Annotated in this window: 45 protein-coding genes (1 of these 45 running past the window's edge); 23 read left to right on the top strand and 22 right to left on the bottom strand. The window is 42.8% G+C overall.

The genetic code is table 11. The annotated features are described in order from the left end of the window. The 4 genes from EQO05_RS11790 to EQO05_RS11775 form a co-directional block, all read left to right on the top strand. Positions 1-388: the 3' portion of a YoaK family protein gene (locus tag EQO05_RS11790; protein ID WP_128506760.1), read on the top strand. The gene continues 329 nt to the left of window position 1, outside the view; only the last 388 of its 717 coding nucleotides appear in the window; its start codon lies off the left edge, out of view; its stop codon occupies positions 386-388. Positions 389-543: 155 nt separating this feature from the next. Next, positions 544-1,335, top strand: a complete 792-nt coding sequence (locus EQO05_RS11785; RefSeq protein ID WP_128506758.1) for a 23S rRNA (uridine(2552)-2'-O)-methyltransferase — start codon at positions 544-546, stop codon at positions 1,333-1,335. A 310-nt stretch (positions 1,336-1,645) separates the two neighbouring features. Next, entirely contained in the window at positions 1,646-2,293 is a 648-nt protein-coding gene (locus EQO05_RS11780; protein WP_128506756.1) for a histidinol phosphate phosphatase domain-containing protein, read from the top strand. A gap of 576 nt (positions 2,294-2,869) precedes the next feature. Continuing rightward, positions 2,870-3,883, top strand: a complete 1,014-nt coding sequence (locus tag EQO05_RS11775; RefSeq protein WP_128506754.1) for a hypothetical protein — start codon at positions 2,870-2,872, stop codon at positions 3,881-3,883. A 246-nt stretch (positions 3,884-4,129) separates the two neighbouring features. Here EQO05_RS11775 and EQO05_RS11770 read toward each other — a convergent pair whose 3' ends face one another. The 6 genes from EQO05_RS11770 to EQO05_RS11750 form a co-directional block, all read right to left on the bottom strand. Beyond that, positions 4,130-5,626: a class I SAM-dependent DNA methyltransferase gene (locus EQO05_RS11770; RefSeq protein WP_128506752.1), complete on the bottom strand. Its 1,497-nt coding sequence runs from the start codon at positions 5,624-5,626 to the stop codon at positions 4,130-4,132. Positions 5,627-5,680: 54 nt separating this feature from the next. After that, positions 5,681-5,908, bottom strand: a complete 228-nt coding sequence (locus tag EQO05_RS11765; protein ID WP_128506750.1) for a hypothetical protein — start codon at positions 5,906-5,908, stop codon at positions 5,681-5,683. A gap of 50 nt (positions 5,909-5,958) precedes the next feature. Continuing rightward, positions 5,959-6,636: a hypothetical protein gene (locus EQO05_RS11760; protein WP_128506749.1), complete on the bottom strand. Its 678-nt coding sequence runs from the start codon at positions 6,634-6,636 to the stop codon at positions 5,959-5,961. Positions 6,637-6,670: 34 nt separating this feature from the next. Further along, positions 6,671-8,029: a restriction endonuclease subunit S gene (locus EQO05_RS11755; RefSeq protein ID WP_128506747.1), complete on the bottom strand. Its 1,359-nt coding sequence runs from the start codon at positions 8,027-8,029 to the stop codon at positions 6,671-6,673. 417 nt (positions 8,030-8,446) lie between these two features. Then, positions 8,447-8,620, bottom strand: a complete 174-nt coding sequence (locus EQO05_RS15585; protein ID WP_164888540.1) for a hypothetical protein — start codon at positions 8,618-8,620, stop codon at positions 8,447-8,449. Positions 8,621-8,796: 176 nt separating this feature from the next. Continuing rightward, the gene (locus EQO05_RS11750) at positions 8,797-11,550 is read right to left on the bottom strand and encodes a DEAD/DEAH box helicase family protein (protein ID WP_128506745.1); all 2,754 of its coding nucleotides are present in this window, start codon (positions 11,548-11,550) and stop codon (positions 8,797-8,799) included. Between the two features lie 363 nt (positions 11,551-11,913). On the opposite strand from EQO05_RS11750, the gene EQO05_RS16180 reads away from it, so the two are divergent. Next, a complete protein-coding gene (locus EQO05_RS16180) occupies positions 11,914-13,968 on the top strand; it encodes a PKD domain-containing protein (protein ID WP_128506743.1) in 2,055 nt (684 codons plus the stop codon). Between the two features lie 413 nt (positions 13,969-14,381). Next, entirely contained in the window at positions 14,382-16,685 is a 2,304-nt protein-coding gene (locus tag EQO05_RS11740; RefSeq protein WP_128506741.1) for a PGF-pre-PGF domain-containing protein, read from the top strand. Positions 16,686-16,812: 127 nt separating this feature from the next. Here EQO05_RS11740 and EQO05_RS11735 read toward each other — a convergent pair whose 3' ends face one another. The 4 genes from EQO05_RS11735 to EQO05_RS11720 all read right to left on the bottom strand — a co-directional run bounded on the left by EQO05_RS11735 (position 16,813) and on the right by EQO05_RS11720 (position 25,080). Beyond that, entirely contained in the window at positions 16,813-18,753 is a 1,941-nt protein-coding gene (locus tag EQO05_RS11735) for a hypothetical protein (protein ID WP_128506739.1), read from the bottom strand. A gap of 17 nt (positions 18,754-18,770) precedes the next feature. Next, a complete protein-coding gene (locus EQO05_RS11730; protein ID WP_128506737.1) occupies positions 18,771-21,395 on the bottom strand; it encodes a type II/IV secretion system ATPase subunit in 2,625 nt (874 codons plus the stop codon). A 665-nt stretch (positions 21,396-22,060) separates the two neighbouring features. Beyond that, positions 22,061-23,362 (bottom strand): Fic family protein, encoded by a 1,302-nt coding sequence (locus tag EQO05_RS11725; protein ID WP_128506736.1) that lies wholly within the window; start codon positions 23,360-23,362, stop codon positions 22,061-22,063. A 539-nt stretch (positions 23,363-23,901) separates the two neighbouring features. After that, a complete protein-coding gene (locus tag EQO05_RS11720) occupies positions 23,902-25,080 on the bottom strand; it encodes a DUF2117 family protein (protein WP_128506734.1) in 1,179 nt (392 codons plus the stop codon). A 256-nt stretch (positions 25,081-25,336) separates the two neighbouring features. Between EQO05_RS11720 and EQO05_RS11715 the strand changes: the two genes are divergently transcribed. The 3 genes from EQO05_RS11715 (at position 25,337) to larA (EQO05_RS11705) (ending at position 29,341) form a co-directional block, all read left to right on the top strand. Then, complete coding sequence (locus tag EQO05_RS11715; RefSeq protein WP_128506732.1) at positions 25,337-26,029, top strand: metal-dependent hydrolase; 693 nt, start codon at positions 25,337-25,339, stop codon at positions 26,027-26,029. 665 nt (positions 26,030-26,694) lie between these two features. Then, entirely contained in the window at positions 26,695-27,957 is a 1,263-nt protein-coding gene (larA, locus tag EQO05_RS11710) for a nickel-dependent lactate racemase (protein ID WP_128506779.1), read from the top strand. A 127-nt stretch (positions 27,958-28,084) separates the two neighbouring features. Then, positions 28,085-29,341 (top strand): nickel-dependent lactate racemase, encoded by a 1,257-nt coding sequence (gene larA / locus EQO05_RS11705; protein ID WP_128506730.1) that lies wholly within the window; start codon positions 28,085-28,087, stop codon positions 29,339-29,341. Between the two features lie 98 nt (positions 29,342-29,439). Here larA (EQO05_RS11705) and EQO05_RS11700 read toward each other — a convergent pair whose 3' ends face one another. From EQO05_RS11700 to argH, 4 genes are all read right to left on the bottom strand, one after another. Further along, positions 29,440-31,098 (bottom strand): sodium:solute symporter, encoded by a 1,659-nt coding sequence (locus tag EQO05_RS11700; RefSeq protein WP_128506728.1) that lies wholly within the window; start codon positions 31,096-31,098, stop codon positions 29,440-29,442. A gap of 103 nt (positions 31,099-31,201) precedes the next feature. Further along, the gene (locus tag EQO05_RS15580; RefSeq protein WP_164888539.1) at positions 31,202-31,360 is read right to left on the bottom strand and encodes a symporter small accessory protein; all 159 of its coding nucleotides are present in this window, start codon (positions 31,358-31,360) and stop codon (positions 31,202-31,204) included. 710 nt (positions 31,361-32,070) lie between these two features. Then, positions 32,071-33,348: a Glu-tRNA(Gln) amidotransferase subunit GatD gene (gatD, locus tag EQO05_RS11695; RefSeq protein WP_128506726.1), complete on the bottom strand. Its 1,278-nt coding sequence runs from the start codon at positions 33,346-33,348 to the stop codon at positions 32,071-32,073. A gap of 332 nt (positions 33,349-33,680) precedes the next feature. Then, the gene (gene argH / locus EQO05_RS11690; RefSeq protein ID WP_128506724.1) at positions 33,681-35,156 is read right to left on the bottom strand and encodes an argininosuccinate lyase; all 1,476 of its coding nucleotides are present in this window, start codon (positions 35,154-35,156) and stop codon (positions 33,681-33,683) included. Between the two features lie 256 nt (positions 35,157-35,412). Here argH and EQO05_RS11685 point away from each other — a divergent pair, with 256 nt between their 5' ends. Further along, positions 35,413-36,111, top strand: a complete 699-nt coding sequence (locus EQO05_RS11685) for a class I SAM-dependent methyltransferase (protein WP_240664617.1) — start codon at positions 35,413-35,415, stop codon at positions 36,109-36,111. A gap of 123 nt (positions 36,112-36,234) precedes the next feature. Here EQO05_RS11685 and EQO05_RS11680 read toward each other — a convergent pair whose 3' ends face one another. Continuing rightward, positions 36,235-37,131 (bottom strand): nucleoside recognition domain-containing protein, encoded by an 897-nt coding sequence (locus EQO05_RS11680; RefSeq protein WP_240664616.1) that lies wholly within the window; start codon positions 37,129-37,131, stop codon positions 36,235-36,237. 278 nt (positions 37,132-37,409) lie between these two features. On the opposite strand from EQO05_RS11680, the gene EQO05_RS11675 reads away from it, so the two are divergent. Both EQO05_RS11675 and EQO05_RS11670 read left to right on the top strand, forming a co-directional pair. Then, a complete protein-coding gene (locus EQO05_RS11675) occupies positions 37,410-39,065 on the top strand; it encodes an AarF/ABC1/UbiB kinase family protein (RefSeq protein ID WP_128506720.1) in 1,656 nt (551 codons plus the stop codon). A 241-nt stretch (positions 39,066-39,306) separates the two neighbouring features. After that, complete coding sequence (locus tag EQO05_RS11670) at positions 39,307-39,522, top strand: heavy-metal-associated domain-containing protein (RefSeq protein ID WP_255420854.1); 216 nt, start codon at positions 39,307-39,309, stop codon at positions 39,520-39,522. 177 nt (positions 39,523-39,699) lie between these two features. Here the strand turns inward: EQO05_RS11670 and EQO05_RS11665 are convergent, their stop codons facing one another. Continuing rightward, positions 39,700-40,431, bottom strand: a complete 732-nt coding sequence (locus EQO05_RS11665) for a sulfite exporter TauE/SafE family protein (RefSeq protein ID WP_128506716.1) — start codon at positions 40,429-40,431, stop codon at positions 39,700-39,702. A 521-nt stretch (positions 40,432-40,952) separates the two neighbouring features. On the opposite strand from EQO05_RS11665, the gene EQO05_RS11660 reads away from it, so the two are divergent. The 6 genes from EQO05_RS11660 to EQO05_RS11635 all read left to right on the top strand — a co-directional run bounded on the left by EQO05_RS11660 (position 40,953) and on the right by EQO05_RS11635 (position 46,296). Continuing rightward, the gene (locus EQO05_RS11660) at positions 40,953-41,849 is read left to right on the top strand and encodes a hypothetical protein (protein WP_128506714.1); all 897 of its coding nucleotides are present in this window, start codon (positions 40,953-40,955) and stop codon (positions 41,847-41,849) included. A gap of 1 nt (position 41,850) precedes the next feature. Next, positions 41,851-42,168, top strand: coding sequence for a hypothetical protein (locus EQO05_RS11655; protein ID WP_128506712.1), 318 nt, complete (start codon positions 41,851-41,853; stop codon positions 42,166-42,168). A gap of 308 nt (positions 42,169-42,476) precedes the next feature. Next, positions 42,477-42,683 carry a heavy-metal-associated domain-containing protein gene (locus EQO05_RS11650; RefSeq protein ID WP_128506775.1) on the top strand — a complete coding sequence of 69 codons (207 nt, stop codon included), beginning with the start codon at positions 42,477-42,479 and terminating at the stop codon, positions 42,681-42,683. A 94-nt stretch (positions 42,684-42,777) separates the two neighbouring features. Then, positions 42,778-43,026, top strand: coding sequence for a heavy-metal-associated domain-containing protein (locus tag EQO05_RS11645; protein ID WP_128506710.1), 249 nt, complete (start codon positions 42,778-42,780; stop codon positions 43,024-43,026). Between the two features lie 42 nt (positions 43,027-43,068). Then, a complete protein-coding gene (locus tag EQO05_RS11640; protein ID WP_128506708.1) occupies positions 43,069-45,933 on the top strand; it encodes a heavy metal translocating P-type ATPase in 2,865 nt (954 codons plus the stop codon). 99 nt (positions 45,934-46,032) lie between these two features. Beyond that, a complete protein-coding gene (locus EQO05_RS11635) occupies positions 46,033-46,296 on the top strand; it encodes a hypothetical protein (protein ID WP_128506706.1) in 264 nt (87 codons plus the stop codon). Between the two features lie 336 nt (positions 46,297-46,632). On the opposite strand, the gene EQO05_RS11630 is transcribed toward EQO05_RS11635, so the two are convergent. Together EQO05_RS11630 and EQO05_RS11625 are read right to left on the bottom strand one after the other, a co-directional pair. Beyond that, positions 46,633-47,181 carry a rubrerythrin family protein gene (locus EQO05_RS11630; RefSeq protein ID WP_128506704.1) on the bottom strand — a complete coding sequence of 183 codons (549 nt, stop codon included), beginning with the start codon at positions 47,179-47,181 and terminating at the stop codon, positions 46,633-46,635. A 210-nt stretch (positions 47,182-47,391) separates the two neighbouring features. Continuing rightward, positions 47,392-47,691, bottom strand: coding sequence for an Hsp20/alpha crystallin family protein (locus EQO05_RS11625; RefSeq protein WP_128506702.1), 300 nt, complete (start codon positions 47,689-47,691; stop codon positions 47,392-47,394). 641 nt (positions 47,692-48,332) lie between these two features. On the opposite strand from EQO05_RS11625, the gene EQO05_RS11620 reads away from it, so the two are divergent. Next, on the top strand, positions 48,333-48,659 hold the full coding sequence (locus EQO05_RS11620) for a phasin family protein (RefSeq protein WP_128506701.1): 327 nt from the start codon (positions 48,333-48,335) through the stop codon (positions 48,657-48,659). A gap of 40 nt (positions 48,660-48,699) precedes the next feature. On the opposite strand, the gene EQO05_RS11615 is transcribed toward EQO05_RS11620, so the two are convergent. Then, a complete protein-coding gene (locus EQO05_RS11615) occupies positions 48,700-48,966 on the bottom strand; it encodes a hypothetical protein (RefSeq protein ID WP_128506699.1) in 267 nt (88 codons plus the stop codon). Between the two features lie 168 nt (positions 48,967-49,134). Next, entirely contained in the window at positions 49,135-50,166 is a 1,032-nt protein-coding gene (locus EQO05_RS11610; RefSeq protein ID WP_128506697.1) for a chromosome segregation ATPase, read from the bottom strand. 217 nt (positions 50,167-50,383) lie between these two features. Between EQO05_RS11610 and EQO05_RS11605 the strand changes: the two genes are divergently transcribed. The 4 genes from EQO05_RS11605 (at position 50,384) to EQO05_RS11590 (ending at position 55,101) form a co-directional block, all read left to right on the top strand. Further along, on the top strand, positions 50,384-51,418 hold the full coding sequence (locus tag EQO05_RS11605; protein WP_128506695.1) for a MarR family transcriptional regulator: 1,035 nt from the start codon (positions 50,384-50,386) through the stop codon (positions 51,416-51,418). 391 nt (positions 51,419-51,809) lie between these two features. Further along, positions 51,810-52,313: an amino acid-binding protein gene (locus tag EQO05_RS11600; RefSeq protein ID WP_128506693.1), complete on the top strand. Its 504-nt coding sequence runs from the start codon at positions 51,810-51,812 to the stop codon at positions 52,311-52,313. 26 nt (positions 52,314-52,339) lie between these two features. After that, positions 52,340-53,341 carry a homoserine dehydrogenase gene (locus tag EQO05_RS11595; protein ID WP_128506691.1) on the top strand — a complete coding sequence of 334 codons (1,002 nt, stop codon included), beginning with the start codon at positions 52,340-52,342 and terminating at the stop codon, positions 53,339-53,341. A gap of 53 nt (positions 53,342-53,394) precedes the next feature. Then, positions 53,395-55,101: an ATP-dependent DNA ligase gene (locus tag EQO05_RS11590; RefSeq protein WP_128506689.1), complete on the top strand. Its 1,707-nt coding sequence runs from the start codon at positions 53,395-53,397 to the stop codon at positions 55,099-55,101. A gap of 468 nt (positions 55,102-55,569) precedes the next feature. Here EQO05_RS11590 and EQO05_RS11585 read toward each other — a convergent pair whose 3' ends face one another. Beyond that, positions 55,570-55,977 (bottom strand): hypothetical protein, encoded by a 408-nt coding sequence (locus EQO05_RS11585; RefSeq protein ID WP_128506687.1) that lies wholly within the window; start codon positions 55,975-55,977, stop codon positions 55,570-55,572. A gap of 47 nt (positions 55,978-56,024) precedes the next feature. Further along, positions 56,025-57,122 carry a hypothetical protein gene (locus EQO05_RS11580; RefSeq protein WP_128506685.1) on the bottom strand — a complete coding sequence of 366 codons (1,098 nt, stop codon included), beginning with the start codon at positions 57,120-57,122 and terminating at the stop codon, positions 56,025-56,027. Positions 57,123-57,671: the final 549 nt, after the last annotated feature.

The raw sequence follows: 57,671 nt of genomic DNA, 5'->3' as shown, positions 1-57,671 counted from the left end.
AGTCCTTTTTATCGTAGGTTTTATACCTTATACAGGTCCTGATATGATGGTAACTGTTGCAATCTCATTTGTAGCAGCTATCCAGTTTTCTGTATTTCGCAAACTTGTCGGTTCTCCGTATAACACAATTGCGATCACCGGAAATCTACGATCGGCTACCCAGGAAGCTTATATTGCTGTCACAAGAAAAGACTATAAATCGGCTTTTCAAGCAGTCCGGTTTTCCATGATTAACCTTTCGTTTTTAGCAGGAGCTATTCTGGGAGGATTGCTTACTTCGTTTATTGGAGTTAAAGCAGTATGGATAGCCGTGATCATACTGATATCTTCCGTAATTTTATTCAGTACAGACGAAGGCAAGCATACAAATGCTCATATTGAAGTATAAGATTCAGTATTGGTAAAAGAAGAATAGCAAATATTGACAACAGATCCGGAAATCATTGACAATAGATCCGGAGATAATTGACAATAGATCCATGAGTTCATAATAAAAACATTTTTGCGCAATCTATATCAGCTTTCAGTGCAGGAAAAGTAACAATGGCAAGAGACAGAAGAGACTACTATTATCGTCAGGCAAAAGAGGAAGGCTACCGATCCAGGGCTTCCTTCAAGCTTAAACAGATTAATGAAAAATATAAAATTATCAACCGGGGAGATTCGGTTGTCGATCTGGGAGCAGCTCCGGGCGGATGGCTCCAGGTTGCAAAGGAACTGTCCGGGGGAAAGGTCCTTGGCGTGGATTTGCAGAGAATTGACCCAATCGAGGGAGTCGAGACCATTCAGGGCGATATAAACGCCGAATCCACAATTAAAAAGATTATTCAGATCGTAGGGGCAAAAGGAGCCGATGTGGTAATCTGTGACGCAGCCCCTAATCTGTCAGGAAACTGGTCTTACGACCATGCAAGGTCAATCGAGCTTGCAACCTCAGCCCTGGAATGTGCGAAAAAAATTCTCAAGCCCAAAGGGAACTTTGTTGTCAAGGTCTTCCAGGGAGATATGTTTGGCGACTACATGCAGACGGTCAGGGACAACTTTGTCCGGACTACAGCCTATTCTCCTCAAGCTTCACGGTCACAGAGCGCGGAAATCTATGTTATCGGAAAGAAGTTCCTTACAGCCCCGCTCCGTAAAGGCAACGAATTCGTTGTGGATATCGAGAAGCTGGGCTCAAGCGGGGACGGCGCCGTGCTCATCGAAGGGTTCGTTGTCTTCGTAAAGGAAGTTGAGATGGGAGAAAAAGTCCGGATTAAAATCACGGACGTCAAGCCGAACTTTGCTTTTGCCGAGGTCGCAGAAAGGCTCGGGAAAACTGAGAAATCTGAATAACTTCTTAAAAGTCCAGTCAATTATAGTGCTGTGCCGAATACAGTAAGATGTAACATACTGCATACAGTAACATACTGCATACAGTAACATACTGCATACAGTAACATACAGAATACAGTAACATACAGAATACAGTAACATACTGCATACAGTAACATACAGAATAATACAGTAACATACAGAATACAGTCACATACAGAATACAGTAACATACAATACTATAATTAAATATAATATTGTAATTAAAAACTGAAATGCAGAAAAGTAAACACAGTAAAGGTTAAGATGTCTTCCAAACACGGTGATCCGGTTGATTGATCTTCATACTCACACGATTTTCAGTGACGGGGAACTGATCCCCAGCGAGCTTGTCAGGCGGGCGGTCATTCACGGCTATGAGGCTATTGCACTTACCGACCACGCCGATTATACCAATCTCGAACAGCTTATAGAAGCTGCAAAGAAAGCAAAATACCTCGAAAGCGAGTGGGATATCCGCGTTTTGTCCGGTGTTGAGCTGACGCATGTGCCCCCCCGGAAGATCGCTCCCCTTGCAGAGAAAGCAAAAGAACTGGGTGCAGAAATCGTGGTCGTGCATGGGGAAACTATCGCCGAGCCGGTTGCCCCCGGAACAAATGCAGCGGCAGCCGCATGTGAATACGTGGATATTCTCGCCCACCCTGGCTTAATCTCCGAGGAAGATGTCGAAACTGCGGAAGAAAACGGCGTTTGTCTTGAAATTACAGCAAGAAACGGGCACAACCGGACAAACGGCCATGTAGCCAGGCTTGCTCTTCAAACCGGTGCAACCCTTCTGGTGAATACTGATACCCATGCCCCTGAAAACCTTATTACGGATGAAACTGCCCTGAAAATCGCAATGGGAGCCGGGCTTACCGAGGCAGGGGCAAGAGAAGCACTTAAAGCATCAGCAAGGAAGATCGCAGAGATTGTTTAATTACAGTATCTTCAAAAGCAAAATACCTGAGGGCAGGTTTATAATGATGCAATTATCTGCCCCGGCGTTTTAATTTCCGGCAATTATTCTTTAATTGACTGTATTTTTTCCAGATGCGGAGCTGCCGCACTCTTCCCAAATACGTAGCTGAAAGGTATGGCTATCAGGTCCCTGCAAGATCGGTAAGAAAGATCGCAGCAGAGAGATATCCGTGAGCCGGAAGCTGCCCTTTATATTCTGGGCTTATCTACCAGTTCATTTTTGCAATTCAGCCTTGAGATTACCAGTTATACATTTTTTCAAGTAAATGGGCTCAGAAAAAGCTGGAAAAGACCAGAAGGCTTTCTCAAAAATTACATTTTTCCTCTTTTCACCCAAAGGTTAGATATATTTTATTTGGAAAATTATATATCTGCTTAGTCTTTGTCTAATTTAACAAATAATTCGCTGAGCAAATACAGGTTTGGATTGCTTTGACTTTATTAATATGATTCAGATATGATCAAGGATCTGAAAATATCCGAATTATAAACTGTACGTTAATTTTGGAAAATAAAACTACTTGGGGGTAGATAAATGATAAATAAGGGGAAGCTATGTTCAACAGCTTTAGCTTCAGCATTCCTGGTTTTCATTTTTTTAATTTTAATCTCAGCCGCAGCTTCAGCGGCTCAGGTTATGAAAGTTGGCACAGGATACGATCCTGCTGTTTATGATAACAAGGTAGTGTGGACAAATGGAGTTGTCATTCATCTATACAACCTGACCGACGGGACAGACACTAAGGTTAGCTCTGCCGGATCATCCAGTCCGGATATTTACGACAACAAATTAGTTTGGCATGATGAAAGCAGCGGGACACCAAGGCTTGTTGTGTACGATATTCCAACAGCCACAAAAAGTTACATTACGCAGAATGTAGACCAGTATAGCAAACCTGCTATTCACGGCGACAGAATCGTCTGGAGTGCAAACGATAGCGTGTACCTGATGAACATATCTACATCCACACAAGCTGAAATCGGAAACGGTAGTAATCCCGACATATATGATACAAAAGTGGTGTATTACTCATATTCAGAGGATCCGCAAGCAGACATTACTATCAGGATGTATGATATCAATACTCAGGAAAAAGCAACTGTCAGTTCATATGGAGATCCAAACATACCTCGCATATGGGGTACTAAAGTCATCTGGGCTGACCTGTACAATCAGCAGGGATATATTGCGATGTACGATGCATCAACAAATGAAACCATAGACGTTACACGTCAACTTGACACTGATCCGGATGGAAATGAATACGGCGCCAGTACAGGGACACACATTGCCATACAAAATGATAAAATTGTATACAATAAATGTGTTGATGATTATGAAGGCACACCTGGAGTATATGTATATAACATAACTACGGGGCAAAACACACTGGTATATGGCTATCCTGAAGACGTCTATACAACACCAGAAGTGTACAATAACACTATTGTATGGGGAATGGACAGGAACTATGTTGATAGTGAAGACAGCAATGATATCTACTTATACAACTTTTCAGAACAACCTGGAAATCTCACAATGAGGTGAGTGGTGGACATCCACCACACAATTTTTCTGAAAAACATCTGAATTTCTGGATTCGGCGGGGATAAAAAGAATATTTGAGTATTCTTTAATTTTCAGATCTATCTGGATTAACCTTTAGACATATGTGGATTAACCTTTAGACATATCTGGATCGACCTTTAGACATATGTGGATTGACCTTTAGACATATGTGGATTGACCTTTAGACATATGTGGATTGACCTTTAGACATATTCGGATTTCTTTTTAATTCTCTTCACTTTCTCCATTGATCGTAGCCATAATCTCCTTGAAACTTGCCAGGGAGGCTTCCATATTCTCAATAATTTCGTTTGCGAGAATATCAGGGTCCGGTAGATTGTCAAGGTCAGCCAGGCTTTTGTCCTTGAGCCAGAAAATGTCCAGATTCGTTTTATCCCTTGCCACAATTTCGTCATAGCTGAATTTCCGGAACCTGCCCTCGGGAGATTCTTCACTCCAGGTCTCTTTCCGGTTATGGCGGTTTTCGGGGTTGTAGCATTTGATGAAGTCTTCCAGGTCGGAGTATTTCATCGGGTTTTTCTTCAACGTATGATGCACATTTGTGCGGTAATCGTAGATCCACACTTCTTTTGTACAGGGTTCTTTGGCTGCCGGTCTGGCTTCAAAGAAAAGCACGTTTGCCTTTACGCCATTCGCATAGAAAATCCCTGTCGGTAACCGGAGGATTGTGTGCAGGTCTGTGGTTTCGAGCAGCTTTTTGCGGATGGTCTCTCCTGCTCCGCCTTCAAACAGTACATTGTCCGGCAGTACCACTGCTGCCTGCCCGCCGGTTTTGAGAATGGTATGGATGTGCTGCAAAAAGTTTAGCTGCTTGTTGCTAGTGGTTGTCCAGAAGTCCTGGCGGTTGTAAGTGAGATCCTCTTTTTCCTGCTCGCCTTCTTCGTTGGTGAAGGTCATGCTGCTCTTTTTTCCAAAGGGCGGGTTGGTCAGGATGTAATCGTAACGATAACCCGGATCGGCAATGAGAGCATCGGAATTTGAGATCATGGGCTCCCCGTCGATTTCCCCGATATTGTGCAGGAACATGTTCATCAAAGCAAGCCGCCGGGTTCCTGCAACGATTTCATTCCCTCCGAAGGTTTTATTTTTCAGGAAGCGGCTCTGTTCCCTGTCCAGCCGGTAATGCGAGGTAAGGAAATCATAAGCTGCCAGAAAGAACCCGCCTGTACCGCAGCAGGGATCGCCGATTGTTTTCAAAGGCTCAGGCTGGAGGCACTGAACCATGACCCGGATGAGCGGCCTGGGGGTGAAATACTGCCCGGCTCCGCTTTTCGTATCCTCGGCATTCTTCTGCAGGAGCCCTTCGTAGATTTCCCCTTTCGTATCCACGCCCATCATGACCCAGCTTTCCTTGTCAATCATGTCAATAATCTTATACAGCATGGCAGGATCGCTGACCTTGTTCTGGGCTTTAAGGAAAATCTGCCCGAGCATCCCCGGCTTTTTTCCCAGCTCTTCCAGCAGTTCCTTATAATGAGTATCGAGTTCAGCCCCACGCTGCTGTTTCAAATTATCCCAGGAATATTCCTCCGGGATGCCGATATTCCTGTTATACGGCGGTTTCCTGTATTCTTCAGCCATTTTCAGGAATATGAGATAAGTCAACTGTTCCAGATAATCTCCATAGCTCACTCCCCCGTCCCTCAGGACGTTGCAGAAGCTCCAGACTTTGGAAACGATGGATGAGGTATTCTCAGACATGTTTTTGAATCCCCGGGTTGGAATAATATTTGATTAAAACTTGATTATTAACGTTTATTTATCAACTTGCTCGGTAACTTGCTCGGTGGCTTGCTCGGTGACCTGCGCGGTAACTTGCGCGGTAACTTGCGCGGTGACCTGCGCGGTATCTTGTTCAAAAGCTTCAAGGGTATATTGTTGAGTAAGTTCTCTGTCGTCCAGAATAACGCTTTTCAGCTTTTCGGTTGGCTGCTTTCCCTTTTTAACCTTTCCTTCCTTTACAGCCTTTATTTCCTCCAGCAAAACCTCAGCCGGCTCCCAATCCTCTGCGTTTCAAACATCTAACAGTCTTTTTAAAGCTCTTCTGTCAAAATCAATCCTTTATTTTGTTCAAAAAAAGAAATTAGCGCTTCAAAGTTAAAATTGGCAGAATTCTGTATTTCTGGCCTTATTGTATAATTTTTTTCTAATTGGCGTTTAACACTGTATGTAATAATATTATCCTGAAATTCAACCAGAAGTTGTAATGGTTTAGACTTTGAATCTTGCTTAGTGTCATAAATCGACAACGAGAATTTTTCGACCCCTGGGTGCGGTCTACCTTGAAAATCGATATACTTGTGTTTGACTTTTCCCTTTAGTTGCAATCTGTTGATTATCTCATTTCTGAATTGCTTTACAAAATCATCAATTACTTTGTGTTCGTAAGGAGCAAGGAATTGCTGAAACATAAGAAATTCCGAAAACAAGTCAAATTTTTCTTCATTCCCTGTACGATGTTTACTAATAAGTTTTTTAAATGTTTGTTCATCAAGTTTATTCCCGTGCCGAAGATATTTTAGCATCTCCTTACGTAGATCATTAATAGGACCTTTTTTTGATTTAAACTCGTATTCTAATATAGCCAAGTGCTCTTTATCTACACTATTGAGTCTATCAATTAGAGCATTTCTATCATTGTAATATCTAGCTGTCTCTTTAGATAAATCGCACATTGACTGTATACCTTTTTTGATCTCATCTTCTCTCATAAAAATCATCTCTGTTTTAGATTCACCAAAATTATTATTTTTTCGCTCTTTCCGCTTTTATCCTTTCTAATAAAACCTCAGCCGGTTCCCAATCTTCTGCCCCTCGAACCTCTGCCAGTTCCCTTTCATTAAGCAACTTCCCCTCAAACGCTTTTTTCAGAATACTCTGCCTTAGCGCTTCGGCTTTTTCCAGATTCTCTTTAATATCCTGCTCTATCTTATCGCAGACTGAAAGGCGGGTTTCGATTTCCTGAACGATGGCGTATTGCTCTTCGATTAAACAGATCGGAAACTCAAGTGGATCAATATTCTTTTTATTAATCTGAGGAACATTTGAACCATCGTAGATTTTTGCTAAGTCCAGTTTTAAAATCCAGTAAAACAAATATTTACTATCAACTTTATCGTTTGGCAAAACTCCCATAATATTGAGGTCAAAAGCTGAGGGTTTTGACAAAATCCTTTTTTTATTTGTTAGAATAGCTCCTCCTCTTTTAGGAAAGATTACTGTTCCTTCTGGCCATAATTTAATATTTAAGTTATCCAGCTCATTCTCAGTAAGCATTATATTAGAATACTTCATTTCAACCTCATTTCCTTCCAGATTCATATCGCTTACTTTATAAAACTGGATTGTGCCAGAATTAGAAACTGTATCCAATCCCTTAGGTGTGTTACCGCTAACAATTTCGACTATCTTGCCCAATTGAACAAAAGTGATTGAGTTTTGAATCTGCGTTAACTCCCCTTCAAAAGCTTTCTTCAGCACCGCCTGACGATAAACTTTGAGCTGTTCCTGTGCCAGTTTGAGATTGGAAATGCCATTATCAAGTTCGCTGAAGAGTAGCTCGATTTTAGAAACAATAGCGCGTTGTTCGGGAAGAGGAGGAAGGGGAAAAAACAAAGGCTCAATGTCCTTATTGTTTATTTGTGGGACATTTGAACCATCATAAAGTTTTCGAAGGTCTAGTTTTGAAAACCAATACCATAAAAAACCATTTAAGATGTGCTTGCTGACTTCTTTTACTCCCATTATATTCAAGTCGTAGGAAGCATTACAGCTTAATCTTCTCTTTTTATTGGTAAGGATTGCTCCTCCCCTCTTTGGAAAAATGATTGTACCCTTTTGTTCTTCCTTAACTTTAAAGAGTACTTTTTCATCATTTGTTAAATATAAATTTGAAGTTTTCATCCATGTTTCATTACCTTCTGAATTCATGTCAGAAACTTTATAAAATGGGAATTGACCTTTGTTTTCAGCTTCTTTTAAAGATTTAGGAGTATTTCCACTATTTATATATGCAATTTCTCCCAGTTTAGTCCGTCTCCAGCTATCCGGCAGCTTGGGCAATTCGGCTATTTCGGCTTCAGTAAAGGATTTACTCGTTTTCATCTTAATCAGTCAAAGCCTCTTAATTTGTTAATATGTCGTTCAAAGCTGGAGTATTTTCTCCGAACTCTTCGTTATCTATTTCGAACTACTTTTAAGATGTCTGTTGATTTAATAATTGTCTACTTATGTCTTTCAGAGATATAATCAAAATTTGAACCATGTGTATCATATACGTCTATAACAGGTAAAAACGAAATAAAAATGTCCCAAGATATAGCAAAATAGTACTCATTTTGAGATTTTCACTCAATAACTTAATGGGCACAGGTGCAGAAATAAATTCTAGTACTTCAAAAAAGATAAACCGCTTCAGTACTGCCTGTGTCTCTTATCCTGACTGCCTGTTTCCTCTCAATCAAAAATCACTTCCCTCAGAAAAAGTAACCGATGGAAAGGAGTCTTCTATTAATGATCCGGTTATACCTCCTTGCTTTCCAGTTCTTTAATTTCCTCTTCTACTCTGGAACACTCATCTTTGAGTTCTAAAAGCTTACTCTGAAGTTCTTCCTTTTTTAGCTTGCCTTTGTCCCGATTTTCCCAGAAAATGGTCCCCAATTCCGATTGAGTTTCTTCATCTATATTTACCACCATGTAAAATATGGGCAACTCCGGATATATAGACGCTGAAATTATCCATTTATTTTTATAATGTAATTTTAATAAACCAGCCTGCCCAGGGTTTTCTCCGCAGTTTTCTACAAATTTTCACCCGACTTTCCACCTGACTTTTTTTCCAACTTCCATTCAATCAATTTTTTCTTCCATTTTTACGCCGCCAGTGCCTCATTTAATTCACTGATAACCGTATTCATCTCGTCTCCGAAAAGCTGGTACATTCTGCCGCGCCCGCCAGGGGTATCAAAGGGGTTGTAGTCAAGGTCGTCGATTTCCAGATGGAAGCTGGTTGCAACATAATCTCTTATCATACGGAGCCAGTTCATCTGGTCTTCATTAAATTTCAGGGTTCCGGCTTGCTTCTTAAATACCCAGTCCTGGAAGTTCCGGTTTATGGTCTGGTCAAAAGAGGTCAGTACAGGATCGATTCCGGTTACCCTGCGGATCAGGGAAACCAGGGCTGTGAGTTCGTTTCTCGGGGAGTTGCCGTTCACCTTTTCAAGCTGCTCGTAAGCCTGCCAGACTCTAAGGGGGGCAAAATGGGGCTTTTCCAGCTTCAGTTTGTCCAGCACTTCTTTTATCATCGTAAAGGTAACTTCCCTGCGCCGGTAGGGCTGGTTGTAGAATATTTTAAGGGCTGTGATCTCGTCTTTATTAGCTTCCAGATATGCTTTAAAGCCGTTGACCAGCTCATCCGCCCGTACAACTGCATCTTTGTCCCATTCGGCTCTGTTAAGGGTATCAAGGTTCACGGTATCAATTATTTGTTCATGGACTTTGCGGACGTTTTCGATATAATTGTTCAGCTCGCCGGAGAAAGTGGACCTTGCAATATCAATGAGAGTCTCCTGTGCCTTTTTCCTTGCATCGGTTTCTGAAATTTCCGGTTGGCGTTGTTTAATCTCATCAGCCTTGAGATCAATCATATCAGGATTATGTGCATTGAGCAGATCCTTTACAGTTTGACTGATAGTTTTCCCATTCGCTTTTTCAGCAAAAGTAGCCCTTTCGTCTTCACTTATCTGCCTATCCAGCCTTGCAAGCCGGGAAGCCAGTGAAACGTAAAGGTCTTCATCCTTAGCTCCAATGGTAACTGCTGCCAGCAGGTCTTTCAGCGGAGTGCTCCGTTTGCGTTCCAGAGGCCGGCTGTCGGTTTTCATGGTCTTTGTAACACCGATAGCATCCACAATTACAAAATGAGTTTTGGCTGAAATAGCCGAAGGTGTCACTTTGTGCAGGTCATCGAAGCCCAGGGTTCGTGTACCCCTGCCTTTCATTTGCTCAAAATAATTCAGGCTTTTAACATCCCTCATGAACAGCAGGCATTCCAGCGGCTTAACATCTGTGCCCGTGGCGATCATATCCACTGTAACTGCTATTCTGGGATCGTATTCATTTCGAAAAGCTGACAAAATCGATTTGGGGTCTTCCTCGGCTTTGTAGGTTACTTTTTTGCAAAAGGCATTGCCTTCTCCAAACTCTTCCCGCACAATATTGATAATATCATCGGCATGGCTGTCATTTTTAGCAAAAATCAGGGTCTTAGGGACTTCTTTTCTGCCAGGGAAAATCTCAGGTAGCTTTTCATTGAATGTCCGTATCACACGCCGTATCTGGCTGGGATTGACCACTTCCTCGTCCAGCTTTTTAGCCGTATAGGTTAAGTCTTCATCCAGTTGTTCCCAGCGTTTTCTGCGGGTAAGTTTCTCCCGTCTGTCTACAAACTCCTTAGCAGGTATCTTTGCCCCGCTTTTGCTAATCTCAGTCTCGATTGTGTATACGTCATAGCCAACATTCACGCCGTCTGCAACAGCTTCTTCATGGCTGTACTCGCTCACCACATTCTCATTGAAAAAGCCGAATGTGCGTTTATCCGGCGTGGCGGTCAGGCCTATTAAAAAGGCATCAAAGTAATCCAGAACCTGCTGCCATAAATTGTATATGGAACGGTGGCATTCGTCTATAACCACAAAATCAAACTCTTCAATAGGAACTTTCTCATTATAAACAACAGGAAGAGGCTCCTTTGGCTGCCAGCCTCTCTCAGCAGGATTGGTTTCTTCCAGTTTTTCATCCAGCTCTTCACCCTTCAAAATAGAATACAGACGCTGGATTGTTGAAATACAGACCTGGCTGTCCGATGAGATATAACTGGAGCGCAGGCGCTGCACATTGTAAAGTTCGGTAAACTTACGGTTATCGTCATTGGGCACGTAAGCCATGAATTCCTGTTCTGCCTGCTCGCCAAGGTTTTTAGTATCGACCAGAAACAGGATCTTTCTGGCATCCGCAAATTTTAGTAACCTGTAGATGAAGGTTATGGCAGTGTAGGTTTTTCCGGAGCCTGTTGCCATCTGGATCAGAGCCCTTGAGCGGTTGTCCTTAAAAGAGCTTTCAAGATTCGAAATCGCTCTGATCTGACAATCCCGTAGTCGGTCTGTTCTCAACTCAGGTATATCCAGTAACCTTTCCCTCAAAGGCTTCTTTTTAAGATATTCCTCAAACGTTTCAGGTCTGTGAAAGGAAAAAACAGGCCTTGATCTTGGTTTCGGATCACGCATATCCGTAAACCGTGTGAGTTTTCCTGTGCTCTCATACACAAAAGGAAGCGGGTCATTGTTCAGGTACTTTAGCTTGCTTGTAGCATATCCGGATGACTGTTCCTCGACAACGGTTAACCGGTGACCTTCTTCATCCCTCTTTGCTTCAATAACCCCGACCGGATTCTTATCAACGAACAATACATAATCAGCCGGTCCCACGTCAGTAAAATACTCTCTAACAGCAATGCCTCTGGAAGCAGTCCAGTCTATTTTGCTCTTCTCCTGAACTATCCAGCCCGAATTATTCAATTTGCTATCAATACAATTTCTGGCTTTCTGTTCCGGAGTCTGGCTATTATTCATGTTTCATTACCCATTAAGGTTAATTTTCAGGACGAAAATAGTTATTGAGAAACTTAACATAGAAATTTTTCGATTTTCTCCTCAAACCAGGATTCAGGAGCTCGTAAAATTGGTCATAACTAACCTGTATGCCCTTAATTTCTTTTTACTCACCTTCTTAATATATATACTGACGGTAATACAGGTTCCAGGCATACTGCTCCAAAATCCGGATATATTCTAAATGAGTTCGGATAACAGCTCAGGGCTGGTTTATTTTTCAATAAAACAAATTAATCAAATATATTGAAATTAATATAGCTCTTATTATCTATAATAAAACTCGAAAATATTTATTTTATCCGGGGATATTGGGGGAAATAAATGAAAGTTAAACTTTTTTTGATTTCGTTAGCTTTTGCGTTTTTGACTTTGATTCCGACTATAGCGTCAGCCGGACAGGAAGTCCGGATCACATCCGATGGCGAATGGGGTTTTAATCCTGCAATTTATGATAATAAAGTTATATGGCTGGATGGAAACTTTAATGGCAATATTCACATGCGGGAACTGTCTACAGGTAAAGAGACACAAATCACCGGAAATCATTCGTGTTCATGGCCCGCAATCTATAGTGACAGAATTGTGTGGATAGATGGGCGTAATGGAAGCGATGAAGTCTATACGTACAATGTTTCCACCGGTACCGAGACTCGTACTGGAGCTTCCGATTCAACAAATGAAGGATGGAAGCAAGACCTTACTACTTATGAGGACAAAATAATCTGGCAGACCTGGCATGGAGACTGGGGAGATATATACGTTTACGATCTCTCGACTGCCAGTGAAACTCGGATTAATACCAGTAACTCATCCCAGGGGAACCCTTCAATCTACGGTGACAGCATGGTATGGACCAATGTAAGTAATGGGAGCTCGTATATTTTCATGTATAACCTGTCCACGTCTGCCGTAACTCAAATTACCCCCACCGAATCCGCCTACTGTCCTGATATCTATGGTGACAGGATAGTATATCTGAAAGGCAACAACCTGTACCTGTATAATGTTTCTGCTTCGATTGAGACTCAAATCAGTTACAATGAATCACTCAAAGCCAGTCCTGATATCTACGGGGACAGGATAGTCTGGCAGGACTACCGTAATGGGAACTGCGATATCTATATGTATGATCTCTCCACTGGCCAGGAAGTCCGGATCACCGCAGATAAATCCGATCAATTAAACCCTGCAATTTATGGCGATAGAATCGTCTGGCAGGATTCCCGCAATACTGATCTGAATAACTACTATCGCGAGATTTATATGTACGATCTTTCGGATAAGCCCATAGTGCCCTTCGCTTCTTTTACTATCAATGTAACATCCGGTTCTGGAAATGTACCACTAACGGTACTATTCACGGATACCAGCAATGGTGGAGCGCCATCGTCCTGGTACTGGGATTTCGGAGATGGCATTAATTCAAAGCACTCTCACACAGCTACACATACGTTCACAAAGGTAGGGATATATAATGTCAGTTTAACAGTAGCAAATGATGCAGGCAGCAGTATGGTAAAAAAAATAAACTGTATTGCTGTCACCCCTCCGCAGGCACCAGTTGCAGATTTCTTTTCTCCGCAGGTGAATCAGGCGAATGTTCATGGAATTCCAACAAACAAAACTCTGTCGTTTTTTGACAATAGCACGGGTTCACCTGCGTCATGGCTTTGGGATTTTGGGGATGGTGGTACTTCAACAGTTCAGAATCCAGCACATATATACAGTGCTATGGGTGGATACACTGTTACTTTAACCGTAGCTAATTCTGCCGGTAGCAATACAACAAGCAAATATGGTTATGTGTTAGCCGGAATCGGTGATGAATCCGCAGGTCCTGCATACTTTTCAGCCGATATAACGAATGGCAGTGCACCGCTAACAGTAACTTTCCTCGATGATAAGGATGCTGAGCTTCCAAACTACCCTATATGGCGCGATTGGGATTTTGGTGATGGTACTTTAGTAAGTTATGGAGTGGACAATAACGAATCTGCAAGTCCGTATGCAACACACGTATATGAAAAGCCGGGAAAATATACTGTAACTTTATACCTGGACAACCGCGGCGGTAAATCTATTATTACAAAATACAACTATATCACTGTCACAGTTCCTGAATCCCGGTCTATGGATTTCTCTGCTAATGTAACAGCTGGTACAGCGCCTTTAAAGGTTCTGTTCACTGATACCAGCACTGGCGAAACTCCGATTTCCTGGCTCTGGGATTTCGGTGATGGAACCAGCTCAAAGCATGCTATGAATGCCACGCATACATTTACGAAGCCAGGCACGTATAATATCATGCTAACAGTGACAAATAAAACAGATAGTATTTCGGCGGGCAAGTCGAATTATATTACTGTCACGCCTTAAAAATGATAAATTTATTTTTTTATTTTTTAGTTATTTCCTGGCTTTTGATCTTTGTTAATAATATCTCATACCTCCAGCAGAAGGCCAGTAAATGCCCTGATTTTATTTAACAGTCACAGTTTAAATAAAAGCTAATAAGTAGCAAAGATTAGAAGATATTTTACATGTAGAATAATATAAGATGTGCTTATTATTACTTGTTTGATATTTTCCAATTAATTCAAAAATTATTATAAACTCACACGAATATTATATTATTTATTCAATTTATATTAATATCTCGGAGTTTGAAAATATACGAATTACATAAAATCATACAGATTATATAAAATCATACAGATTATATAAAATCGCACAGATTATATGAACTGTATCTTACTTTTGGAAAATATCAATTATCTGGGGGTAAGTAAGTGAAAGATAAGGGGAAATTATATTCCGTAGCTTTGACCTTAACAGTTTTCCTTTTTCTGTTTTCAATTTTAATCTCAACCGCAGCGTCAGCGGTACAGGTTACTAAAATCGGTAATGGGACTGATCCTGCTGTTTATGGTGATAAAGTAGTATGGACAGACAATGGTATTATTCGCGTTCATAATCTGACCACCGGAACAGACGCTACAGTTAATTCTTCTGCAGCGTCCTATCCAGCTATTTATGAGGATAAGTTAGTCTGGCGTGATGAGAGCAGTGGAACACCAGGGCTTGCTGTCTATGACATCTCAACAGCTGCAAAAACTTACATTGAACAGAATGTAGACCAGTCCAGCAGACCTGCCATTTATGGCAACAAAATCGTGTGGAGTGCGGAATACAACGAAACGAGCTACAATTATAACGTGTACATGCGCGATATATCCACTTCAACACAGACTAAAATTGCGGAAGGTAATAGTCCTGACATATACGAGAACATGATAACCTATGGTTACGACGATGACGACGGGCGAAACATTGCTGTTTATGATATTAATACTAAAGAAACCATAAAAATACATCATGCCGATCAGGTATTTAATCCGCATATTTACGGTAATAAAGTGATATGGTCAGACTTCTATAACAGAGCTGGATTTATCCAGATGTATGATCTCGTTACTAAAAAGACTATAGATGTTACCAGTGACCATACAGGTAATACTTTATACTTACCTGATTATGCTGATGCTGGAGCCGATACTGGCACTCACCCCAGTATACATGGCGATAAAATTGTATATTCTAAATCCGCTGATGACCAGTTCGGTTATGCGGGTGTGTATGTATATAATATTTCTACAGGGCAAAGCACGCTTTTATATAATTATCCAAAAGGAACTCACACAACACCAGAGGTGTATGATAACATAGTTGTTTGGGGCTTCGACACCATCTTCGGTCCAGTTACCGGCGATACAGACATTTATTTATGCGACCTTACAGCAGAATTCGAAATCCCGGCAGCAAACTTTTCTGCAAACGTAACTTCCGGAACTGCACCTTTAGTTGTGTTATTTACTGCCAGTGGCATTGACGGCATATCAAATTCCTGGCTCTGGGATTTTGGGAACGGGATTAACTCGAAACATGCCATGAATGCCACACACACCTATACGAAGCCCGGCATATACAATGTTACCCTAACAGTGACCAGTGAGGCTGGCAATAGCTCTGTGATCAGGCAGGGTTATATCACGGTTACGGATTCGGTTATTGTGGGTCCCGGGATTCCGATTGCAAATTTCAAAAGCAATGTTACCAGGGGGTATGCTCCTCTGGCGGTACAGTTCAGTGATGCTTCCCTGAATGCAGATTCAAGGGTGTGGGATTTCAATAACGACGGAGTGACTGACTCCAGTGACCTGAACCCCATTCATGTATATACTGAACCGGGAAAATATTACGCTAATCTGACAATATATAATCCCAGGGGGTCATCCTTAAAGATTGCTACAATAGACGTACTGGAGAGCAATTCGAGCAGCGATAGCAGTTCAAACAGCGACAGCAGTTCAAACAGCGACAGCAGTTCAAGCAGTGGTGGACGCAACAAGAAAAGTGGAAGCGGGGGTGGAGGGGGTTCTCCGGAGCCTGCAAAAAATGTTGAGGTAAAGGAACTTTCCCAGGCTTACGTTGCAGGTGGAAAACCTGTAAAGTTTGATTTCGGAAAGAATGCAACCTGCGTTATGTATGTGAGCTTTGATGCAAAGAAGACTCTGGGCAAGACTACAACCATTGCCGAACAGCTCAAAGAAAAATCCGCCCTGGTTTCCGGATTACCCTCCGGAGAGGTTTACAAATCCTTTAATACCTGGATTGGGAGCGGAGGAGTTGCAACCTCAAAGAACATAGAAAACCAGTCTGTTTGTTTCAAGGTCGAAAAAGCCTGGATAGGAGATAAAAAGATCGATCCGGCTTCTATCACCCTTAACGGATACAGAGAGAAAAAGTGGAAGCAACTGGCAGTAGAACCGTCAGGAGAAGATGACAGATTCCTCTATTTCACAGCAAAAACCCCGGAATTCTCCTCTTTTGCAATAACAGGCATGGTAAAGAGCGCCTCTGGCGAAACTATAAAAGAAAATCAGTTCGAGACAGACAATGAAATGAATACTAAAATCTCTACAATGAATAAAGAACTGGAAACCGAAGAGAAAGAGATTTCAAGTACTCCGGGCTTTGAAGTAGTTTTCGGCATCGTTGGTCTGCTTGGAGTATTCCTGTATAAAAGAGAGTAAAATGGAAAATAAAATGGAAAATAAAAATGGAAAATGAAAAGGCAAAATTCAAAGTCCGATATTGAAAACCAGCAGATGAAAGGGTTAACCTCTCATTTTCCTTATTTTATTTCTCTTTTTGCTGAATTCACACCAGCCCGCGGAAAATAATCCTGGAGGTTGCGGTAGAGGCTGCAAATATTGTAATTGAAATCGGAAGCATGCAGGCAAGGTCGTACTTCAACTGAGCTCGATCGCCTCCATATTCCACCGAACCTGCAAAACGGGTAAGGATAGCACTGATAAGGACGATGTAAACCCCTATTGCAAGCAGGAAATGGTCAGGAGAAATGGACTGGGAAAAAGCCGCCTGCCCGATTTCGACTGGCATTCCGGACATATCGGCAGGAATCCGGTTTACCCTTTCAGCTACCTGATTCAGGATCTTCGTAATAACCTCGGAAAGGGCAAGGGTAATCCCTGCAATAAGAGGCGCAAAAATTACAGCCGTTGAGCGCATGGTTGAGGTAACGTCGTAAAGTGAGCGCCGGATTCGTTCTTCAACTTCACCAAGCTCTTTTAAATGGTCTGCAAGCTTTATTATCGAGGCGCCTGCAGCTTCATGGTTTTTGTGGACGCTTTCCGTAAAAAGGAGCATTGTGTTTCGGATTCTTTCCGAATATATGTGCCTGAAGGCTCCGAAATCTTCATCAAAAATAGCAGCTTTAAGATTTGTCCTCATACTTAGCAGGTTCATTGAGATTTCCCCGAAAGCCTCTCCGATTTTTGAGCCTTCCATAGCCCGCGCAGTGTGGGCAAAAGCTTCTTCGGGGGCTTTTCCTTCTGAAATCCTCCGCCCGAGCACAAAAAGGGAATCTGCGAATTCCTGCTCCATCGTTTTTATCCGGTCTCTTATTTTCTTGTAAGGGACAGCTGAAAAGTACAGGTAAACCGAAACGGATGCCGTTCCGCCCAGAAGGAGCGGAAGGGTGGGTGAAAAATATCCTTCAAGGGGCGCGGTTGCCACTACTCCTCCCGGATTTCCGAATTTCAGCAGGAGATATCCGAAAGGTGCTATAAGGAAAAGTACCAGAATTGAAAGCATTAAAGCAGAGCGTTTCTTCTGGATGATATCTGCAAGGTCGGGATGCGAATCCGGAATTTGCCTCGGAATGAAAGCAACAGGCCTCTGCATGAGAATATATTCGGAGTAGAGAGCTGCAAGCGCCGGGAAAATCAGGTCATAGAGGAAGATAAGGTCTATTATTTCAGGTTTCATCCCAACTACTGTAACCGCAGGCAGGAGAGCCACCAGGGCAAGCGGGATCAGAATGAAAATCGAGTAAAGAATATAACTCGGGGTCTTGAGTTTTGCTGCAAAAATGTCCATAAGACTTTCCGTGCCTTCAAGGCTTATGTCCAGGGCGCGGTTCAGGGTTATAACCCTCTGTGCTTCGTCAGGCTCGGCTGTTGAGCTTTTAATGAGATGGAGGGAGCGTTTGAAATATTCGCTATTCCTTCCCCACAGGTCGGCAAAAGAAAGAAGCGCATCATCCATGCTGTTGTAGATCCTGAGGTTCAGGTCCCAGGCCAATTTTCTCAGGTCCTTTGCAAGCGGTCTCTCGGAGTTCCGGGCTGCAAAAAGGACGGCGTGTTCCAGGTTAGGAACAAGTTTCATTGACATAACTATATAACTCAGGATCTCAGGGATATCTCCCAGCGAAGAGATTTTCATAAACCCTGCCCTTATTTTCACATATTCGCTCAGGTAACAGAGCGCGATCAGGGGAATAACAAAGGTCAGGGCTCCCATTATATAAAGTGTCCCGGCATCGAAACTTCTTGACAGGAGCAGGAAAAGGTCCATTCCGGCGAGCAGGATTAAAGTTGCAAAAGTCCCCACATAGGAAAAGAGCACGGTTTCAAAGGCTTCAAGGTCAAAACCTGTAAACCGGAGGGCATCCCTGTACTCCTGACTTACGCTTCTTTCACATTGTCTGCGGAAGGCAACGGGATCGGGAATCGCCCAGATCCATTGCTTTACTGTGGTTTTGCAGCCTCGCACATACCAGTTGCTCTCTTCAGCCATATCTCTCCCTCAGATACTTATTTTCCTGTACCCGAATCCCTTCCGGCAAATTTCTCAAACCAGGCTTCCCATTGCCTGTAAAGGATTTCCGGATCATCCCTGCAGCCAGTTTCCGGATCATTTACAGAGTTATTTGCAGAATTGCTTGCGGAATTATTCACAGAATTAGTTGAGCTCTTATTCTCGTATAGCCTGCTTTCTGTCATAGAGTCTGCAAGCAGCCAGAACATGTTATTTGCCTGGCTGACGGCTCCGGCTTCCAGGAGGAAAGGTTTCTTCAGTCCCTCGATTGCAATTTTTTCCTTTATTCTTGTCCGAAGTTCTATACTTTTCAGAGCCCTGTCTATGGAAATGCCCCATTTCCTGGCAATCTTTTCTATAAGTTCAGACTGTCCCTGTTCCAAGGCTTTTCCTGCAAGCAGGCAGTCCTCGGAGGCGTCGTAGTTCATTATTTCCGTAAAGATATCCGAGGGCTCAGGGTTCTCGATTACAGCGCCTGTAACTTCTGCGATCCGGCTCACCCGTTTTAGCTTTTTCATGCTCCCTTCGAGCCTTATGCCTGAACAGATAATTACGGCATCCGTGGCTTTGAATGAAGCCGGAGAAACCCCTAGAGTGTGTACAATTCTCTCGTATACGTTTTCCGTGGACGACCCGTGAATGGTTCCTATAACCGAGTTTCCGGCTTTTCCGACCTGCATGGCTTCGTAAAGCACTTTTACTTCCGGTCCCCGGACTTCCCCCAGAACCAGGGCAGAGTTCCCAAGGCGCAGAGCCGCACGTAACGCAGTTTCAGGGCTCATTTCAGCTCCTGATTTGAGAACCGAGGACTGTGAGCTCATGCCCTGCACTTTCCAGCCCAGGCTCTGGAGCTGCTCAATAGGAAGCTCATGCGTATCTTCAATCGTAAGAATCCGGTATTTCTGCGGAATTTCAAGCAGCATGGCAGACAGCAGGGAAGTTTTTCCGGCTCCGACCTCTCCTGCGACCAGGACCGAAGCCTGCCCGTCCATGAGAAAACTTAAAAGCCCGGCTGCATAAGGGGAAATCGAGCCTGTATTGATCAATTTAGGCAGGGTCCAGGGTGAGAGAGAATGCTTTCGGAAGGCATAGGCAAGCCCGCTGGCGCTGAGCGGATCTCCTATTACCGAAACCCTTACCCCGAAAGCCTCAAGGTTGAGTTCCAGCACAGGAACTGCTTCTCCAAAGGGTCTGCCGCTGATGATCCTGAATCTGGATACCAGGGCATCGAGGTCGTCCTGCGAAAGAAATACATTACTTACGCATTCTTCTCCCTCCAGCACAACGTGGACAGGATTTTTGTCGGCAGGGGCATTGATATAAACATCCGTAATCCTGGCATCGGAGAGCAGGTCTTCAACTATCCCTAGCCCGTTCGTATACCTTGCAAGCAGGTCGGCATAGCTTTCCAGTTCTTCAGGAGCGCAGGCTCCCCCGCTGGCGAGCAATTCTTCTTCCAGAAGCGTTTTTGCCATACGCCTGAAATACTCCCTGGCTGCGGTCGGGTCTGTGAAAGCAAGATCCTTCGGCCTGTGCCTGATCATCCTCATCCGGATTTTCTCAAGCAGCCTGAGTTCCTCCTCCCTAAGATTATATTCAAGCGGACGGATCATGTAAAGTTTTTCCGGCCTGTCGGTGTAGCGGTAAATAGAAACTTCAAGCTTCCTGCCTTCCCTGCCGTCAATATCGTAACACTCAAGAAATTCAGTATTCTCAGGTGCGTCCGCATAGACCCTTGAGCTGGAAAAAGGCGGCCGAACATGCGGCTTGATTCCGCTTTCGTAGTCAAAAATCTCTTCCGTGTAGCCTTTACTTTTCTCCGGTTTTTCCTTCCGGCCCGGAGGCGCAAGAAACGGAAGGTATCTGGATATCTCTGCCAGGGTCACTTCTCCCGATGTATCCTTAATCAGGCTTCCTGCCATCTTTCCCAGAGTCCTTCCAATCCCTTTTTCAGAGCTCTCTGCCGGTCCGGCTGGAAAAGTTCGAATTTCAGATTTCTTAAACGCGGGAATCTCAGGAAAGCAGGATAATTTTTCTTCGATTTCGTAAAGTATTTGAAAAAAACGTTCAGAACAGGGATCGCAAACAGGGACAATTTTCAAACCTTTTTCCGGAGCTTTTTCCGAACTCTTTTTCAGCGTTTTTCTCTGAATAAATTGTTTTATTTCCAGCCTGGCTCTTAAAGGGTCGGTTTCTACGGTTTTAACAAAAGAAGCAATTATTTCTTTCCTTTCCAGTTCACAGGCTTTCTTTTCAGGCAATTTGCAGGCACTGGGAACTTTTTCTGCACTTTCGTACACTTTAATAATCTCATCAAAACCTGCAAGAGCATAAAGCGAAGACAGAGCTTCCCCTTCATAGTCCCGCTCATACAGCCGTGAGAGTATCAGGCAATCAGCCTGAACCTCTTTTTGCAAAATTCTAAAAATATTTTTTCTGCAATGAACATCGTTAAGGGAAGATTCCAGATCACATTCCCTGCAATTAATAACAATGGTTTTCCGGATTTTTGTCTGTTTTATCCTGTAAGGGCAGATTTCCTCTTCCTCTTTATCCTGTACGGAAATACTGCCGTAATTAAGGGCATTGACAGCATCCTGAAGCTTTGCCTTTATGTTCAAATAAGACCCCCATTTTCCCAGCTAACTTCAGAATTTATCTTTGAATGTATTAAATATTTTCGGAAGATCGTGATAATCCATTTACCCTTTCAGACATTTGTATACGTCTCTTTTGTTTGGTATGTATTTCGTTGCTAAACATTTCTTGTACTTCCCAGTTCTCAAGAAAGTAAGTTGTAGCTGTACTAACAATCGAATAGGTGTATAAAGTTACCAGAATCTAACAATTTTTCCATTCTCAGATAAATATATAAGAGTACATAGAACCCTTAAGTCGGGAGATATGACAATGGTTAAGTGGGGGAATTCAAAAACGTTTTCAGAAATTTGAATATGAATAAAAAGAATGGTAGTTCTTTATAGATTTTAATAAAGAATAACCATTTGTTTGAGCTTAATTGCTTGATGTGCTTTTACTTATTTATTTGCAGCTGATTTGGATAGATTTCTCAGAGCCAGAAAATCAAGACACGGATAGAAAGTTGAACATACGTTCGGTGGGTATAGGTAAATTATGAGAGCTTCTTTCAAAATAATAGGCCATATGGACGTTTAATGGAAAAAAATTCTATTGATTTGACAAATATTGATAGACATTCATAGTTAGTTTCGTGTATAAGATATACTAATTAGGTAGATATTGATACTAAACACATGTATATAATTCAACCTATCTTGTCTATTTCCTTGAAAACAAAAATAAGCTTTTTTCCACTCTTTCTTTTTTCAACGTAACCTAACTTCTCAAGACTAAGCAAGTCACTTCTAGCTGTAGCGTATGCCACGCTATAAGTGGTCATTATCTCCTTAATTGTGATGTGCTTCTCAGGTTGCTTTAAATAATGTTTAAGTATCTCAACCTGCCGTAAAGTAAGATTACCAGATTCTATTATAATTTTCAGGGCTTGAGACTGCTCATATTGTTTTCTTTCCAGATATTCAAGAATTTCATCAAGAGCTTTTTTAATGCAGTGGAGATTATACTTAATAAAATAAGTAAGATCTCCGGAGTCATTCAATGTTCGGTCAGACTCTGTATAGAGATAAGCATTCCGATATTGCTTTTTTGAATCATTTATTACTTTTGATACTGCCATATATTCAAAGAGCCAGTAATCATTTTTGAGAAGGTACCAATAGAAAAGAGCTCTTGCAGTTCTACCATTACCGTCGTTAAAAGGATGGATGAATCCGATCATGAAATGAATGATTATCCCTTTTATCGCAGGATGAATAAAACCTTCTTCATTGTTATTTGCAAAGTTACATAATTCATCAATCAATTTAGGAATTTCTGTGTGTTCTACAGGTTTGTGAAGTAAGGTCCCGTCGTGGGAATAAACTGCAATTTCATCGTTTTTTCTAAAGTTGCCTTCGTATTGAGCTTTTTCAAGAGTTTCATTCGTAATCAACTTGTGGATTATAAGAATTTTTTCAGGGGTTAGAGATTCGTTTTTTAAGTTCAAAATATGCTTCATTGTAATGTAATTATTTACAATCATTTTTTCGCCTTTGTTTGTAGGCCTCCTGTTTTCCTGCAACATCTTCTTCGCAACTTCCCTTGTCGTTGCTGCTCCTTCAATTAGGCTTGAAGCTATTGCTTCTTCCATCAATGAACTAATTATATATTTTTTTTTATTATCTTGTAAAGCTTCGAGACTGCTTAAAAGGTTTCCTGCCGCTGATTTGTCTAGGATATGGAGTTTTTCCTGAAATTCGTCTATTAAAGTGTACTTGAAAACCCAGTTCCCAAACTTAAGAGATTTAGCTTTTAGTAACCTTGATATTTTCATTATATTCCATATGATAATCGGGTCAAAGGGGAATTCTCTGTACTTTAATTCTTCCCAATGAAGATATTTCTCATTGTATTGGTTAACTAAATCTGCAACTTGATTATTATGCAGCAATTTCCCTGCTTCTTCAAGAGTTTTCTTTGAAAATTCAGGTGTCTTTGGTAGTTTCATGCCATTGTCTCAAGCTTTTTATGTCAATTTGCAAGATATTGATAGTTACTCCATATGATATTTTCTATCAATTTGATAGATATTGATAGATATTGATAGTTACTTCGTTTACTAGATCTATCAATTTAATAGATATTGATAGTTACTCCATATGATATTTTCTATCAATTTGATAGATATTGATAGATATTGATAGTTACTCCACATAAATTTTCTGTCAATTTGTAGATATTGATAGATATTAATTCCTACTTTGACAGAAGCATAAAAATGGGATCAATAAACGGGCTTCATACCTCTTATTTTCTTTATATTTGAATTTTCTATGCTGTATTCTCTTATTTTTGCTAGTTTCATTTTTTTCGAACAATTCTAGGTTGGCGGGTAGTGTCTTAGTGATGGGTATAAGAGTTTCTTATATACTACATATGGCTCCCAGTGGTATCTATGGGCAGTTGGTATCAGGTGCAGGGTGCAAAGGGTCTAATACCTCGCATGGCTTGGCGGTGCATGTGAGTATGCTGGTCTTACTTTTTTTCTTAATACCCAAAAATATCTTCAATCAACGGCTCTGCAAGTTTTATCACATTTTCTTTAAAAGCGCATATATCCTCTAAAACCACTGAATTCTCTCCCCCTAAAAGTTCCTGTTTTATTTTTCTACCCAGAGCATCATCATTTCCCGATGCCAGCCTGATCACGACCGAGCCCGGAAAAAGTTCGGTCTGGCAAGCGACTTCATCGCAGTCTCCGTCCGTGATCCCGATAATTGGAATTCCTAACCTGAAAAGAATATCGCCCGCTATTTCAGTGGTGTCGTCCCCGACTGTAACTGCAAGTTCGGCACCGGCAGCCAGTTCGAAGGTACGTTCTGCGGTGTGGTCTATAAGGACAACTTTTCCTGAAACAATGTTTCCGTTCCCGGATAGGGAAGAGCATCCTGATTTTCGGGCATATGCGGTGCTCTGTTTTTTGGCGTCCGGCAGTAAGGAAGTGTTTCTCCGAATATCCCCGCTTTTTATCCACGCTTTTTCAAGGTTGACAGAGTTCCTTTTTTCGTAATTATGGAGCTTCTCAAGCCCGTGCTCCTTTATTTCTCCGCCTTCGATTGCGGTAATGAAGCCGTTTTCGGAGACTATCCTGATTTTTGAAGACAGGGATTTTCCGATAACAATCCCGTTAACAAAGATGTTTTCGCCGGGAAGAACGCCTGAGATTTCGCGGATGATTCGGGTTTTTCCGGTTTTCGGGCAGTTTTCTATGGAAACCGGGTTATGGAAAGGCAGGGGTTCTTCGGCAGGAATCCCGAGGGTTCTGGAGAGTTTTTCAATGCAATCTCCGGCTTTTTTGTTCAGGGGAATTATTCTCCCGAAGGAGCTTCCAGGGCATTCGATCTGGATCAGGGGCTTCTTTTCACGGTCTTTCAGGCGGGAAGAAACCTTTGACCCAAAAACTTTGCCGGTCTCGAAAGTTTTTCCCCGGTTCAGGAGGCAGATAAGGTCTGCTGTTTCAAAAAAAGCTTCTATGCAGGCGCTCGGCTTGAGATGCCCGGTTATATCTATAATGTTTTCAAGCCCGGCATCAAGGACGGCTGCCTTTCCCATGGTTCCGCCAAGCTCGGCTCTTACTTCGCCGAGGCGGGAGAGTTTTTCCAGAACTGTTTTTGCTTCTCCCGAATCAATCACTTCGGGCCCGTGGATCACAACGCTAATTTTCATTTTTCACCTGATTTTTATTGAAAGGCACCTATTAATGACACATTAATGACACATATTAATATAATTCTTTATTCTGCCGCTGTGTTTCTGCTGCCTCCCTTCTGTGTACTTTCTGAACGTTCCTTTTTCCGATTTTGTTAATTATTCGGTTATTATCAAAACTATGAGGTCAATATTGAAACTATCCGGTCAATATCGAAAATTACATTACGCATTGTTACGTTTTGATAAAAACGACTGACTGTGAGGATGAGAAATGGCTGGCGTAAAAATTACCTGGCTCGGGCATTCGGCTTTTTTGTTCGAGGCTGAGAAAAAACTGTTGATCGACCCTTTTATTTCGGGAAACCCACTGGCTCCGTGCACTCCTGAGGAGCTGGACCCTGATATAATAGCTGTAACTCACGGGCACCGCGACCATCTCGGAGATACGATAGAAATCGGAAAACGGACCGAGTGCCGGATAATCTCCATTCATGAGGTTGCAAACTATATCAAATCGAAAGGGGTCTTTGCAGAGGGCATGAACAAAGGCGGTACAGTACATGTGGATGACATAAAACTAACCATGACAGAAGCCCTCCACTCCTCCTCAATCGATGCTTCAGGTTTTAGTTTCGACGGCGGCTGCCCGGCGGGCTTCGTTATACAGATCAACGGGCACTCCATCTACCACGCCGGAGACACAGCCGTTTTCGGCGACATGCAGCTCATAGGCGAACTCTACGAGCCCGAAATAGCCCTCCTGCCCATAGGAGATCACTTCACAATGGGCATAAAAGAAGCCGTAAAAGCCGTAGAACTCATCCGCCCCAAACTCGTGATTCCCATGCACTATAATACCTTCGATGTAATCCGCCAGGACCCCCTCGAATTCAAACAGGCCGTTGAATCAAAAACCGGCACGAAAGTAGTTATCATGCAGCCAGGCGAGTCAATAGGACTTTAAAATCTGTTATTCTCTTCCCGCTCCTAAACTTATGATAAATCTCAAACAGAAGGCAAATCGTGAAGAAGTGACCTTATTAGTCAGTTCTCCAGGTGAGTGAAAAATAACTTCACTTGCCCAGAATTATCTCTTTTGAGTGAATTAAAGGTTCTTCTTACCCTTAAATAGCCCTCTTGAGCCGCGACCGTTGTCCCGAAACCGTTGCGCCGGTTTATCACGCCGTTACGTGGGGATTTTCGCTCAAGCCTTTTTGTAAAAGGCTTGCGTTTCGCCGGTCGATCACGCCGATAGTGACGTTTTCGATAAAGCATGGTTTTTGATCAAACTTTTTTTGAAAAAGTTTTCGCTCAAGCCTTTTTTGAAAAGGCTTGCGTTGCGCCAGTCGATCACGCCCCGGTTACGCCGGTTTATATAAAGCATGGTTTTTGATAAAACTTTTTTTGAAAAAGTTTTCGCTCAAGCCTTTTTTGAAAAGGCTTGTGATCAAGCTATTTTTTGTAAGAGGCTTGGTGGGAAAACTATTAAAATAATAAATATCTTATAAAAATAAAAATCCAGTTTTAACTGCCGATTTGAACTGCATGTTTAAAACCGAATTTTAACTTAACTTTTTATTGTTTACCTATACGATTTTATATAATTAATACGAAGACACCGGAATGATCATGACAGAAAATGCAAAAACGATTCCACTCGCGTTTGGAAGCGGGATTTCTGAGCTGAGTATACCTGAAAAGAATATGTCCAGTATCATCCTGCCTTCGGAATCAGAAATAAAGGAAGAAGGGGCTTCCCTTATTAAAAAGGCACTTGAAAACCCAATAGAAAGCAAGAGGCTTTCTGAGATTGTTAACCCTGATTCGAAGGTTGCAATCATTGTTAGCGATGTTACGAGACCAACCCCGACTGCAAAAATTCTCCCTCCTCTCCTGGAAGAGCTTTATCTTGGCGGAGCAAAAAATGAGAATATCACTATCGTCTTTGCCCTCGGGCTTCATCGCTTACAGACTGAAGAAGAATGCCGCCAGCTTGTAGGGGAAGAAGTTTTTGAAAAAATAAGATGCGTCCAGCACGACAGGAAAAGATGCAGGCTACTCGGGGAAACAAGTTTCGGAACGCCTGTTGAAGTTTTCGAAGAAGTAGTCGACTGCGATGTTATTATAAGCACAGGCACCCTGGAATTTCACTATTATGCAGGGTACGGAGGAGGAGGGAAATCCATCCTGCCTGGGGTCAGTTCTGAAAAATCCATACTCTCGTTCCACAGCTTTTACAGCAACCTCTTTGAAGGGGACCCCCTCTCAGGCAGAGCCGGAAGTCCGGCAAGACAGAACATAGAGGAAGCTGCAAGGATCGCAGGTCTTGATTTTATCCTGAATGTTATAATCAACAGCAAAAAAGAAATTGTTGCTGCCGTTGCGGGCGATTTTATCAAAGCCCACAGGAAAGGCACAGAGTATGTTGATGCCATGTATAAAGTGCCCGTAGAGCCTGCAGATGCAGTTGTTGTTTCCTGTGGGGGTTTTCCGAAGGACATCAACCTTTACCAGGCAACAAAATCCCTTGAGCACGCCATTCCTGCCGTAAAAGAAGGAGGTTCCATTATCCTTGTAGCCGAATGTGCCGAAGGAATAGGAAATAAAGTGTACGAATGCTGGAACAGGGAATGCAGGGTTCCTGAAGAGGCAGTGGAGCGCTTCAAGAATTGTTTTGAATTCGGCGGACACAAAGCTGCTATTGTCGGGAGGGCTGCAAAAGAATTCAAGCTTTACCTCGTTTCAGAGCTTCCCGACGCAGAGAGTAAAAAAGCCTTCTTCACGCCCGTAAAAAGCATAGAAGAAGCACTCGAAAAGGTATTCTCCGAAAATCCCTGCGCTAAAGTCCACATAATGCCCGATGGAGGATGGACCCTTCCTGTAAAACGATAAGAGATACCATAAATAAAACTCGAAGTTGCGAACTACCTTTGAGGTTATTTATATCTATTTTTATACCTGTTTATCCCTATATTTACAATACTGAAAAAGGTATCAAGATCAAAACATCGGGGCAAACATGACTGCAAACACAAAAAAAATACCGCTTGCCTTTGGAAGCACGGGAGTTGAGTTTGAGATTCCGGAAAGAAATCTCGCCAGTATTATTTTGCCTTCGGAATTTGAAGTAAAGGTAGATTCCTCTTTTTTGATTAAAAAGGCATTTGAAAACCCGATAGAAAGCAGGAGGCTTTCAGAGATTATAAACCCTGATTCGAAGGTTGCAATCATCGTTAGTGATGTTACCCGGCCGACTCCTACTGCAAAGCTTCTTCCACCTTTGCTTGAAGAGCTTTATCTGGGCGGGGCAATGGACGAAAACATTACTATTGTTTTTGCCCTTGGACTACATCGAAACCAGACTGACGAAGAATCCAGAAAACTGGTGGGGAAATCAATCTACGAAAGAATCCGCTGCATCCAGCACGATACCGGCAGATGCAGGCATATTGGCGTGACCTCCCGCGGAACCCCGATTGAAATCTTCGAAAAGGTTCTTGATGCAGATATTATTATCGGGACAGGAAGTATTGAATTCCATTACTATGCAGGGTACAGCGGGGGAGCCAAGTCAGTGCTGCCTGGTGTAAGCTCGAAAGAGGCAGTCATCACAAACCATAAAATGATGATCGATGAGAAAGCTGTTTCCGGAAGGGTAGATGGTCCTGTGCGGCAGGACATGGAAGAAGCTGCAAAAATTACAGGTCTTGATTTTATCCTGAATGTCGTGCTTGACAGCAAAAAAGAAATTGTTGCTGCCGTTGCCGGGGACTTTATCGGGGCTCACAGGAAAGGCACAGAGTATGTTGATGCCATGTATAAGGTGCCTGTAGAGCCCGCGGATGCAGTTATAGTGTCCTGCGGGGGCTTCCCGAAAGATATCAACCTTTTCCAGGCAAATAAGGCGCTTGACAATGCAACCCAGGCTGTCAGAGAAGGAGGCTCCATTATACTTGTCGCCGAATGTGCCGAAGGAATTGGAAATCAGGTTTATGAATGCTGGAACAGGGAATGCCGGAGCCCCGACGACGCAATCGAGCGTTTCAAACAATGTTTTGAGTTTGGGGGACATAAGACTGCAATCATCGCAAAAGTCTCAAAAAAATTTAAGCTCTACCTGGTCTCAAAGCTCCCGGACGAGCAGACAAGAGCCGCATTCTTCACTCCGATGGCAAGCGTAAAGGACGCCTTATCCGCAGTACTCTCGGAAAACCCGGATGCAAAAATCCACCTGATGCCCCATGGGGGGCAAACCCTCCCTGTCAGAAAAGACTGATGAAAGAGCACCTGGCAAAGTTAAGAAAATATTGCAGATGAATAAAAAATAAGCTGGAAGGTTAATAAAGCATTTTAATATAAATTAAGGCTGCAGGCTTAAACGCCTGCTGAATCCGTTGCATTGCTTGATACTTTTTCTGAGTTTTCTTCGTCCTCGTCTTCAAACCTGAACCTGAAAACTTTCTTCAGAAATTCGGGTGAGAGTTGTGGTGTCATAAGGCTTACTGCAACCAGGGCAATCAGAGATAGTGGCGTTGCAATCAGGATCGGGTCTACAAGAGGCCAGGTACCTGCAAGTAAAGTTTCCTTTCCGAAAATTGCCATGCAAATCTTTAGAGGTACTGCTTCTTTTGCATGCACAAATACCAGCCAGAAGAGACTGCTTAATGATCCGATTACAAGGCTTGCAGTAGCTCCAGCTTTTGTTGTGCGTTTCCAGAAAAGTGCTCCGATAAATAAGGGCAGGAAAGCAGATGTGCACAGACCCATGAACATGGCAGTGGCTCTGGCAATAATGCTTCCGGGCAGGATGTATGCCAGAATAACTGCTGCCAGAATGGTAAAGGCAATCCCTATTTTTGTAACATGGACAGTTGCCTTGGATTTGCCTTTCATTATAGTCTGCTGGTAAACATCGTACCCTATTGCCGTACCCATTGTATGGAATTGGGCGGCTGCAGTAGACATTGCGGCTGAAAGCAGGCAGAGCATAAAGAGCATGACAAACATTTCAGGCATTGCATGGTTAAGGAACGCAGGCATTATAAGGTCAGTATTGCCGTCCGGTACTGCCTGGAGTGAAATAATGCCCATGGTTTTATAGAAATATACGTTGGAAAGTGCTCCTATAGCATACGCGACTCCTACCATCATCAGGAGGAAAGGCCCCCCCACGGCAACTGCTCTTTTCAGGGAACGGTCGTCTTTTACAGTCATGAACCTGACTGCAAGCTGCGGTTGCGCAAGCACGCCGATTCCTACTCCCATTATGATTGTGGAAACCATTGTCCACCAGATAGGGGAGCCGAAGGACGGCATTGAAGTCCAGCCCTGATGTCCCTGGGCTGCAAGGGCAGGAGGAACAAGGTTTGCCATATCTGTAAGAGCCTGGTGGGCCCCGGTAACTCCCCCAAGCATACTATATGTGTAAATAAGCAGGAACCCCATTCCGAATAACATCAGGACAGCCTGCATGGCATCCACGTACATTACTGAGAGAAGGCCGCCTTTAATCACATAAGAAGCAATGATTATAGTGAATATTATAAGAGCAATGTTATAATTAAGTCCCAGGGTTGTCTCAAGGAATCTTCCGGCTCCTATGATAACACTTGAAGCGTAAAGAGGCATAAAGACTCCGATCAGAAGCCCGGAGAACGCCTGAATAAACTTTGACTGGAAACGCTTCCCGATAAACTCAGGATAGGTTATAGCTCCCAGGTTCAGCCCCATGCGCCGGGTTCGGGGCCCAAAGACTACGAAGGCTATGAAGATCCCGAAAAAAATATTCATAAACACGAGCCATAAGAGTCCCATTCCTAAAGATGCAGCCATTCCGCCGAACCCTATGATTGCGGAGGTGCTGATAAAGGCAGCTCCGTAGGAAAGAGCCATAACTGCAGGGTGCACCCCCCGGCCGGCGAGCATATACCCTTCGGTCTGGGAATTCTTTCTGTATCCAAGGTAAGCGACATAAAAAGTAGCCCCGAGGTATACTATAAGAAAGAGGATGAGAATTGAAATACTGACTGCCATAATCGACCATTCCAAAATAGTTTTAATTACTGTTTTTTCTCAGGTTTTACCAAAATCCTTACTTAACCTGATCCTTCAAATTGATCCCGATTTTATTCCCAGTTTACTGGTCCTGGGTCACTTTCTTCTTAACACTGCTCTTCACTGTCTGCTCTTCGTCTCCGCCTCTCCAATGATAAGCTCCATAAACCAGACACCCGAGTGCACTTAATATACTGGCAAGATATGCAAGCCAGATAAATGGATCATCTATTCCGAACATCTACAGCACCTTCCAGAAAATATCCTGATACTAATTACCTGATAATAGTTAACATGACACTTGTTAGCATTGAACATTAATGCTTTTTGTTATTTAAATATATTGAGTAAGGCAAATTCCAGTACAAAGTAGACTTTATAAGTTGCAAAATTAATTTGGTATAAATTAATTTGGTATAAATTAATTTGGTATATCTCCTTTCTGTATCTAACTGGATAAGTAGACCAATACCTGCCGGATCAATAGACTGCTGCCAAAATCTATCATGACAGTTTTATGAGTCCGTACAGGTACGATATCGCTCTTCTTACGGATCAGGAATTGAAGAACGTAACCATCTCCCCCTGCCGGTCTATGAAAATGAATCCGAAATCGGAAAATAGCTTTTAAACAGGAACCCGCAAGAGCTGGAGAGATAGGATTTAAGTATTCTGGATACGGAACACGAAAAAATGCTTGTATTGAAAAGAACGTTCTGTTCCTGAAATATATTCATCTACCATTGCAGGTGAAATTCCACAACCAGAAATCCAGCACCGGAAAAATAACAATGGGCGATGAAAACTACAGATGAATCTTAAGGGTTCATTCTCCTCTCGGAAATTACAGGTGAATCCCTTAAGGGATTCATGTTCTTTTTCGAATTACCTGACTGGATTTTTTTTTAACTTTTTATCACGTTTATCTTCATTTTTGCTTAGTTTTTTATTTTACTTAAAACAGCACTCGGTAATTTCCCCACTGAGATCTTCCTTCATCATTTTAATGGCTTCGTCAAATTCATCGGTCTGGCCGAGCACCCACATAAGTTTAACCAGGGCGGTTTCGGGCAGGGTATCCTCTCCTTCGATTGCACCGGCTTTCAGCATATCACGGCCCGTATCATATACGCGGTCGCAGACTCTGCCGTTAAGGCACTGGGATGTTATTATGACAGGCATTTTTGCCTCCGTAGCTTTCCGGATCTTTGGAGTCCATTTCGTAGAAACGTGCCCGAGACCGGTACCTTCCAGAACCAGACCTTTGTACCCGCCATTGATATAACAGTCAAGAATTTCAGGATCTGCACCGGGCGTAAATTTAACAAGGGCGCACTTCGGCTCAATACCCGGCTTGAATTTGAGAGATCTCTCTCCACGTCTGGTATAATCAATGAAAGTTTTTATTTCCCCTGTACTGTAATCCACAGTCCCTATAGGAAGGGAGTTTATGGACTTGAAAGCGTCCCTGCGGGAAGTATGCATTTTCCTGACTTTGGTTCCACGGTGGATCTCGCAGAAATCGTCCGAGGTCGTCCCGTGCATGACAACCGAAACTTCAGCAATATCGCTTGTGGCAACACGGGCTGCACAAATCGCATTCATGGCATTATCGCTGCTGGGACGGTCTGCACTTCTCTGGGAACCTACAAGGACAATAGGTACAGGCGTCTCGATCATGAAGGAAAGGGCTGCAGCCGTGTACATCATGGTGTCTGTCCCGTGGGTTACGATTATCCCGTCGGCACCTGCTTCAATCTCCTCCACTACTGCGCGGGCAAGGTTTTGCCAGGATTCAGAATCCATATTTTCCGAGAGAATGCTTGAGATTACCCTGCCTTTAAAATCGGCTATCTCTTTGAGTTCAGGGATCGCCGCAAGGATATCATCAGCAGTAAACTGGGAAGTTACTGCACCTGTCCTGTAATCGATTTTGCTGGCAATCGTTCCGCCTGTGGAAAGAATGGCGATTTTCTGAAGCTTTCTCCCGGACTTCGGGAGTTCCTCTCCGGCCGCTCCGGATTTTTTCCCGCCGTTTAGGCTGCCACCGTTTGGGGTTTCCCCATTCCCTCCCAGAAGCGTTACCTTTACCCTATCCTTAGAAAATCCGGCATTGTAACCGCTGTTCATCTTTATTGTAATATATCCTTCCATGGACGGCATCACTTTGCCTTCGTAGGCAGTGCCGTTCTTTTCAATACGTACCCGGTCGCCCTGTTTGAATTCCATAAATAATCCCTTATGATAGTTTCTTGAAATGATGTCCCAATAATCGGTATTCTGGTTTGATATCAGGCATTGCGTGATACTTAGAGGTCAAAGTAATATTAATATTGAGTGTGTTAAAACTTGTGTGCTAATCTCGAGTTTATCTAGTTTCGAGCTTATTTGCCAATCCTGAGTATATTAACACTGACCGTAATTAAGATTTAATATGCCAGGACTGAGTGCATAATATCGAGTTGTTAATGCCGAGTTTTTTGAACATTCAGTATTATAGTGATAGACTCGGTACTATATTGATACATTCAGTACTAATATCTGGTTTGCTCCGTCAAACCTCAGGTTTTCCTGTATTCATTAACGGCTGTAAGCAGGTTTTCAAAAGCCGAATCTGTGATATCCTTCAGGGCTGCAATTTCCTGCCTGTTAAGCTCGAGCTCGGTCTGCCTTCTCGACAGGTAATTCCGCATCTCGTCTGGGGCTGGCCCGCCAGCGATTTTCCTCCTCTTTATGTTCGAAACCGGATTAAGAGCTTCCTTCACCATTTTTTGCGTGAGCCCCCGGCTCGAAAGCGACTCTCCCAGCACAATTTCGGCTACGGAATCGATCTTTTCCAGGGTGGGTTTTTCCATTTCCCTGGCAAGCATCCCGACAATCTGGTGGGCAGTCCTGAAAGGAATTCCGGTTTCCCGGACAAAGGTATCCGCAAGTTCTGTAGCTGTCGTAAAGCCTGTGACTGACTGGGCTGCAAGCACTTCAGTGTGGATTTTTATTGTTTTTACTATTCCTTCCATGACCCTCACTGAAGCCCTTACCGTTTCTACAGACCGCCAGATATTGGGGGTTGCTTCCTGCAGGTCACGGTTGTAACTCAGGGGAAGTCCCTTGCAAATCGTTATCAAGGACATAAGTGCTCCCACGGCTACTCCTGTTTTTCCGCGCATAAGTTCAGCAGTGTCCGGATTTTTTTTCTGCGGCATGATCGAGGAGGTGGAAGCATACATGTCGTCAAGTTCTATGAAATTGAATTCGGAAGAGGACCAGATTACAAGCTCTTCAGCCACACGGCTCAGATTTATCATTAGATTTGTGAAGCCTGAGGCGCATTCGACAAGAAAGTCCCTGCTGCTGACTGCATCCATTGAATTTTCAAGCAGGCCTGTAAAACCCAGAAGTTCCTGTGTCCTTTTCCTGTTGAGGTCAAAGCCCGTGGAAGCAAAAGCTGCAGCCCCAAGCGGGCAGAGGTTTACCCTGGAATAAGCATCCTGAACCCTGTTGAAGTCCCTGCCAAGCGCGGCTTCATGGGCGCACAGGTGGTGGGCAAGCGTCGTCGGCTGGGCGTGCTGCAGATGAGTGAAACCAGGCATGAGCGTATCAGCATGTTTTCCAGCAAGGGCAAGAAGCGTTTGCCTCAATTTATAGATTTCTTCAAGCAGTCCGGTCAGTTCATCCCTGAGCACAAGCCTGATGCAGGTTGCAACCTCATCGTTTCTGGAACGTCCGGAGTGCATCCTGCCCCCGACGTCCTCTCCGACCAGGTCGATGAGCCTCGACTCAAGCGAGATATGAATATCTTCATAGCTGAAATCGAGCTTTTCCATTCCTTCTTCCCTTATTTTCAAAAGCCCGTTAAGGATTTTGCTGCAGTCCTCACGGTTTATAATTCCCTGCTCTCCAAGCATTACCGTGTGGGCAAGGTCAACTGCTATATCAGCATCAAAAATCCACCTGTCAGCTTCCATAGAGGATGTATAACGTAAGATTTCCTCGTCCTGGGCGGTTTCCAGCCTGCCCCTGCGTAAAATATTGCTCATCGGGTTTCCTCTCTCCGGTCTTTATGAAATGAATAGGTATGGGTACAGTTCCTGTAGGAGTAACAATGTTTGTGAATTTATTTCAACGCCTGTAAGTAATAATGTCTGCTGCGATATTATCTGTGAGTCTGATCTAAGATACAATGTGAGATTTTATGTGAGACCTTATGTAAAATTTAACGTAATGTTTGATGTCAGATTTATAGCGTGGTATTACTTCTAACGCTTAAATATGAATCGGTTTCCCGAAGTTCTCATGCGAGGATATAATGTCAAGCGGATAGTGCCTGGTAAATACTCGCTTTTGCTTTGTTATCCCAAAAAAGCTAATCAGGAAGAAAGCGTAATTTGTTTAATGTCCGTGGTTTCAAAGTACAACCGAATCGCACCCATATATGAACTGGTAGATCTGCCTCTGGAACTTTTCTTTTTCCGGGAATGGAGAAAAGAGGCTCTTTCAAACCTGAGCGGAAAAATCCTGGAAATCGGGGTTGGCACTGGAAGAAACCTGAAATACTATCCGGTAGGCTGCCGGTTGATAGGGATCGACAAAAGCGAAGGAATGCTCCGGAGGGCACAGGAAAAAGCCGGAGGCATGAAGAACGTCACTCTTTATCCTATGGATGCCGAGCACCTTGAATTTCCGGACAACAGCTTCGATTATGTGGTTGCGACTTTCGTGCTCTGCACGATCCCTGATCCTGTGAAAGCCCTTAAGGAAATGAGGCGAGTCCTGAAACCGTCAGGGGAACTGATCGCCCTTGAGCACGTGCACAGCAACTATCCTTTTATTGATTTCCTGGAACATTTAATTAACCCGTTTCTGTTTTTCCTGCTTGGGGATCATACGACCCGCAATACCATGAGGAATATCGAAAAAGCCGGCTTTACCATTGAAGAGGCGAGAAACCTGGCTTTTAAGGACGTTTTCATGAAGGTCAGGGCGAAACCATAGTATCTTATTTAAAAATCTAATTTTTTCTTATCTCGCTTCCGATTTTGGAATATCGGCTGCTTTCCCATTTTGTCGCCACTTTCAACTGAGAATTCACTTTTCATTTCAAAAACGCTATTCACTCTAAAACACCGTTAAAATAATCCCTGTGATCCCGATCATAACAAACAATCTGAGAACCTGGGAAATCAGCATGGCTTTCATTCCTAGCCTGGGACCGAAAATTCCCACGTAATGAGGGATATAAATTCTCAGTGTTCCGAGGCTTGTTATAATATTGCCTACCAGCAGGACAATTATGACTTCAAGCCCGCTTAAAACTCCCTGTTCCATGAGGCTTGCTGCGAGCGTGTAGGCTGCAAGGTGGCTTGCAAAAAGGGCTGCAATTACCGGGAGCCCTTCCACAGGCACGGGCAGGTATTCCGAGATCGGCTTGAGAAGCGAACCGAGGGAATCAAACACACCCAGGTCTGTCAGGATAAAAACCAGGATTGTTACGGGCACCATCACTTTGAAAATCCTGATTATGGTTTTCTTCGAGGTTTTAAGGCTTTTTTTAAACGCTGTTTTTAATTCCGGCTTTTCTTTTTTCTCAAATTCCTCGAAATGTACTTTTTCTCCTTTAAGCAAAAAATGGCCGGCAATAAGCACTATCAGGGTTTTTACAAGTCCTACGAGAGTTATGAGTCCCACGTAGATAATCCCGGTTGTGCCGAGCAGGGGCACAAGTATCGGAATCAGGGTTCTCCAGTGCATGACAATGGCGGGAAAGGAATTCAGAACCGAGGCTATGACCAGTTCGTCTTCTTTTATCATTCCTCTGTCGTACATGCTTTTAAGCGAAGCATTGGCTGAAGATGTGGATGCAAAAGCCGTAAGGAAGCCGATTCCGCATTCTTTTCTGAGATGGGCGTAATTTGTAATCGGGCTTACCAGAAAATCAAATTTGTAGAACCAGCCGAGGCTTACAAGAAGTTCTGCAAGGATAACTCCGATAATTATTGTAGGTCCTGTCTTCAATAGATACTCAGCCGAGTGCATAAGGGAGACGAGTAACATTTGACAGTATTATTGTAACAAAGCTTATTAATTTATCTAAAATTATTCATAATCAACTTTTAAACAATAAGTTTTCAACTTAATAATAAGTCTTCAACTGATAGGTCTTCAATTGATAATCTCGCCGGGAGAGCTTAAAACGACAGAATATAATCTTAATTTATCCGGCTCTTTAAAAAATCCAGGTCCCGCAGCCTCAAAGATATTCTCTTAAGCAATGATAACCAATTAATAAGCAGATGCTGGGGAAAACAAAGCGGTACCTTGAGGTTGCCAGGGTTCTTTTAAAATACAATCTTATTCCCGAACTCTATCGGGATCTGCGCACCAATTACATTTCAAATCCCGATTGTACCTGTACTTTTGATATCGAAAATAGGCAGACGGCTGTGAAGCTCAGGCAGGCTTTCGAAGAGCTCGGGCCAACTTTTATCAAAATGGGGCAGACCATGAGCAAGCGGCCTGATATTGTCCCGCAGCCTTATGTCATAGAAATGGCAAACCTTCAGGATAAGGTTAAGCCAGTGCCCTTTGAGGAGATGGCTGAATCCCTTGATCTTGCCTGCGTTTGCGAGTATCAGACGCGGGCAGAGCGAAAACGGAAAAAAACGGAAGACGAGCTCAAGGTTTCACGGGAAAGGAAGGCAAAAGCTTTTATTGAAATCTTTGACAGCTTTGACTCTGAACCCATTGCCTGCGGCTCGATTGCGCAGGTTTACAAAGGGGTTATGGAAGGCAAACCGGTTGCTGTCAAAATTCTTCGCCCGAACCTTATTGACATTATAAACATCGACCTTTCTATCCTGGACGATTTCAAGCCTGTCATGCGGAAAATTCTCAGGCTGGGGAGTAATTTTGATATTGATGCTCTCTTGCTGGAAATCCGGGAGATGCTTACCCGCGAGGTCGACCTGAGAACCGAAGCCGTCAATATGCGGCGTTTTGAAGATAATTTCAAGAACGTGAAAAACGTGTCTGTGCCCAGAATTTACTCCGACTATTGTTCAGCCAATGTCCTTACGATGGAATACATCCACGGAACCCAGATTAAAGACATAATTAATATGCCTGTGCCCCAAAGCAAGAAATCGGAATATACACGTACCATCACCAGAAGCTATCTCAAGCAGGTCTATATCGACGGCTTTTACCATGCTGACCCTCACGGGGGCAATATGCTAGTTCAGGAAAACGATACCATAGCCTTTATTGATTTCGGGGCTGTGGGCAGTATCGATGAGGAGCTCCAGAAGCATATGCTGGAGTTTTATTACGCCATAAACAACAGGGATGCGGAAGAGGCAACTCAGGGTTTCCTGAAAATCGGGGGTGCGGATGCACGGGAAGTGGATATCCACAGGCTCAGGAAAGATATGGACAGCCTGATCGCAAACCAGAACTACGGGCTTGAAGGCAGGCAAAGTGACAATTACGCCAAGCTAGGCCTGAAGTATGATATCAGGCTGCCCGGGGAATTTTCAACGCTGCAAAGGGCGATCCTGCTTATAGAAGGGGTCTGCCTGGAGCTGGACCCGAGATACAATATTAAAAGTATCGCAATTCCCGTGCTCATGGATGCTTATAAAAAGCTTAATGAGCCGAAAGGGCCTGCCATTCATATCGAATTTTCCACTGAGCCCGTTGACGAAAAAGCTGAACTGAGGGCTGCGATTCGTGAAGTCGCCGATAAGATGGAAGAAATGGGAGACAAATTCCTTTATTTAAAGCAGGAAGAGAGCAGGAAAACTGTTTTCTCGAAAGAATTCTACCTTGCTGTCCTGCTCTTTATCTCAGCCTATATCCTGTTAAACGGAGGTACTTTTTCCTGGGTCGGACTGGCTGGAATCGGAGCGTCTGTCCTGATAGCCCTTGTTGCCATAATTCGGAAGGAATGAAAGATATTCATCGGTAAAAGTGCTGAGTGAACGAGAATCCCGCAATGTGATAAAATCATGCAGCAATAAAAAAACATAAACGGGCAAAATAAATCTTAAATCAGACCCTGTAACCGTATAGAAACAGGAATCGGCAAAATAGACCTTAAATTCAAGACTTGTAACAATATAAAAACAGAAACAGTAAAAAACACACAGGTAAAAAAATCAAAACTCATTAAAGTGGGCATTAAAGGGGAGGATTGATTCTCTGGCACACGAGACCTTAAAAATCGAAGGAATGGAGTGCGATCACTGCATCTTAAGGGTTGGGAGAGCTATTGCTTCCGTCCGGGGTGTAACTGAAGTTGACGTGAATCCGGAAACAAAGGAGGCAGTTGTGGAGTTCGAGGAGACCAGAACCGACCTGGAAAAGATCAAGGCTGCTGTACGGGAAGCAGGGTACGAGCCTTTATAATTCTGTTTTCCCTTCTTTTTAATAACTTTTTGTATTTACTGGAGGTTACAGGTTTAACCCTTATTCGCTGAGTTCTCAGCTATTAAGGTTTAGACTGGGTCTATCCTATGGATAGGTTCCTGAGAGCTTTCCGGAACACAATCTTACTGTGTTCACGCGGACAGGGCAGCCGTCAAATCATGGGAATAGCACCAGTTTCAGCCCCAACAGGAATATGAAAATTGCCACAAAATTCCTGAATTTTTCCTGAGGGATTTTCTCAACTCCTTTTTTCCCGAGCAGTGCCCCGATTAAAGATGCAGGTACAAAGATCAGAAAGCCTGATAGGAGAGCAGGGTCAAGCCTGACTCCTCCGGTAACATAGGTCGCTATTCTCGTAGAATCGATCATAAAAGATATGGCTCCAGCGGTTGCGACATAAACAGCTTTTTCCAGATTGAAAGCGCTCAAGGCGACTGCATTTATCTCCCCCCCTATGCCGAAAATCCCTGCAAAAAATCCGGTAAGGGCTCCACCGGAGACAGCAACAGACAATTTCTGGCTTAATTTGAAGGTCCGGTTAAAAAGGATGAAAAGTACGTAGGCTATAAGGAATAATCCTAAGGCTCTTGAAAGAATCTCACGCGGGATGCGCAGGGATAACGATGACCCCAGAAAACTTGTAAAGATACCGGGAAGGCCGAAGGCAAGAAAAAGCTTCCATTTAATTCCCTCCCGAAATAAGATTATCTTCCAGATATCATTAAACCAGTGAATTATAGCTACCAGCAGCAGAGTCTGAGGCAGAGGAAGAAACACAAGGAGGATGGGTATCATTATTGTGGATATCCCAAATCCTGCCAGAGTCCCTATCAGGCTTGCCAGCAGTGTAAGCAGAGTTATGTACATAATTTCTTCGTAAACAGCCATATTACACAACCCTGCTACACAACTATACTCCCCTACTCCACTACATTGCTCACTATATTACTCCCCTACTCCACTACACAACCATATTACACGATCCCGCTACACAACCATACTACACAAATACTACACAATCGTATTCTGCCGCACTATGGCATAAATGCCACAATAATGTACTGATCTTTTGTAATCTTCATTGAGTATTTGCTAAGGGATACTGGGCAATTGTAATATGTTTTAATTAATTTTTTGAAACGATATATATTAGTTTGCGTGATTAATATTAATCAATGGATAATATTAATTTCTGTGTCCGAGAAGATCCTGCCCCATTGAAAGAACCCCGATATTGAGAATCCTCTTTAGAGATTCTGGTTTATCGGGCAGGTTTAGAGGAAGAGCAAGCTTGTCTACCGGAAATACCTGAAAAGCTTTGAGTGAAGGGCAATGGAGGGGGTTAAATTCCTGAGAAATTAAACCGCAGACAAACAATTCCGGATATATTCAGAGGTCTGGCACTACTTTTGATTATTGGCGGCATTGCTCTGGTATATGTGGACTGGATAGGTCATGCTCTGATAGCAATTATTAGCCTGCTGGTTATGGTCCATGCCCTTACAACCGGGGCTATGCTCAGGGGAAGGATAAAGCGAAGCTCAGGAAATCTCTTTAAGCTTCATAGAAAGAGTGGTATTTACTTTGGAGCCTTCATCCTTGGATCATTTATCTACGGTTTATGGATAAGGTTGGAGCACGGAGAAGCCATACTATCGTCTATTCACGGAAAACTGGGAGTGGCTATTCTTCTCATTGCTATTCTTCAGGTTCTTCCAAGTCTAATTTTAAAGAATCGGGCACGTTATAGGGAATTGCATAGAATAATGGGATATTCCCTGGCCTCAATCCTGATTATCGACGCAGCCTGGGGTCTATATAATGGAGTAACTGCCGGGATAAAAACTCTGGTCCTCATACATTCGATATCTGGTGGCCTGGCTGCCCTCGTTATGGTCTGGATCATTCTGGAGATCCGGTATCCAGTAGACAGGTCACTCGCCAGAGCCAGGCTGGCAAGCTATCTGGCAGTATTCTTTGTAACAGCAGGGTGCTGGATGGCAGGAGGTTACAATTATTTAACAGTTTACGGGTCCCAGGTAAAACCTGTAATCCTGGCAGGGCTATATCCCTGGGCGCACGAGATCATAATGGAGGCAAAAGAGCATATCTTCGTCTTTTTGCCTATAATCACTTTTGCTCTGTCCATATCACTCTACACTCTGGATAAGGATACCTTTTTAGGTAACGCTAATTCCAGGCATGCCCTTACAATAGTGGCGTGCCTTGCGCTCTTCATGGTATTGCTCATGTTCCTGATGGGAGCGATAATCTCCAGTGCTGGGAATACTGGCATGGAGGCCTGAAATGAGAGAAGAGGCAACTTTTATCGTATCAGCGGCAATTACCATATTTCTTACCGGCTGCATTATTATTTTCCATGATCTTTCATCTGGCTTCAGGGAGTTTTTGGCAGCACTTACAGGTCACCACTGGCTGTCAGTGAGCCTGATAATAATAGTATTATTTATGCTGTTTTCAGGGTTCCTGGTAGGTTCTATGGGCGCAAGAAAGATCCTGAGGGTGTATGATACCAGACTATGGACCACTGCACTGGTAGCTGTCACTCTGATTATGACACTCGGAATCCTTGTTGAGCTGGCTGCTCGCTTCCTAGCTGACTGAAGGCGATACACAGGACCACACAGGATTAAAAACATTTAACTTTTATAAGTTCTATTAAAACTGTTATAAGTTCTATTGAGTTAAAACTACACTATCTTCAGTAACTATGAGAGGCTACATGACAGTTACCCGTTTTCAGGTGCCTGTCACTGCTATCCAGCCTATCTGGCTCCGGGCAGTTTACGTAAACTCTGGACAGTTTACGTAAAGAATTTGTGGCAAACCGGACATATACTTATTCAATCCTGCAGTATTCGAGAACATTATTATGTTAAGTCACTACGTAAAACCGGATGGAGATTGGAAACATGACTCAGGAAATCATAAAAGTCGAAGGCATGTCCTGCATGCACTGCCAGTTGAGGGTTAAAAAAGCCGTTGAGGACGTTGAAGGCGTACAGAGGGCGGATGTAAATCTTCAGACTAAACAGGTAACTGTCGAGCTTGAGGAAGGAAAGGCTAATCTTGAAAAGGTCAGGGCTGCAATCAGGGAAGCCGGATACGAGCCTATATAATTGTGTTAACTGCATATAGCGTTTTCAAAGAACTTATTATATACTAAAAAATACAAATTTTTACTATATGGGTGAAGCGTCTGTTTGAGAACAGTTGTGCTGCGGGGGTGAACACATAGGGGAGACAACATTCATAGTAGACGACCTGGTATGCAGGTACTGCAAGGATATGGTCGCAAAGCTCGTTACCTCTATCAATGGGGTTTCCAGAGTAAATATCAATATTCCTGAAAGAACCGTAAACGTAGCCTATGACAGTCGGATTACTGATGCATATGTTATACAGATGACCTTGCTTAAAGCTGGCTATAAAACCATCGAAGAACCCGGAAGAATTTGCTAAATGCCGGGAAATCCCGAAAAATCTGGATAGGCGGCACATCTGATGGAAGTTACTATTGGAGTTTACGGCATGACCTGTGGTCACTGCCAGAAAAGAGTAGCGGATGCCATTTTTGCTCTTGAAGGGGCCGAGTCCGTTGATGTAAATCTCGAATCCCAACGCGCAACGGTTAGCTTTGATCCTGAAAAAGTGACGCTGGAGGACATAAAAACAGCTATCCGGAAGGCAGGATACTCCACAGAACGCGAAAAGGCTCAGGAAGATGCCCTGTCAGAGGTTTCCGGGAGAATGGGAATGGCAGGTACAGAGGCGAAGACTGAGGAGACGTCTTTGAAGAAACCGGAGGAACCCGAAGAGGCTCCTCAAACCTGTCCCCTGGATTCAGCCTGTGAACTGCCGGAAGGAGAGGAACCGCGAGTCTCAGGCACGGCGATCAGTTTAAAAGAAATCACGCTTGGAGTTTCCGGCATGACCTGCTCGGCATGCGTCGCAAATATTGAGAGGGTTTTAAAGAGAAAACAGGGCGTGGATTCAGTAGTTGTCAACCTGGAACTTGGGAGGGCAAAAGTTGGTTTTAACCCCTCGCTTATTTCCCCAAAGGAGATTGAGGATACCATCGAATCAATCGGGTATAAAGTTGAAAAGGACACCGTAACTCTCAGTCTTGAAGGCATGAGCTGTGCCTCCTGTGCTGCAAATATCGAGAGAATCCTTATTAAGACCGACGGCGTGATTTCGGCTTCGGTAAATTTCCCACTTGAAAAAGCGGTTGTAGAGTTTGATTCATCCCGGATTTCCGTAAGGGAGATTATTGCTGCGGTTCAGGGAATTGGCTATGGGGCATCTGTCCGAACTGAATCTGTGGAATACGAAGACAGAGAGCAGATGTTCAGGGAGGCTGAGGTCCGGAGGCAGAGAAACAATCTGATCATTGCCGCCGTGCTTGGAATTCCGGTTGCTATCGGGAATATGGGTATGATGTTTCCTTCCCTTTCGGGGTTAATTCCTTCCTTTTTCTTCGATCCGATAGTGCTTTTTATATTGTCTACCCTTATCCTTATCTTCCCGGGCAGGCAGTTCTTTGTCGGAACCTTCAAAGGTTTCAGGCATGGCGTAACTGATATGGACCTGCTTATTGCCGGAGGAACGGGGTCCGCCTATCTCATCAGCGTAGCAGCGACATTTTTTGATCTGGGTCCAGGGTATGATACTCTTTATTACGATACGGTAGCCCTCCTTATACTTTTCATTGTGCTTGGCAGGTATCTCGAAGTGAGGGCAAGGGGTCGGACTTCGGAAGCAATAAGGAAATTGATGGGGCTGAGGGCAAAGACTTCCAGAATTCTCGTGGATGGTATGGAGAAAGAGATTCCTGTAGAAGAAGTAGTAGTCGGCGACATTGTTGTTGTTCGACCGGGAGAGAAAATTCCGGTTGATGGAGTTGTTATTGAAGGCAGTTCGGCAGTGGACGAATCAATGCTTACCGGGGAGAGTATTCCGGTAGAAAAAGGTCCCGGCAGCACGGTTATCGGGGCGACTCTGAACAAAACGGGAGCTTTTAATTTCCGGGTTGCCAAAGTCGGAGCAGATACGGCTCTTGCCCAGATAGTCAGGCTCGTTGAAAATGCTCAGACCTCTAAAGCCCCAATCCAGAGGGTTGCGGATGTTTTCGCTGGCAACTTCATAATAGCGGTGCATATTCTTACCCTTCTTGCATTTCTCTTCTGGTTCTTCATAGGTTACTGGCGCTTCGGGGTATCCGCAGCTATGGGCGGAATCAGCCCTTTCCTCTTTTCCCTGCTTATAGGCATTACTATCCTTGTGATCTCATGCCCGTGTGCAGTCGGGCTTGCAACTCCTGCAGCCATCATGGTAGGTACGGGCAGAGGTGCGGAAAACGGAGTCCTTATAAAAGGCGGGGAAGCCCTTGAAAGGGCGCATAAGCTTGATACTATAGTTTTTGACAAAACCGGAACCCTTACGGAGGGCACTCCGAAGCTCACGGATCTGCTTGCAGCTCCGGGAAATGAAGAAAAACAGGTACTTTTTATGGCAGCAACAGCTGAAAAAGGTTCGGAGCATCCCCTTGGGGAAGCTATCGTAAAGGGAGCTGAGGAACGGGGGATTAGCCTCGGAAAGGCAGGAAATTTCCGTTCCATTCCTGGAAAAGGCGTGGAAGCTTATTTTGAGGAAAAAAGAATCCTGCTCGGGACGCGTAAACTTATGGAAGAGAACGGGATCTCCTTTGAGACACTTGAACCTGAAATGCGTGCATTCGAGGAAAACGGGAAAACTGCAATGCTTGTAACACTTGAAAGCGAAGCCATAGGTCTTGTTGCAGTCGCCGACACCCTGAAGGAAAACTCCAGGGAAGCCGTTGAAACGCTGACAAAAATGGGGGTCGAGGTAGCTATGATTACAGGAGACAATGCTATTACAGCCGGTGCAATCGCAAGACAGGTAGGTATTTCCAGAGTGCTTGCTGAAGTACTTCCTGAAGATAAGGCAAATGAAGTTAGGAAACTTCAGGAAGAGGGCAAGCTTGTCGGGATGGTAGGCGACGGCATTAATGATGCCCCTGCGCTGATCCAGTCCGATATTGGAATTGCGATGGGAGCGGGCACGGACGTGGCAATGGAATCCGCAGAAATTGTACTCATAAAGAACGACCCCAGAGACGTGGTGGTGGCTCTTAAGCTGAGCCGGCTTACTATCCGTAAGATCAAACAGAACCTGTTCTGGGCTTTCGGGTACAATTCAATAGGTATTCCTATCGCAGCCGGGATTCTTTACCCCCTCTTTCACAGGATTCTGATTACACCTGAACTTGCTGCCGCTTTTATGGCATTAAGCTCGGTCTCGGTGACTACCAATTCCCTGCTAATGAAAAGAAGCAAGCTTAAATGAATCGGGTAGATTGTTCTAAAGTTTAGCAAAGAAGAATGAAATAAAATAGATAATCAGGAAAATAAGATAGTTAATCACGAAAGTTAGACGGAGAATTGTATGGTAAAATTCGGATCAACAGAAAATACGCAAAAAGTAGTGCTTTTATTAAGTTTTGCCACTTCGATAGTGCTTGTTATTCTTTTTCTTTCCGGGGCTCTTTTAACCAGTATCTCAAGAGGGGAAACCGCCTACACCAGAGTAGACATGGCTGCGGGTTCGATTTTTGTTTTTGTAATCTCAATGATAATTTCACTGTCACTCTGGCCCAGAATCGCAGACAGGTTTGAAAGTAGCGAAAAATATAATAGAACTCCAGAATGATTTATTCTGCCAGTGGAGTTCAGATAATGCTTAAACCTGGTTTTTGGGTAGATTCATCGGCCAATATGCTTTTACCAGACAGGAAATTTCTTACCGAACCGATAATTTTTAGTAAAATTGTAAACAGGAAGTTAATTTTTAGTAAAATAATAAACAGGGAGTTAGTTTTCAGTAAAATTGTAACAGGGAGTTTGCTCAGGAAAGTTTGCCGTAAGGCAAATAGCACAGAAAATGACCTCTTAAGAGAAATGACCTCTTATGAAGCCATATTGATCCTGCGGTAGAGAAACTCGCCTGTTAGAATTAACCGATACGGGATAAGCACTTACAAGGCAATTATTCAAACGCAGTAAATTTGTTCTTCAATGCACCGCATACCGGGCACCGGTCCGGCGCTTCTCCCTCAAGAGTGTATCCACATACTTCACAAACCTGCACAGGTCCGAGTTCAATATCCTTTCCTGAATTCAACTGCTCCAGTGCTCTTTCAAAAAGCTGCTTATGCATTTTCTCAGTGGCATATGACCATTCAAAACTTCTCTGTGCGCCTTTTTCTCCCTGGAATTTTGCAACTTCTATATATGCAGGATACATTTCCTCAATTTCAAATGTCTCACCTGCAATAGCGAGTTTAAGGTTTTTTATTGAATCCCCAGGACCAAAGGCCCCCATGCTGTTTGCGACAAATCCCCCTTCGAGATATCTTAACTCACGGTAATGATCTCCAGCATGTATATATTCGGCATGAGCAATTGCACGAAATAAGCGGGCTACGTTGCTGTATTTTTCTTTCTCGGCCTGGTTCCCAAAATGTAGATATCTCATATGTGCCTGGCTTTCTCCTCCGAATGCATTGATAAGATGTTGTTCTGTCATTTTTTTCATTTAAATACCTCTTCAGAAAATTCCTTTATTCATCTGTTCAGGACTTACACACACAGTTGAGACACAAAACCCGGATGAGAAGGTCTACCAGGCTCTGTAACCAATATTCTTATTTAAGCCACAGCTATACCTTTAAACCGCTTGAGGTTTAATGCTCCGGGAGTTTGATATTACCAATTTCCCGCTTCAACTGCGCGAGCCCAGATTACCTTACTCGATTTTTACATCCACAGCTTTTTCAAAAGGCTGCTGGTACGGTACTGTAACTTTAAGTACACCGTTTGAATATTTGGCTACCGCTTTTTCCGGAACTACCGGGCAGCAGATAGCGTAACTGTCAGCATATTCTACCCCTTCCTTGGCAGCCCTTACATAAAAGCCGTCTTCTGTGATCTTAAAAGAGATATCTTTTTTTTCCACCCCTGGAAGGGTTACCTCAACCTCAAGGTTTTCATACTGGTCGTCAGGATATGCACATATAGTTGGTGATACTCTTAAAACGTCTGCCATTAAATTACCCCCAAATAACATCACCAATTAATATATTTATATATTTTCTTTCGGTTAATTAATCTATTAACGTCAAAATGACTTCAATTTCGGTTACGTAATCTGCTAACGTCAAAATGACTTCATTTTTTTTAAGCAGTCTGCTAACATTAAAATGACTGCAAATTAATTCACTACTCCTCAATTTTAACTCACAGGCTGACTGGATTACAGGCTGACTGGATTACAGGCTGACTTAAATTTATAAGCTTATGAGAAGAATGGAAAAACAAAAATAAGACTTATAAGAAATAAATAAAATCTTATAATACAGATAAATTAACTAAATAACCACATAAACCTAATCCAATAAACTCAAAAGATGAATCCATGAAAACTAATTGCATGAAAAAGAAGAAAGATCAAATAAGAACAGGTTAATATCTATTTTTCTGGACAGGGAAATCTTAATACGTCTTTGCAGATCAATTATTAATTGTTTTCACGTAAGGTTATTTTCAGGTAAGATTGTTTTCAGGTTAAGTTTATTTTCATGTAACATTGTTTTCATTTAAAATTATTCTCACGTAAGATTATTTTCACGTAAACCTATATTAATATAATTTTTTCCAGATTGATAATTCAAAAGCGAGTGTTTGTACATGAGAGAATCCGTCAGAAAACTCGGGCTTATAGGAGCCGGTCTCTGGGCAATAACCGAAGACAGGGTAAACGACCTTGTAAAGGAGCTTGTCGATAAAGGAGACATCAGTAGGGAAGAAGGTAAAAAAGCTGTCCAGGATATGCTGGAAGAACGAAAAAAACAGAAGCTTGATCTTGAGAAGAAGATCTCTGAGAAGATTCAGGAATCGATCTCGAAAGCCGATATTTTTACTAAAAAAGATATGCGTGAGCTTGAATCCAGAATAGAAACTCTGGAAAATGAAATCCAGAGAATTAAAAACAAAGAAAAGATGTTTTTTAAGTGAAAACGATTTATCAATGGTTTTCACTTTTTTACTTTCCATTTCACAATTCTTCGATTACTATCTCTTCTTCAGGGCATGCATTCTCAAGCAAATCCTCAAGCTCTGCCATATCAGAATCAAGAGCCTGAATTTCAGCTTGCGTAAGTCCCATTTCCAGACTTTCAGCCTGTGCCATGTTCCCTGCCTCATCGGTGTTTGGGTCTACCCCTGACTTTTCTACTTCAGATGTACCATTCCCGACACAACCGGATCCTGCAAGCCAGATAATTAAAACTGACAGTACGAGCAGGTGAGTAAATTTAACCATTTTCTGCCTCCTCTATCTTGCAATTTTTAATAAGTATTTTTAGTCTCATCCCCTGAGCACAATTTTTTCTATCTGCAGTTTTCAGGCTGCTTTCAATTTAAATCTCTGTATTTTCTACTTAAGTTCCGTCGATTTCCTACTTAAATTCTGTCGATTTCCTACTTGAATTCAGTTAAGTTTCCGACTTGAACTCGTGGCATTAACTTCAGTTCCGTTGTCCCCTTCAGTTTCGTAATATTTCAGTTCGACGAACATATCCCTGAGTATCTTATTTGCCTTGCTGATATCATTGAGGGACTGACGAAGATAATTATTCGCCTTTTGCATGTCTTCAAGGGTTACGTTCTCGTCATTATAAATGGAGTCTGCCGCTTCTTTCTTTTCCTGCGCGGACTTTATATATGATATATAACTGGCAAGTTTGGTTTCAAGCTCAGCTGTGTTAACGCCGTTTTTTTTCAGGTCTTCAACCTTTACTCCGAGTTTTTCAGAGAGGTTTTCGGACTCTTCAAGGAACTCTCCTATTTTCTCGCTGACAGTCTTTCCTGCGCCTGCAAGACTGGTTTTCTCGGCATTGTTCCATATTCCGCGTACGGACCTGACTACGACCACAAGCTCTTCCTGGCTTGATGAATTTTCAACTTTTGCCCTCTCAGCTTCAAGCAATTTAATCTTATCATCTATGGCAATAATTTTTTCTTCCGTTCCGTTTCCGTTTGAGTACTCCATATTGCTCTTAACGTTTGAAAGGTGAGCTATCATATAGCTAATACTTGAATTAAGGTAGAGCTTTGTGGCATCCAGAGCTTCATCGGACTGAGGGTCAAGTTTTTCTGCCCGAATACGATTCCTGATCTTGAGAAAATCTTCTTTTGCTTCACTGTATTCTTGCTTATGGAACTGGAGTTCTTCCTGTATCTGCTTTCTTCCCTGTTTGTATTCGGAAATTTTATTTCGACTTTTTGTGCTGAGATTCTTCTGTTCCTGTCTGGCATTAGATTCGGTACTGCTGGCTTCACCCATGCTGTCAGTTCCATTCGTGTACGAATTGAGCGGGTCTTCGCGCATATACTGATTCGGATTGCCGTTTCCATGTTCTGAAGAGTCTCGGGCAGCGAGTGAGCCTCCTGGCAGTAAACTCAGTAATGTTAATATGATCGTAAAACAAGCCAGATATCGCATAGCTCTTGATTTTTTCATCTGACTGCCTCCGTTTATAAGTTATTATACTGTCATATGGATTAAGGTGAATATAAGCATTCTTTTTGGAATGAATCTTATTCACAGGCAGATACGGACTTCCAAGCTTGATACACTCCCTGTTCCCTTGATAAAGCTTTAATGTTCATTTATTTCGTTTTGCACCTCTCTATTAAGAAAAGTAAAAGATTTATGTTAAAAACCCATTTAACCTTGCGTGAATTTTACAAAGCTCTGCAGGTTCGCACTTGTTTTCTTTCTCATTATAGTCTTTCAGGGGAATGCAATTGCGGCCACGATTCACGGAACAGTTTACGAGTGGTACACTTTCAAGCCTCTTAATAACTCAGTTGTAGAGATCAATTCCACCCCGGAACAGAATTTTGTTGCAACGGATTCGGAATATTCGTTCAACCTGACTCCCGGAACATATACAATAACCGCCAATTATCTTGAAGGAAACAGGATCGTTTACACAGCCAGGGAAGTAGTTGTGATCTCGGGTGAAGGAGAGTATATACATGACCTTCTCCTGTTCCCGCCCTATAATGAGGAGCTTCTGAACCAGGATGAATTTGAAGCCCCTGTTCTGGATTATGAAGAAGCAGGTCCTGTATCCCGACCAGGCTCTCAGTACACCGTGTTAGTTTCGGCTTTCCTGGCTTTTATAGTCCTGTTACTGGCTGGCTACTTTTTAAAAAAGAGGCACCCAAAATCTACAGATGCCCTGTATCCTGACGGAAACAGGCAGCCATATCTGCTGGAGCCTGAAAACCCCATAAAGGATGCAATATTTTCTGAAGAGACTGAATCCGATCCGGTAGAAAACATTGTTAGGATTTCAGAAATAAACTCGGATCAATTTAATCAGGAGTCCGAAGAGATACCTGAAGCTGGTAAAGCTTTACAGAAGCAGAGCGAATCTACAGAAGAGGTTCAGGCTGTCCCGGAATCTTCTCTTAACCAGGAGGAATCCGGTAAATCGAGTTCAGAATCCCTGAGACCTTCAAGAATTAATCTTCCTGAGGATCTAAAAGAACTTCTGGAGCTAATTCGAGCCAGTGGAAACCGGATTACTCAGAGAGAACTGCGAAAGAAATCCCCTTATTCGGAATCCAAAGTCAGTCTTATGCTCTCTGACCTTGAGGAGCGCGGGCTCATAGAGAAATTCAAAAAAGGAAGAGGAAATATCATCCGTATTCCGGATATGCACATCCACAGGCAAACCGAACATAGAAACAAGAAAGAGTAGAGGCGGATAAGTACCCTGTAAAGTCTTTTTTGAAAGACCGTAAACAGTAAACTATATAACTTAATTCATCTACTAAGCAGCAGAAAGGGTTAACAATGTTTATAGTACGCAGTATATTTGAATGCCCTTTTTGATCTCTTATGCCCCAGAGACTGCCTATCGGATAAAATATGCGAATAGCAAATCGGAGTAACAGGTCCTGCGAAGCAGGAATGGGTTTGGAAATGAGGTTCCGAAAACTCAGGTTTAAGACTGGATGGCTGGATTGGAACCGGATACTCTGATACATCACTTCAACTCTGACAGTAAGCTGCTGGATATAACATTGATAGATTGGTAGATTATTATTTAAATTGCACAAGGGATTATTAAAAAATGTACGAGGGACAACATGCGAGTTTCCATGGACATTGAGTTAAAAGATGTACCCGGGCAGATGCTTTTAGCCCTCCAGCCTCTTTCGGAGTGTAAGGCTAACCTGATAACAGTAGTACATCACCATCAGAAAAGAACCCCCAGAAAAACAGTGCCCGTAAAGCTTGTACTCGAGACCAGGCCCGAAAGCATTGAGACAATAAAAGCGAAACTGGAAGAAAACGGAATTAGAGTAGTAAGAGTCGGAGAACACCGTTTCAGGGAGAGCATAAATGTAGTGCTCATAGGACATGTAGTCCATACAGGAATCCAGGATACGATTGACGAGATTGACAAGACCGGCTTTGCTGAGGTTGTGGATCTCTCACTTTCCATGCCCGGTATCAATATGCTTTCTTCGGCCCTCATGAAAATTGATGCTGTCGGTAAAGAGGATTTGCAAAGGGCACTCTCCATCCTCAAAAAAGTCTCGGCAAAGAAAGATCTGCTTATGGTTCTTCCAATAGATATCCAGGCCTGAAAAAAGTTTTTAGGAGATTTGAAAACATGAAAACAGTGTACTGTTCTATTCTCGGGTTCGGTGCAATCGGACAGGGTGTGGCCGAAGTACTCCTTATGAAAAAAGAGTATCTGGAACGTATCGGGCTGGAAGTAAAAGTGGTTGCTGTTGTGGATTCAAAGGGCGCAACTGTTAATCCTGAAGGTGTGGATCTTGCCGACTGCCTCGCCAGGAAGAAGACAGATGGGACTGTAGCCCTTGAAAACCTTTCCGGAGTCGATGTCATCCGATCCATCCCCCATGATCTGGTACTAGAGACGACGCCTACGAATATATTAACCGGCGGAGCAGGTCTGCAAAATATGCTTGCAGCCTTCCAGACAGGAAAAGATGTTATTACCTCCAATAAAGGACCTCTTACTCTTAAGTACAGGGAACTCATAGAGACCGCAAAAGCAGCAGGTTCACATTTCAGGTTCGAAGCTACTGTCGGCGGTTCGATGCCTATTGTCAACCTGGCAAACGAGGTGCTTGCAGGCAACAGAATTAAGAGCATTAAAGGAATTCTGAATGGAACCTGTAATTACATCCTGACAAGGATGCTGGAAGAAAGGGCAAGCTACAATGACATTCTTGCCGAATCCATGCAACTTGGCATTGCTGAGACCGATCCCACATATGATGTGGAAGGAATTGATACAGCCTGCAAACTCGTCATTCTTGCCAACGCGATTTTCGGACTTGATGTTACTTATAACGATGTTGAAGTTACAGGAATCACGAAAGTCACGCCTGAAGCCCTTGAGATGGCTTATGAAAGAGGGCATGTGATCAAACTCATAGGAGAAGTCAGCAGGGAAAGAATTCATGTAGCCCCAAGGCTTGTGCCTATCAACCATCCCCTTGCAGTCGGAGGGACTCTGAACGTGGCGTCGGTAGATACCGAACTTGCAGGAGAAATCACGGTTACGGGTAAGGGTGCAGGCCCGATCGAAACTGCAAGTGCGATTCTCAGCGATCTGGTCGCAATTTACGGAACTGACAGGTAAAAATTCAGGTTCTACCGGATTCGAAAAAAGATAATTACAAAGCTGCGTGGATCATGACAAGTTTCAAGGAATTTTCAGAAACCTGCCAGGCGATTGAAAAAATCTCAAGTACGATTGATACTACAAACCGGGTTGCTGATCTTCTTAAAAAGGTCGATATAGAAGAGCTGCCCATAGCAACTCATTTTATTATGAGTGAGATTTTTCCTGCCTGGAGTGGAAAGCAATTGGGAATTGGCACGAGCTTGCTGTACGTTGCTCTCTCCAGAGCCTCGGGAATGGCTGTAAAGAGCATAGAATCTCTTATCCGCACCACTGGAGATATCGGGGATACAGCCCTGCTTATCCTTAAGGAAAAAAGGAAAAATCAGGTTACTTTTTCCTCTTTCCTCGAAGAACAGCCCGAACTCTCAGTAACAGAGGTTTATAAACGCTTCAAGATTGCTTCCGAAGCCTCGGGAAAAGGTTCACAGGATATTAAGATAAAAAATCTCCAGTTTCTCTTCAACTCCTCAACTCCGAGGGAAGCGAAATATATCTCCAGGCTTGCGCTTGAAGAATTGAGAATCGGCGTCGGCGAAGGCGTTGTAAGGGACGCGATTGCAAAAGCTTTTTCCGTGCCTGCGGATGTGGTCGAGCATGCCTTTATGGTCACAAACGATCTCGGGATAGTCGCTGCAACTGCCAAGGCAGGTGGAACGGAAGCTCTGCAACGCCTGGGAATCGAAATCAACCGCCCGATTAAAATGATGCTCTCCCAGATCAGCCCTGATATAGATGCCGATATCAGGGAAATGGGGGAGGCTGCAATTGAATGGAAGTTCGACGGGGCAAGAGTCCAGATCCATAAGGCTGGAAATTCGGTTACGCTTTTCTCCCGCAAGCTTGAAAACGTCACAAATTCCCTTCCCGACCTTGTGGAAATCGTTCGTAAACATGTAAAAGCCGAATCGGCAATTCTTGACGGGGAAGCCGTGGCAGTGGACGAGAACGGTAAGCCCAGAGCATTTCAGGAAATTCTCAAGCGTTTCCGGCGCAAGTACGATGTGGAGGAAAAAGCCCTCGGCATCCCTATTCAGCTCAACCTTTTTGACATAATGTATTTAGACGGTAAAACCCTTATCGACCTGCCTCTTATTGAGCGGCGGAAAGCGCTCGAGTCCTGCGTTGAAAGGTCGACTGAAGACTCAAAATCGATCTGCGTGGATAAGCAGGTGATAACCGGGGATCTTGATGTTATAAAACAGATTTACATGGAAGCTCTGGAAGCCGGGCACGAGGGGCTCATGGTCAAAAATCCGAATTCGTTTTATTCCCCTGGAAAGCGCGGCAAAAACTGGCTTAAGAAAAAGCCTCTTATGGAAACCCTCGATCTGGTAGTCGTGGGAGCCGAATGGGGCTTTGGCAGACGTGCAAATCTAATAGGCTCTTACACAGTTGCCTGTTATGATCCCGAAACCGATCGTTTTCTCCAGGTCGGCAAAGTGGGCACCGGTCTGACCGACGATCAGCTAAAGGAGCTTACAGAGATGCTTTCGGGTCTCATGGAAGGCGGAGAAGCAGGCGGAGTATTTGCAATCAGGCCGAAAATCGTCCTTGAAATTGCCTTTGAGGAAATCCAGAAAAGCCCCAATTATAACTCAGGTTTTGCGCTGCGTTTTCCGCGCTTCATCCGCATCCGGGACGATAAAGACCCCGAAGAAGCCGATACGATCCAGAGGATAGGAAAGGTATACAGCCAGCAGTTGAAAAGGATGTAAAAAAGAGGGAGTGGCTATTGCTTCTTTTTTATGGCAATCACATTCTTTTAAATATTCTTTTTAATACAGTTTAAAGCTTTTATCTTCCTGTCTGGTAAGTGTTTTCTTTTTAGTTAGAGATAAGGAACTATTTGTCAATGTTTGTTTCCTATCTTTACATTTATAAGATTTACGCGGTTTAACTGTTATAAATGGCATTAAGCTTTCAACTATCTAAAATACTAAACCAGTCTAGATGTCTCAGATGCTTGGTTTTTTACTTTAGGTGCGTAAGTCCAATTTGATTCAGCAGGCATACTCGGAAAAAATTAAAAGGTTTAAATAATATCTGTATAGGACTTACGCGGTTGAACTGAGAATCAAGAACCACTAAACCTCTAACTGTTTAAAGAGCAAGTTTAACTGCAATGTCAAATGTACTTGATTTTGTACTTCAAGTGCGTAAGTCCTACTGTATTTATATATCTCTTAAACTTGGAGCGTATCAATAAAGATAGACGAGTCTGTTATTGAGATATATAAGCTAGTCCAAGAGTTCAAAGACATGCTCATCTCCTTACTTGTGTTATTTTCCAAAGTTGCCCTTATAATATAATTGTTTTTATTTAATGGTGAAGACATCTTGAACAATAACCATAAACCTTTAGATTCTATTACTTTTTCGTGAGGAGACAGCTTATAACTCTCTTCAAATATTGGTTTACTATTTGAATTAACAATTTTGATAAGTACTGTGTGATTAGTTTCATCTCCATTCTCAACAGAAAAAAAAGATGTAGGTGGACCCATAAAAAGATATGGTAGGATTATAAAAAATCCTGCTAAAATCAGAAGGATTATTCCTATATAGCGAAGTTTTTTATTGACTTCTTCCATGTTCCCACCCAATTTCTTTGTCTACAGTTATTAATTGTCTACAGTTATTAATTGTCTATTCCATAATATACAGTATTACGACAGGGAGTACACCATATATTCGTACCCTGTTGAGCATAAACATAGTTCATTATACATTCAGGATGGAGTATGGAGTTTTGATCTTCTGCATCAAAATTGTGGGAGACTTCATGCTGAACTATACTATCATGAGGCCAGTCAACACCAAGTGCTTTAACTGCACAAACACTGAAAGAACCTGGTCTCCATGCGATACCGTTATGATCCAAACTATTTACCCAGCCTAGAACAATATCATTTGGACTTTCAATTATCCACGTAGTGTCTTCCTCTAGATCATCAAGAAGCGCTTCTGCTTCTTCAGTTGGTGTTACATCACTTGCGTCCCAATAATTATAGTGCCAAACTCGATTAACATTTATGCCATAACTTTCAAACCTTTCCAAAGCGTCAATCGTGTCCTGATAATAGGATTCTGTTGGTGCGTGATGACTGCTATCTTCTTTTGCAATAAATACATTTACATCGATGTTATTGTTTATCTGATATGGATTTCTCGAAATATGAGTAAAAATAGTAGCAAAGGTTCTTATACTTGCTAATGAATTCTCAGATTCCATAAATGGACTTTCATCCTTCGCTGATAATTTACCGCTTTCAACATGTTTTGTTACCTCTTGTTCAGGCAATACATAACCATTTATGATATCCACTCGTGGATTGTTTGGATCGACATTGTATTTTTCAGTGTATTTTTTTCTAGCCTCTTCTATTATATTATTCATTTCCTGTTCTCTTATTACGATATCAAAATTCTCACCCATTTTCATATTTTTAGGTGAATTCCCGTCTTCGGTAACTATAACTCTTTTATCACTGCACAGAATTGTTCCTTCCAAGAAATTGGGTAACTCATTTTTTGCAAATTTGATATCGTTTTCACTTATATTATACTTAGAATATAGATCCTGTAGCTCTGCGGCAGTATAACTTATATCACTCTCGGAAGTATCTCCATTCGAATTTGAATTAACATCTGCACTCACAGTCGGCACAAGTGCTATGCTCACCAGCAATATTGCGGCAAGCAGTGCACTTAATCCCAATTTTTTCTTTGTTATCATTTACTTCTTTCTAGTTATTTTTTCAGGAGGCAGGATCAAGCAAGCCTTAAGTACTCTTGAAACTATCATTTCCTTGCCTCTGGGTATGTGAAGTTCGGATCTACTTTGGAAGGTTTGTTTGAACTTCACATTCAAAAACAGTTTTAAAATCCTCCTATAAATTTATTACGTCGATGGATTTTCATGGATCTAATTAACATTCATTTAACCGATCTTGTTTTTTGTCTAAAATAATGAAGTTTCAGTGTTCTAGTTGACGCCAAATCTGACTTTACTTTTAGCAAATTATCTGAGTATTCTTTCCCTCACTGAGCAATAAAATTAACAAAATTAATATCAATATACATGCCTGACAGAAGATAAAATAATATATTGTATTAGAAGAATTCAATAAGAAAGTAAGAAAAAAATCTGTGAATGCGGCGACAGGAAATGAACGGCTTCGAAATATATAATGAAATGGAAGATGATCTTCAGGCAATATACAGGTCAAGACTTCTAACCGAGATACTTCTATCATTAAACGATACCAGCAAAAAGCTTTCCCAG

Source organism: Methanosarcina sp. MSH10X1 (assembly GCF_004099695.1).
Classification (GTDB): Archaea; Halobacteriota; Methanosarcinia; order Methanosarcinales; family Methanosarcinaceae; genus Methanosarcina.
This window is presented reverse-complemented; position numbering and strand designations above follow the sequence as displayed.

What these genes read in the sequence shown, in the direction of transcription:
- EQO05_RS11610 (WP_128506697.1), bottom strand. Translation starts at nt 50,166, where the DNA reads ATGAAAAAATCAAGAGCTATGCGATATCTGGCTTGTTTTACGATCATA.
- larA (WP_128506730.1), top strand. Translation starts at nt 28,085, where the DNA reads ATGACTGCAAACACAAAAAAAATACCGCTTGCCTTTGGAAGCACGGGA.
- EQO05_RS11620 (WP_128506701.1), top strand. Translation starts at nt 48,333, where the DNA reads ATGAGAGAATCCGTCAGAAAACTCGGGCTTATAGGAGCCGGTCTCTGG.
- EQO05_RS11580 (WP_128506685.1), bottom strand. Translation starts at nt 57,122, where the DNA reads ATGATAACAAAGAAAAAATTGGGATTAAGTGCACTGCTTGCCGCAATA.
- EQO05_RS11655 (WP_128506712.1), top strand. Translation starts at nt 41,851, where the DNA reads ATGAGAGAAGAGGCAACTTTTATCGTATCAGCGGCAATTACCATATTT.
- EQO05_RS11625 (WP_128506702.1), bottom strand. Translation starts at nt 47,691, where the DNA reads ATGGCAGACGTTTTAAGAGTATCACCAACTATATGTGCATATCCTGAC.
- EQO05_RS11755 (WP_128506747.1), bottom strand. Translation starts at nt 8,029, where the DNA reads ATGAAAACGAGTAAATCCTTTACTGAAGCCGAAATAGCCGAATTGCCC.
- EQO05_RS11720 (WP_128506734.1), bottom strand. Translation starts at nt 25,080, where the DNA reads ATGAAAATTAGCGTTGTGATCCACGGGCCCGAAGTGATTGATTCGGGA.
- EQO05_RS11685 (WP_240664617.1), top strand. Translation starts at nt 35,413, where the DNA reads ATGCGAGGATATAATGTCAAGCGGATAGTGCCTGGTAAATACTCGCTT.
- EQO05_RS11585 (WP_128506687.1), bottom strand. Translation starts at nt 55,977, where the DNA reads ATGGAAGAAGTCAATAAAAAACTTCGCTATATAGGAATAATCCTTCTG.
- EQO05_RS15580 (WP_164888539.1), bottom strand. Translation starts at nt 31,360, where the DNA reads ATGTTCGGAATAGATGATCCATTTATCTGGCTTGCATATCTTGCCAGT.
- EQO05_RS11635 (WP_128506706.1), top strand. Translation starts at nt 46,033, where the DNA reads ATGGTAAAATTCGGATCAACAGAAAATACGCAAAAAGTAGTGCTTTTA.
- EQO05_RS11770 (WP_128506752.1), bottom strand. Translation starts at nt 5,626, where the DNA reads ATGTCTGAGAATACCTCATCCATCGTTTCCAAAGTCTGGAGCTTCTGC.
- EQO05_RS16180 (WP_128506743.1), top strand. Translation starts at nt 11,914, where the DNA reads ATGAAAGTTAAACTTTTTTTGATTTCGTTAGCTTTTGCGTTTTTGACT.
- EQO05_RS11775 (WP_128506754.1), top strand. Translation starts at nt 2,870, where the DNA reads ATGATAAATAAGGGGAAGCTATGTTCAACAGCTTTAGCTTCAGCATTC.
- EQO05_RS11785 (WP_128506758.1), top strand. Translation starts at nt 544, where the DNA reads ATGGCAAGAGACAGAAGAGACTACTATTATCGTCAGGCAAAAGAGGAA.
- EQO05_RS11760 (WP_128506749.1), bottom strand. Translation starts at nt 6,636, where the DNA reads ATGAGAGAAGATGAGATCAAAAAAGGTATACAGTCAATGTGCGATTTA.
- EQO05_RS11700 (WP_128506728.1), bottom strand. Translation starts at nt 31,098, where the DNA reads ATGGCAGTCAGTATTTCAATTCTCATCCTCTTTCTTATAGTATACCTC.
- EQO05_RS11650 (WP_128506775.1), top strand. Translation starts at nt 42,477, where the DNA reads ATGACTCAGGAAATCATAAAAGTCGAAGGCATGTCCTGCATGCACTGC.
- EQO05_RS11665 (WP_128506716.1), bottom strand. Translation starts at nt 40,431, where the DNA reads ATGGCTGTTTACGAAGAAATTATGTACATAACTCTGCTTACACTGCTG.
- EQO05_RS11735 (WP_128506739.1), bottom strand. Translation starts at nt 18,753, where the DNA reads ATGGCTGAAGAGAGCAACTGGTATGTGCGAGGCTGCAAAACCACAGTA.
- EQO05_RS11750 (WP_128506745.1), bottom strand. Translation starts at nt 11,550, where the DNA reads ATGAATAATAGCCAGACTCCGGAACAGAAAGCCAGAAATTGTATTGAT.
- EQO05_RS11590 (WP_128506689.1), top strand. Translation starts at nt 53,395, where the DNA reads ATGACAAGTTTCAAGGAATTTTCAGAAACCTGCCAGGCGATTGAAAAA.
- EQO05_RS11600 (WP_128506693.1), top strand. Translation starts at nt 51,810, where the DNA reads ATGCGAGTTTCCATGGACATTGAGTTAAAAGATGTACCCGGGCAGATG.
- EQO05_RS11725 (WP_128506736.1), bottom strand. Translation starts at nt 23,362, where the DNA reads ATGAAACTACCAAAGACACCTGAATTTTCAAAGAAAACTCTTGAAGAA.
- EQO05_RS11640 (WP_128506708.1), top strand. Translation starts at nt 43,069, where the DNA reads ATGGAAGTTACTATTGGAGTTTACGGCATGACCTGTGGTCACTGCCAG.
- EQO05_RS11630 (WP_128506704.1), bottom strand. Translation starts at nt 47,181, where the DNA reads ATGAAAAAAATGACAGAACAACATCTTATCAATGCATTCGGAGGAGAA.
- EQO05_RS11675 (WP_128506720.1), top strand. Translation starts at nt 37,410, where the DNA reads ATGCTGGGGAAAACAAAGCGGTACCTTGAGGTTGCCAGGGTTCTTTTA.
- EQO05_RS15585 (WP_164888540.1), bottom strand. Translation starts at nt 8,620, where the DNA reads ATGGTGGTAAATATAGATGAAGAAACTCAATCGGAATTGGGGACCATT.
- EQO05_RS11715 (WP_128506732.1), top strand. Translation starts at nt 25,337, where the DNA reads ATGGCTGGCGTAAAAATTACCTGGCTCGGGCATTCGGCTTTTTTGTTC.
- argH (WP_128506724.1), bottom strand. Translation starts at nt 35,156, where the DNA reads ATGAGCAATATTTTACGCAGGGGCAGGCTGGAAACCGCCCAGGACGAG.
- gatD (WP_128506726.1), bottom strand. Translation starts at nt 33,348, where the DNA reads ATGGAATTCAAACAGGGCGACCGGGTACGTATTGAAAAGAACGGCACT.
- EQO05_RS11595 (WP_128506691.1), top strand. Translation starts at nt 52,340, where the DNA reads ATGAAAACAGTGTACTGTTCTATTCTCGGGTTCGGTGCAATCGGACAG.
- larA (WP_128506779.1), top strand. Translation starts at nt 26,695, where the DNA reads ATGACAGAAAATGCAAAAACGATTCCACTCGCGTTTGGAAGCGGGATT.
- EQO05_RS11615 (WP_128506699.1), bottom strand. Translation starts at nt 48,966, where the DNA reads ATGGTTAAATTTACTCACCTGCTCGTACTGTCAGTTTTAATTATCTGG.